This is a genomic window from Clostridium sp. ZS2-4, from assembly GCF_026719745.1.
GTDB lineage: Bacteria > Bacillota > Clostridia > Clostridiales > Clostridiaceae > Clostridium_H.
This window is the reverse complement of sequence record NZ_JAPPRQ010000134.1, coordinates 1-57,671: the sequence shown is the minus strand read 5'-3', so window position 1 is coordinate 57,671 and position 57,671 is coordinate 1. Positions and strand designations below refer to the sequence as shown.

The 57,671-nt window shown below is 28.8% G+C and carries 50 protein-coding genes (1 of these 50 running past the window's edge); 11 read left to right on the top strand and 39 right to left on the bottom strand.

Annotated features, from left to right (window positions below; translation table 11 throughout):
- From OIO11_RS16025 to OIO11_RS16015, 3 genes are all read left to right on the top strand, one after another.
- Nucleotides 1-453, top strand: partial view of a bifunctional 4-hydroxy-3-methylbut-2-enyl diphosphate reductase/30S ribosomal protein S1 gene (locus tag OIO11_RS16025; RefSeq protein WP_268072448.1) — the end only. The gene continues 1,452 nt to the left of window position 1, outside the view; 453 of the gene's 1,905 nt are visible here — the last part of the coding sequence; its start codon lies beyond the left edge, outside the window; it ends in the stop codon at nt 451-453.
- A 165-nt stretch (nt 454-618) separates the two neighbouring features.
- Nucleotides 619-1,683, top strand: a complete 1,065-nt coding sequence (locus OIO11_RS16020) for a CotS family spore coat protein (protein WP_268072447.1) — start codon at nt 619-621, stop codon at nt 1,681-1,683.
- A gap of 39 nt (nt 1,684-1,722) precedes the next feature.
- Nucleotides 1,723-2,598, top strand: coding sequence for a GNAT family N-acetyltransferase (locus tag OIO11_RS16015; protein WP_268072446.1), 876 nt, complete (start codon nt 1,723-1,725; stop codon nt 2,596-2,598).
- A 34-nt stretch (nt 2,599-2,632) separates the two neighbouring features.
- Here OIO11_RS16015 and OIO11_RS16010 read toward each other — a convergent pair whose 3' ends face one another.
- Nucleotides 2,633-2,779: a hypothetical protein gene (locus tag OIO11_RS16010; protein WP_268072445.1), complete on the bottom strand. Its 147-nt coding sequence runs from the start codon at nt 2,777-2,779 to the stop codon at nt 2,633-2,635.
- A 328-nt stretch (nt 2,780-3,107) separates the two neighbouring features.
- Here OIO11_RS16010 and miaB point away from each other — a divergent pair, with 328 nt between their 5' ends.
- The 6 genes from miaB (at nt 3,108) to OIO11_RS15980 (ending at nt 11,790) form a co-directional block, all read left to right on the top strand.
- Nucleotides 3,108-4,436, top strand: a complete 1,329-nt coding sequence (miaB, locus tag OIO11_RS16005) for a tRNA (N6-isopentenyl adenosine(37)-C2)-methylthiotransferase MiaB (protein WP_268072444.1) — start codon at nt 3,108-3,110, stop codon at nt 4,434-4,436.
- Nucleotides 4,437-4,494: 58 nt separating this feature from the next.
- A complete protein-coding gene (gene mutS / locus OIO11_RS16000; protein ID WP_268072443.1) occupies nt 4,495-7,197 on the top strand; it encodes a DNA mismatch repair protein MutS in 2,703 nt (900 codons plus the stop codon).
- 15 nt (nt 7,198-7,212) lie between these two features.
- Entirely contained in the window at nt 7,213-9,135 is a 1,923-nt protein-coding gene (gene mutL / locus OIO11_RS15995) for a DNA mismatch repair endonuclease MutL (RefSeq protein WP_268072442.1), read from the top strand.
- A 21-nt stretch (nt 9,136-9,156) separates the two neighbouring features.
- Complete coding sequence (gene miaA / locus OIO11_RS15990; protein ID WP_268072441.1) at nt 9,157-10,119, top strand: tRNA (adenosine(37)-N6)-dimethylallyltransferase MiaA; 963 nt, start codon at nt 9,157-9,159, stop codon at nt 10,117-10,119.
- A 62-nt stretch (nt 10,120-10,181) separates the two neighbouring features.
- The gene (hfq, locus tag OIO11_RS15985) at nt 10,182-10,424 is read left to right on the top strand and encodes an RNA chaperone Hfq (RefSeq protein WP_268072440.1); all 243 of its coding nucleotides are present in this window, start codon (nt 10,182-10,184) and stop codon (nt 10,422-10,424) included.
- Nucleotides 10,425-10,500: 76 nt separating this feature from the next.
- Complete coding sequence (locus OIO11_RS15980; RefSeq protein WP_268072439.1) at nt 10,501-11,790, top strand: methionine gamma-lyase family protein; 1,290 nt, start codon at nt 10,501-10,503, stop codon at nt 11,788-11,790.
- Between the two features lie 55 nt (nt 11,791-11,845).
- On the opposite strand, the gene lexA is transcribed toward OIO11_RS15980, so the two are convergent.
- Entirely contained in the window at nt 11,846-12,454 is a 609-nt protein-coding gene (gene lexA, locus OIO11_RS15975) for a transcriptional repressor LexA (RefSeq protein WP_268072438.1), read from the bottom strand.
- Nucleotides 12,455-12,593: 139 nt separating this feature from the next.
- Between lexA and OIO11_RS15970 the strand changes: the two genes are divergently transcribed.
- The gene (locus OIO11_RS15970; RefSeq protein ID WP_268072437.1) at nt 12,594-12,980 is read left to right on the top strand and encodes a hypothetical protein; all 387 of its coding nucleotides are present in this window, start codon (nt 12,594-12,596) and stop codon (nt 12,978-12,980) included.
- A gap of 18 nt (nt 12,981-12,998) precedes the next feature.
- Here OIO11_RS15970 and OIO11_RS15965 read toward each other — a convergent pair whose 3' ends face one another.
- The 35 genes from OIO11_RS15965 to codY all read right to left on the bottom strand — a co-directional run bounded on the left by OIO11_RS15965 (nt 12,999) and on the right by codY (nt 53,255).
- A complete protein-coding gene (locus tag OIO11_RS15965; RefSeq protein ID WP_268072436.1) occupies nt 12,999-13,985 on the bottom strand; it encodes a tyrosine recombinase XerC in 987 nt (328 codons plus the stop codon).
- A gap of 301 nt (nt 13,986-14,286) precedes the next feature.
- On the bottom strand, nt 14,287-15,720 hold the full coding sequence (gene purB, locus OIO11_RS15960; protein WP_268072435.1) for an adenylosuccinate lyase: 1,434 nt from the start codon (nt 15,718-15,720) through the stop codon (nt 14,287-14,289).
- Between the two features lie 268 nt (nt 15,721-15,988).
- The gene (locus OIO11_RS15955) at nt 15,989-16,249 is read right to left on the bottom strand and encodes an HPr family phosphocarrier protein (RefSeq protein WP_268072434.1); all 261 of its coding nucleotides are present in this window, start codon (nt 16,247-16,249) and stop codon (nt 15,989-15,991) included.
- Between the two features lie 100 nt (nt 16,250-16,349).
- Nucleotides 16,350-17,546, bottom strand: coding sequence for a pyridoxal phosphate-dependent aminotransferase (locus OIO11_RS15950; RefSeq protein WP_268072433.1), 1,197 nt, complete (start codon nt 17,544-17,546; stop codon nt 16,350-16,352).
- A gap of 231 nt (nt 17,547-17,777) precedes the next feature.
- Nucleotides 17,778-19,313: a ribonuclease Y gene (rny, locus tag OIO11_RS15945; protein ID WP_442781315.1), complete on the bottom strand. Its 1,536-nt coding sequence runs from the start codon at nt 19,311-19,313 to the stop codon at nt 17,778-17,780.
- Nucleotides 19,314-19,596: 283 nt separating this feature from the next.
- Entirely contained in the window at nt 19,597-20,646 is a 1,050-nt protein-coding gene (recA, locus tag OIO11_RS15940; protein WP_268072431.1) for a recombinase RecA, read from the bottom strand.
- A 163-nt stretch (nt 20,647-20,809) separates the two neighbouring features.
- Nucleotides 20,810-21,352 carry a CDP-diacylglycerol--glycerol-3-phosphate 3-phosphatidyltransferase gene (gene pgsA / locus OIO11_RS15935; RefSeq protein WP_268072430.1) on the bottom strand — a complete coding sequence of 181 codons (543 nt, stop codon included), beginning with the start codon at nt 21,350-21,352 and terminating at the stop codon, nt 20,810-20,812.
- Nucleotides 21,336-22,670: a 30S ribosomal protein S12 methylthiotransferase RimO gene (gene rimO / locus OIO11_RS15930; RefSeq protein WP_268072429.1), complete on the bottom strand. Its 1,335-nt coding sequence runs from the start codon at nt 22,668-22,670 to the stop codon at nt 21,336-21,338. Before rimO ends, pgsA begins: the two co-directional genes overlap by 17 nt.
- A gap of 93 nt (nt 22,671-22,763) precedes the next feature.
- Nucleotides 22,764-25,085, bottom strand: a complete 2,322-nt coding sequence (locus OIO11_RS15925; protein ID WP_268072428.1) for an FtsK/SpoIIIE family DNA translocase — start codon at nt 25,083-25,085, stop codon at nt 22,764-22,766.
- A gap of 94 nt (nt 25,086-25,179) precedes the next feature.
- A complete protein-coding gene (locus OIO11_RS15920; RefSeq protein ID WP_268072427.1) occupies nt 25,180-25,872 on the bottom strand; it encodes a ClpP family protease in 693 nt (230 codons plus the stop codon).
- A gap of 53 nt (nt 25,873-25,925) precedes the next feature.
- Nucleotides 25,926-27,131, bottom strand: coding sequence for an aspartate kinase (dapG, locus tag OIO11_RS15915; protein ID WP_268072426.1), 1,206 nt, complete (start codon nt 27,129-27,131; stop codon nt 25,926-25,928).
- Between the two features lie 19 nt (nt 27,132-27,150).
- A complete protein-coding gene (locus OIO11_RS15910; RefSeq protein ID WP_268072425.1) occupies nt 27,151-27,426 on the bottom strand; it encodes a YlmC/YmxH family sporulation protein in 276 nt (91 codons plus the stop codon).
- A gap of 58 nt (nt 27,427-27,484) precedes the next feature.
- The gene (locus OIO11_RS15905; RefSeq protein ID WP_268072424.1) at nt 27,485-28,783 is read right to left on the bottom strand and encodes an insulinase family protein; all 1,299 of its coding nucleotides are present in this window, start codon (nt 28,781-28,783) and stop codon (nt 27,485-27,487) included.
- Nucleotides 28,784-28,840: 57 nt separating this feature from the next.
- Entirely contained in the window at nt 28,841-31,024 is a 2,184-nt protein-coding gene (locus OIO11_RS15900; RefSeq protein ID WP_268072423.1) for a polyribonucleotide nucleotidyltransferase, read from the bottom strand.
- A gap of 111 nt (nt 31,025-31,135) precedes the next feature.
- The gene (gene rpsO, locus OIO11_RS15895) at nt 31,136-31,399 is read right to left on the bottom strand and encodes a 30S ribosomal protein S15 (RefSeq protein WP_268072422.1); all 264 of its coding nucleotides are present in this window, start codon (nt 31,397-31,399) and stop codon (nt 31,136-31,138) included.
- A gap of 102 nt (nt 31,400-31,501) precedes the next feature.
- A complete protein-coding gene (locus tag OIO11_RS15890) occupies nt 31,502-32,431 on the bottom strand; it encodes a bifunctional riboflavin kinase/FAD synthetase (protein WP_268072421.1) in 930 nt (309 codons plus the stop codon).
- An 11-nt stretch (nt 32,432-32,442) separates the two neighbouring features.
- Nucleotides 32,443-33,312 carry a tRNA pseudouridine(55) synthase TruB gene (gene truB / locus OIO11_RS15885; RefSeq protein ID WP_268072420.1) on the bottom strand — a complete coding sequence of 290 codons (870 nt, stop codon included), beginning with the start codon at nt 33,310-33,312 and terminating at the stop codon, nt 32,443-32,445.
- Nucleotides 33,312-34,274: a DHH family phosphoesterase gene (locus OIO11_RS15880; protein ID WP_268072419.1), complete on the bottom strand. Its 963-nt coding sequence runs from the start codon at nt 34,272-34,274 to the stop codon at nt 33,312-33,314. The genes truB and OIO11_RS15880 overlap by 1 nt, the downstream gene beginning before the upstream one ends.
- Nucleotides 34,258-34,623 carry a 30S ribosome-binding factor RbfA gene (gene rbfA / locus OIO11_RS15875; protein WP_268072418.1) on the bottom strand — a complete coding sequence of 122 codons (366 nt, stop codon included), beginning with the start codon at nt 34,621-34,623 and terminating at the stop codon, nt 34,258-34,260. The genes OIO11_RS15880 and rbfA overlap by 17 nt, the downstream gene beginning before the upstream one ends.
- An 18-nt stretch (nt 34,624-34,641) precedes the next feature.
- Nucleotides 34,642-36,714, bottom strand: coding sequence for a translation initiation factor IF-2 (gene infB / locus OIO11_RS15870; RefSeq protein WP_268072417.1), 2,073 nt, complete (start codon nt 36,712-36,714; stop codon nt 34,642-34,644).
- A gap of 96 nt (nt 36,715-36,810) precedes the next feature.
- Nucleotides 36,811-37,077: an RNase P modulator RnpM gene (gene rnpM, locus OIO11_RS15865; RefSeq protein WP_268072416.1), complete on the bottom strand. Its 267-nt coding sequence runs from the start codon at nt 37,075-37,077 to the stop codon at nt 36,811-36,813.
- A 25-nt stretch (nt 37,078-37,102) separates the two neighbouring features.
- Nucleotides 37,103-38,149, bottom strand: coding sequence for a transcription termination factor NusA (nusA, locus tag OIO11_RS15860; protein WP_268072415.1), 1,047 nt, complete (start codon nt 38,147-38,149; stop codon nt 37,103-37,105).
- A 14-nt stretch (nt 38,150-38,163) separates the two neighbouring features.
- The gene (gene rimP / locus OIO11_RS15855) at nt 38,164-38,625 is read right to left on the bottom strand and encodes a ribosome maturation factor RimP (RefSeq protein ID WP_268072414.1); all 462 of its coding nucleotides are present in this window, start codon (nt 38,623-38,625) and stop codon (nt 38,164-38,166) included.
- Nucleotides 38,626-38,854: 229 nt separating this feature from the next.
- Entirely contained in the window at nt 38,855-43,192 is a 4,338-nt protein-coding gene (locus tag OIO11_RS15850; protein ID WP_268072413.1) for a PolC-type DNA polymerase III, read from the bottom strand.
- A gap of 62 nt (nt 43,193-43,254) precedes the next feature.
- Nucleotides 43,255-44,304: a flavodoxin-dependent (E)-4-hydroxy-3-methylbut-2-enyl-diphosphate synthase gene (ispG, locus tag OIO11_RS15845; protein ID WP_268072412.1), complete on the bottom strand. Its 1,050-nt coding sequence runs from the start codon at nt 44,302-44,304 to the stop codon at nt 43,255-43,257.
- A 21-nt stretch (nt 44,305-44,325) separates the two neighbouring features.
- Complete coding sequence (rseP, locus tag OIO11_RS15840; RefSeq protein WP_268072472.1) at nt 44,326-45,330, bottom strand: RIP metalloprotease RseP; 1,005 nt, start codon at nt 45,328-45,330, stop codon at nt 44,326-44,328.
- A 32-nt stretch (nt 45,331-45,362) separates the two neighbouring features.
- Nucleotides 45,363-46,520 carry a 1-deoxy-D-xylulose-5-phosphate reductoisomerase gene (gene dxr / locus OIO11_RS15835; RefSeq protein WP_268072411.1) on the bottom strand — a complete coding sequence of 386 codons (1,158 nt, stop codon included), beginning with the start codon at nt 46,518-46,520 and terminating at the stop codon, nt 45,363-45,365.
- Nucleotides 46,521-46,550: 30 nt separating this feature from the next.
- Complete coding sequence (locus OIO11_RS15830) at nt 46,551-47,495, bottom strand: AI-2E family transporter (protein WP_268072471.1); 945 nt, start codon at nt 47,493-47,495, stop codon at nt 46,551-46,553.
- Between the two features lie 45 nt (nt 47,496-47,540).
- The gene (locus tag OIO11_RS15825; RefSeq protein WP_268072410.1) at nt 47,541-48,344 is read right to left on the bottom strand and encodes a phosphatidate cytidylyltransferase; all 804 of its coding nucleotides are present in this window, start codon (nt 48,342-48,344) and stop codon (nt 47,541-47,543) included.
- A 10-nt stretch (nt 48,345-48,354) separates the two neighbouring features.
- Nucleotides 48,355-49,122 (bottom strand): isoprenyl transferase, encoded by a 768-nt coding sequence (locus OIO11_RS15820; RefSeq protein WP_268072409.1) that lies wholly within the window; start codon nt 49,120-49,122, stop codon nt 48,355-48,357.
- 82 nt (nt 49,123-49,204) lie between these two features.
- Nucleotides 49,205-49,762, bottom strand: a complete 558-nt coding sequence (gene frr / locus OIO11_RS15815; RefSeq protein WP_268072408.1) for a ribosome recycling factor — start codon at nt 49,760-49,762, stop codon at nt 49,205-49,207.
- 17 nt (nt 49,763-49,779) lie between these two features.
- Nucleotides 49,780-50,490: a UMP kinase gene (pyrH, locus tag OIO11_RS15810; RefSeq protein ID WP_268072407.1), complete on the bottom strand. Its 711-nt coding sequence runs from the start codon at nt 50,488-50,490 to the stop codon at nt 49,780-49,782.
- A 111-nt stretch (nt 50,491-50,601) separates the two neighbouring features.
- Nucleotides 50,602-51,525, bottom strand: coding sequence for a translation elongation factor Ts (gene tsf / locus OIO11_RS15805; protein ID WP_268072406.1), 924 nt, complete (start codon nt 51,523-51,525; stop codon nt 50,602-50,604).
- Between the two features lie 31 nt (nt 51,526-51,556).
- Complete coding sequence (rpsB, locus tag OIO11_RS15800; RefSeq protein WP_268072405.1) at nt 51,557-52,258, bottom strand: 30S ribosomal protein S2; 702 nt, start codon at nt 52,256-52,258, stop codon at nt 51,557-51,559.
- Nucleotides 52,259-52,478: 220 nt separating this feature from the next.
- Complete coding sequence (codY, locus tag OIO11_RS15795; RefSeq protein WP_268072404.1) at nt 52,479-53,255, bottom strand: GTP-sensing pleiotropic transcriptional regulator CodY; 777 nt, start codon at nt 53,253-53,255, stop codon at nt 52,479-52,481.
- A 161-nt stretch (nt 53,256-53,416) separates the two neighbouring features.
- On the opposite strand from codY, the gene OIO11_RS15790 reads away from it, so the two are divergent.
- The gene (locus OIO11_RS15790; protein ID WP_268072403.1) at nt 53,417-53,572 is read left to right on the top strand and encodes a hypothetical protein; all 156 of its coding nucleotides are present in this window, start codon (nt 53,417-53,419) and stop codon (nt 53,570-53,572) included.
- Nucleotides 53,573-53,756: 184 nt separating this feature from the next.
- Here OIO11_RS15790 and topA read toward each other — a convergent pair whose 3' ends face one another.
- Together topA and dprA are read right to left on the bottom strand one after the other, a co-directional pair.
- The gene (gene topA, locus OIO11_RS15785; protein ID WP_268072402.1) at nt 53,757-55,832 is read right to left on the bottom strand and encodes a type I DNA topoisomerase; all 2,076 of its coding nucleotides are present in this window, start codon (nt 55,830-55,832) and stop codon (nt 53,757-53,759) included.
- A 559-nt stretch (nt 55,833-56,391) separates the two neighbouring features.
- Entirely contained in the window at nt 56,392-57,471 is a 1,080-nt protein-coding gene (gene dprA / locus OIO11_RS15780; RefSeq protein WP_268072401.1) for a DNA-processing protein DprA, read from the bottom strand.
- Between the last annotated feature and the right edge of the window lie 200 nt (nt 57,472-57,671).

Here is a 57,671-nt window from a genome sequence, read left to right as displayed (position 1 = left end):
AAACGATTAACAAATTTTGGAGCTTTTGTTGATATAAATGGAATTGACGGATTACTACATGTTTCTGAAATTTCATGGGGAAGAGTTAATAAGCCAGGAGATGTACTTAAAATAAGAAGTAAAGTTAAAGTTTATATATTAGATATAGATAAAGAGAATAAAAAACTATCTTTGAGTATAAAAAAATTAACATCAAATCCTTGGGATAATGTTGAAGAAAAATATCCAGTAGGCAGTATCGTACTTGGAAAGATAGTCCGTTTCGCAGAGTTTGGTACCTTCGTTGAATTAGAACCTGGAGTTGATGGATTAGTTCATATTTCAGAGATAAGTCATAAAAGAATAAACAAACCAAGTGACATTTTAACTATTGGTGATGAAGTTAAGGCTAAAATATTAAATGTCAGTCATAAAGATAAAAAAATTAGCTTAAGCATAAAAGAAGTAGAATAAAATATTACTTATTGTAATATGCCATAGGATAGGGATATAGCTTAGAATTAAGAATATATCCTTATCCTTTACTTTTTGTTACCTATTCACATCTATATTGTAATTTTGTAATATTATTTTACAATAAAATATATAATTTAATAGTAGTGATATAGGGGGAAGGTTATGGTTAAGGGAAGTAGAAAAGTTAAATTTTCTGAAAACATCTCAAAGAATGAAGACTCAATAATAAGAAAAGTATTAGATAGATATAATTTTGATGTTATTAGTTATATAAAGGCAAGAAGTGCGTTTAAAGTAAAAACTGTAGAGGGAAATATATGTTTGAAAAGATTTAAACACGGAAAAAACAAGGCCAAAAATAGAAGTATTTTAGTTGAAGAGCTATCAAAAAATAATTTTCACAATACTGCACAATTTATAAAAACAAAAAATGATAATTTATTTGTACGATATAAAAAGTTTTTTTTCTATGCAACTAAGTGGATTGATGGAGAAGAATGTGATTTATCTCAGATAACAGAAGCACAAAAATGTGCTGAACTACTTGCAAAATTTCACTTAGCTACATCTAAAATTAATAGTCAAAGTATAAAAATACAAAGCAATTTAAGAAATTGGCCTCAAATATATAAAAATAATTTGTATGATTTACCAAAGTATGAGAATATAATTATGAAAAAGAAAATTAAAAACAATTTTGATTTAACATATGTGAATAATATTGATAAATTTTATGAAAGAGGATTACTCACACTTAAAATACTAAATGATTCAGAATACTATAGCTTATCTAAAAAAGCTAAAATCGAGCATACAATTTGCCATGATAGTTTTTATTATCAAAATATAATAAAAAAAGACGATGAATACTATATAATCGATTTGGACAGTATTATCATTGATTTACAAATAAATGATTTAGGTAAATTTATTAGACGACTTATGAGTAAAAACAATTATAAGTGGGATTTTGAAAAAGCAAAAAAAATTATAGAAGGATATAATTCAGTTAATAGATTAACTAAAGGGGAACTTAAAGTAATGTTGGCACTTATAATTTTCCCCCATAAATTTTGGAAGTTAGGACATAAAAGGTATATTAAACATAAAAATTGGAATGAGGAAAAATATAATCATAAACTTAACAAAATACTTTATAATGATGAACTACAACAAAATTTTTTAGAAGCGTATATGAATTATTTAGAGAGTTATACTTATGAGTAATATTTTTAATTTGATCATTTACTAGAAGAAGGTAAAATTATGTATGAACTTGTTGAATTAAATAAAAATAACATAAATCAATTCAAAGGTCTTAATGCATTAAAAGATGAATTTAATAAATCAAATAAGGATTTTTTCGAGATTTATTATAAACAAAACTGTTTTCAGCAATTTTTACAAAAGAAAAAAGTTAGATTATTAAAGAAAAATTCAACATATATGGGGTATATTTGGTGTGAGAATTTCAGAAAATATATTTATAGAATACAGGCATTGAATATTATTGATAACAAACATTTGCTTGAAGGATACAAAACTTTAATCAAGTCTATAAATAACTATTCAAAAATATATTATGAGTGTGAAAAAAATAAATATAATTTTCAGCTCTTGGAAGAACTAGGCTTTTATAAAATAAACGGAATAATAGAGATGACACTTGTTTTGGATAAATGTATTGAATTTACGGTTGAGAAGGGTATCTCTTTTAAGCAGCTGATAAAAGGTATAGATGAACCCCTTCGGTGCACACTTCAAAACAGAATTTTTAAACATAAAGATAGAATTCCATTAGATATAGATGATATATATTATGATGAGATTCAAAGTTATTATTATGATGATGGTGCTATATTTATGAAAAAAGATAATGATTATATAGGATATGGACAAATAATCATAAAAGCTGGTGACCCATACATAGTTAATTTTGGACTTTTAAATAATTGGCGAAATAAAGGTTATGGGAAAATATTTATGTGTTATTTACTAAAAATCTTATATGATAAGGATTTTAAAATAGTTAAAATTAAAGTTGAACCTAATAATTTTAACGCAATTAAATTATATAAAGATTTTGGATTCACTGAAGAGCGGGAACTCTATACATGGGTTTTACAAAACAGCAAAAATTAAGGAGTATTTTAAAATACTCCTTAATTTTCTACACTTATTCTAAAACATTTTCTCTAGGGATATATCCAGATTTTAAGTTCATCATATTTTCACTTTGTACTTTGTAAAAATAACTTCTGTCAGTTATGCAATTTACTTTTATAACATCTTGTTCTTCTTCTCTCTCTTTTGCGTCATACATAAAATCCCTCCTTAATATTATTATGTGTAAAATCTAGTTTTTTAATTTATCTGATGACTACCATCCGTAATACTCCCACTTCTAACGTGGGAGATAACGGCTGCTACGTCCCTAGATAAAGATTTCTAAGCTTCAGTTAGAGAAAAAACTCCACCTGAAGCCAAGAAACCTCTTTATATATAATTCTTACTAAAGTACTCAAATTTTACTTAACTCCTTGATAAATCTGAAAAAGAATGTAAAAATGCTTTTAAAATTCAAATAAATTATATATAATAATTAATAGTTGCATAACTAATGTTAAATTTTATTAAAGGAGATTATATTGATGAATATTTTAAATCAAAAATATTATATAGATACTTGGGGTTGTCAAATGAATGAAGAAGATTCAGAAAAAATTTCTGGTCTACTAAAAGGCATCGGATATATAAGAACAGAAGTAAAAGAAGAAGCAGATATAATAATTTTTAATACTTGCTGTGTTAGAGAAAATGCAGAACAAAAGGTATATGGTCATCTTGGAGCATTAAAAGCATTAAAAAGACAAAATCCAAACTTACTTATAGTTGTTTGTGGCTGCATGATGCAGCAAAAGGATATGCCTGAAAAAGTAATTAAAAAATTCCCTCATGTAGATATAATTACTGGAAGCTTCAATTCATATAAATTACCTGAATATATTGAAAGAGTAAAGAAGGATGGAAATTCAATAATAGAAATATGGGATAAAGAAAAAGGCATAATCGAAGGAATGCCTGTTGATAGAAAGAGTGATATAAAAGCTTTTGTTACCATAATGTATGGCTGTAATAATTTTTGTTCCTACTGTATAGTACCATATGTGAGAGGAAGAGAAAGAAGTAGAAAGCCAGAAGATATAATAAATGAAATTAAAGATTTAGTATCAAAAGGATACAATGAAATCACGCTTCTTGGTCAGAATGTAAATTCCTACGGGAAGGGATTAGAACCTGAAATTACTTTTGCTGAACTATTGAGAAAAGTTAACACAATAGATGGATTAGAAAGAATTAGATTTATGACTTCTCATCCTAAAGATGTATCTGATGAATTAATTAAGGCTATGGCAGAATGTGAAAAAGTTTGTGAACAGGGACATTTTGCAATGCAATCAGGTTCTACTAGAATTTTAGAAAAAATGAATAGAAAATATTCCCGAGAAGATTATTTAACTTTAGCTAAAAGATTAAGAGAAGCTATGCCTGATATATCTATTAGTACAGATATTATTGTTGGTTTTCCAGGAGAAACAGAAGAAGATTTTGAAGATACATTAACAATAGTAAAAGAGGTAGAATTTGATTCAGCTTTTACCTTTATTTATTCAATAAGAGAAGGTACTCCTGCCGCAAAATTTGAAGAACAAGTTCCTGATGATATTAAACATGAAAGATTCAATAGATTAGTAGAAGTGGTAAATGAAATATCAGCTAAAAAGAACAAGGTATACGATGGAAAAGTTGTTGAAGTATTGGTAGAAGGAACTAGTAAAAATGATGAAACTAAGTTAATGGGAAGAACAAGAAATGGCAGACTAGTTAACTTTACAGGAGATAAAGATAGTATTGGAAAGTTAGTTAATGTAAAAATAACTAAAGCTCAATCATTTTCACTAACAGGTGAAATAATATAAAAAGCTCTATTATAGAGCTTTTTATATTATTTCTAAAAAAGGATGGAGAGGTGTTTTTATGGGTTTAACTCCAATGATGAGACAGTATTTAGAAATAAAAGAAAGAAATAAAGATTGCATAATATTTTTTAGATTAGGTGATTTTTATGAGATGTTTTTTGAAGATGCAGAAATTGCTGCGAGAGAATTAGAACTAGTCTTAACGGGCAGAGAGTGTGGACTTGAAAAAAGAGCACCTATGTGTGGAATACCATATCATGCTACAAGTTCATATATAAACAGACTAGTAAGCAAAGGCTTTAAAATTGGTATATGTGAACAATTAGAGGATCCTTCTCAAGCAAAGGGTATAGTAAAAAGAGATATTATTAAAATAATTACCCCAGGTACCTATTCTGATTCAAGCTTTTTAGAGGATACCAAAAATAATTATGTTATGAGTTTATACGTTGAAAATAATACTGTAGCCATGAGTTTTGCAGATATATCTACTGGAGAATTTCAATGTACTTATGCCAATTATGATATTTCAATAATTTTGGATGAAATATCAAAATATATTCCTAAAGAAATAATAATACAAGAAAATGTAGATAATAAACTGTTATTATCTATAAAAGAAAGATTTGAAGCTTCTTTTACTAAACGCTCAAATGAATATTACATTGATAATGGGGCGCAAAATCTAAAAAAACAGTTTGCAAATTTTGATGAAAATAACTTTAATCATGTTTTAACAAAAAGTGCTAATGGTTTATTAAACTACATAATGGAAACTCAGAAGAGAGTTCTTACACATATAGATACTATTGAATATTATGATATAATCGATTATTTAAGTATTGATATCAACTCACGAAAAAACTTGGAACTAACAGAAACTTTAAGAGAAAAGACAAAAAAAGGTTCTCTGCTTTGGGTTATAGATAAAACCAATACTGCCATGGGTGGAAGATTGCTTAGAAAATGGCTTGAGCAACCTCTAATACAGAAAAAACTTATTGACAATAGATTAAACTCAATTGAAGAAATAATAAATAATCAATATTTATATGAAGACTTAAAAGAACACTTAAGAGATATTTATGATATAGAGAGACTTGTAGGAAAAGTTTCTTCTAAAAGCGTTAATGCTAAAGAACTTATTTCTCTAAAAAATTCTATTGAAAAGCTTCCTAAAGTAAAAGAAATTTTAAAAAACTTTAATAGTGAACTCTTGATGGGAATACATAACAATCTCGATTGTCTTGAAGATATTTATGAATTGTTAAATAAGTCAATATTAGATAATCCTGCTTTATCTGTTAAAGAAGGTGGAATAATAAAAGATAGATACAATCAGGACATTGATGAATTGAGAGAAGCCAAAGCTCATGGCAAGGAATGGATAGCTAATCTTGAAAATAGAGAAAAAGCAGAAACTGAAATAAAATCATTAAAGATAAGATATAATAAAGTATTTGGATATTATATAGAAATAACCAAATCCAATTTAAATCTTGTACCAGAAGGCAGATATATCAGAAAGCAAACTCTTGCAAATTGTGAAAGATATATAACTCCAGAATTAAAAGAAGTTGAAGAAAAAATCTTAGGTGCGCAAGAGAAATTAATGACTTTAGAATATGATGTTTTTGTTAAAATTAGGGATATTATTGAAGAACATATAGATAGAATGAAAAATAGTGCAAAACTTATATCCGAAATAGACTGTCTATGTTCTCTTGCTATTGTTGCTCTTGAAAACAATTATTGTAAACCTGAAATAATGAACGCAGGAGAGCTTTATATTGAAGAAGGAAGACATCCAGTAGTTGAAAAAGTGATACCAAGAGATACTTTTGTAGCAAATGATACTATAATAAATGATAATGATAAACAGTTAATTTTAATTACTGGTCCAAATATGGCGGGAAAATCTACTTATATGAGGCAGATAGCATTAATAAATATTCTAGCTCAAATAGGAAGTTTTGTTCCAGCTAAAAAAGCTTCAGTAGCTATATGTGACAAAATATTTACAAGAATTGGTGCATCCGACGACTTGGCACGTGGAAAAAGTACTTTCATGGTAGAAATGTGGGAGGTATCAAATATACTGAATAATGCAACTAACAGAAGTCTTATTTTACTTGATGAGGTTGGTAGAGGAACGAGTACTTATGATGGCTTAAGTATTGCATGGGCAGTTATAGAATATATATGTAATAATAGCAACCTTAGATGTAAAACTTTATTTGCAACTCATTATCATGAATTGACTTCCCTTGAAGGAAAAATTAACGGTGTAAAAAATTATTCTATTGCCGTTAAGAAACTGGAAGATGATATAGTATTTTTACGTAAGATTGTAGAAGGTGGAGCAGATGAGTCTTATGGTATAGAAGTAGCAAAACTTGCTGGAATACCAAACAAAGTAATAGAAAGAGCAAGAGAGATATTAATAAAGCTTGAAAATGAAAATATGGATACCGATATCGAAATTAAAGATGTTCTTTACCAAAATAATCAAGAGAAAGTTGATTTCACAAATGAATCTAATCAAAAGTTAAAAGTAATAAATGAAGCAGCAGTATCTAATATTACAGAAAATATCAATACTAAAGACAATTCAAATATTGAAGTTAAACAAATAGGTTTTGGTGACTTTGAAAAAGATGCTTTAGTTAAGGAAATAGCTTCCATAGAAATTCTGAATATGACCCCAATGGAAGGATTTAATAAATTATATGATATAATTAATAAAGCTAAATCTTTATAATTAAAGGGTGATTATGTGAAAAGAATTAATTTACTAAATGAAGAAACTTCTAATAAAATTGCTGCAGGTGAGGTTGTTGAAAGACCTTCTTCTGTAGTTAAAGAATTAATTGAAAATAGTATAGATGCTGAATCTAAAAATATAACTGTTGAAATCCTCAATGGTGGCAAAGATAAAATAAAAATAATAGATGATGGATATGGAATTCATCCTAATGATATAGAAAAAGCTTTTTGGCCTCATGGAACTAGCAAAATTTCAAATATAGATGATATATATAAAATAAATACCTTTGGATTTAGAGGTGAAGCACTGCCAAGTATAGCAGCTGTTTCATCAGTGATACTAAAAAGTAGGAGTAAAGATAAAGAGTTTGGAAAAGAAATTTCTATTGATGGTGGAAAGATTAATTATATTAATGATACTGGATGTAATACAGGAACTTCCATAGAAGTAAATAATATTTTTTATAATGTTCCAGCTAGACAGAAGTTTTTAAAATCAACTCAAAGAGAAGCAGCTTTAATTTCAAATATAATAAGCAGGTTAGCACTGGCTAATTACCATGTATCTTTTAAATATTATAACAATGATAAAAAAGCTTTAATTACTTTTGCTTCTAATGATGTTAAAGATACTATAAGGTCTGTATATGGTAAACAGTTTTATGATAATATTATTGATTTTGAAAAACACTCTGATATAGCTTCAGTGCATGGATATATTGGGACTTCAGAAATTAGCAGAGGAAGTAGAAACAATCAAAGTATTTTTGTTAATAGACGGTTTATTAAAAGTGGACTTATTACAACAGCAGTAGAAAATGCTTTTAAATCTTTTCTAACTGTAAACAAATATCCATTTTTTGTTTTGTTTTTAGATATTTATCCAGAATTCATTGACGTAAATGTACATCCTACTAAGTCTGAAATAAAGTTTGAAGATGAAAGAAGTATTTATAAATTAGTTTTTAATACTGTACATGAAGCAATAGCGGAAAGTGTTAAAAAAACTTTTAACCTTCAAGAAAATCATTCAGACATACCAGAAAATGATATGGGATTTTCTGTGCAACAAGATGAGAAAATAACTCCAATTCAATTACCAATAGATCTTAAACAAAATACTGTTGAAGAAAGTTCGAAAATTGAAGATAAATTATTTAATTATGAAAAGCTAAATAACTTAAATTCAAAAACAAACACTAATAAAAAAGAAGCCTATATTCATGAGAATAAGTCTAAGAATAGTTATTTTTCTGAGCAAGAGGTAAGGTCTAATATTGAAAAACCTAATAAGAGTTTCAAAGAAGAAACTAATAACAAATATTCAAGTAACGAAGTAGAAAAACAAGCAAAATTCCCATCTTTAAAGATTATAGGACAATTCAATAACACCTATATTATAGGTGAAGAATTTGGTGAATTCTATATGATAGATCAACATGCTGCTCATGAGAAAATATTGTTTGAAAAATATAAAAAACAAATAGAAACCAATGAAGTTGTTTCTCAAATTCTTATTGTGCCAGTTATTTTGGAATTAAGTCATGAGGATTTTTCTCATTATGTTGAAAATAAACATCTTTTTAGTGAAACAGGATTTTCAATAGAATTATTTGGTGATAACACTTTAAGTATAAGAGAAGCTCCTTTGCTTTTAGGTAAAACAGATGTGAAAACATTCTTTCTTGAAATATTAGATAACATAAAAAACATGGGTTCAGGTAAGACATCTGAAGTTAAACATAAAACTATTGCTTCGCTGGCATGTAAAGCAGCAATAAAAGCAAATCATTCTTTGTCACAAGCAGAAATGATTACATTAATTGAAACCTTAAGATATATAGATGAGCCTTTTAATTGTCCTCACGGAAGGCCTACTATAATTAAAATGTCATTAAAGGATGTTGAAAAGAAATTCAAGAGAATTCAGTAGCTATACAGAAGGAGATTGTAAATGAAAAAAGATTTATTTATACTTGCAGGTCCTACAGCTGTTGGGAAAACAGCTATATCCATAAATTTAGCTAAAAATTTAAATGGTGAAATAATTTCAGCTGATTCAATGCAAATTTATAAATATATGGATATAGGTTCTGCTAAAATTAAGGAAGATGAAAGAGAAGGTATCCCGCACCATGTTATAGATTTTGTAGAACCTTCTCAGGAGTTCAGTGTAGTAGAGTTTAAGCATGAAGCTGCAAAAGATATCGAGGAAATAACCAGTAATAGCAAGCTACCTATGTTGGTTGGTGGAACTGGATTTTATATTGATTCACTGATATTTAATTATGATTTTGCAAATGCTTATAAAGATGAAATATATAGAGAACATCTAAAATCTTTGGCACTGGAGAAGGGGAATGAATACATTCATTCTCTTCTTAAAGATATTGATAACGAATCATATAATAAATTATATCCAAATGATTTAAAAAGAGTAATTAGAGCTCTTGAAGTATTTAAACTTACAGGTAAAACAATTAGTGAGTTTAATGCAGAGCAAGATATATATAATATACCTTATAATGTCTATTACTTTGTGCTTACTATGGATAGAGCAAAATTATATAATAGAATAAATCAACGTGTGGATATAATGATTGAAGAAGGTTTAATTGATGAGGTTGTAAAATTGAAAAATATGGGTTTAACTGCAGATATGCAGTCTATGAAAGGTATTGGCTATAAAGAAATACTTTATTATTTGGATGGTAAAATTACACTTGATGAAGCCATTGAGATGATTAAAAAAGGAAGTAGAAATTATGCTAAACGTCAGCTTACATGGTTCAGAAAAGATAAAAGGGTTATTTGGATAAATAAAGATACTTATAATGATGATTCTGAAGTAGCTGAAGCTATTATTAGTAAATTTAATGATTTGCGAAATAAATTTAAGTATAACAAAAATCTTTAAAAATAGAGGAATTTATTTCTTTTTATAGAATATAGATATATAAAAATTTGGAGGGAAATATTATGAACAAACTAAATAATAATTTGCAAGATTTATTTTTAAATAACGCTAGGAAAAATAGAATACCTGTTACAATATTTTTGACAAATGGATTTCAACTTAAAGGAAATGTTAAAGGATTTGATAATTTTACAGTAATTCTTGATAATGAAGGAAAGCAAATGATGATATATAAACATGCAGTATCAACTATCGTTCCAGCTAAACCAATTTTATTTGTACAAGACGATAATAATGAAAAATAGGCATTTATTTGCCTATTTTTTTCATGTATGATAATATAGTTAATGATTTAAATTCGGGTATTGGGAGGTTATACATATGATAGAACAAATGAAAGAACAATTGATTAAGAAATATAGCATAAGTAACAAGGCATTAGAACTTTACGAAAGAGCTATAAATGATGTTAAAGATAAATTTAAAGCTATAGATGAAATTAGGGAATACAATCAGCTGAAGGTTTTAAATGCCATGCAGGAAGAAAGAATAAGCGAAGCACATTTTACAAATACAACTGGGTATGGTTATGGAGATATAGGCAGAGATTCATTAGATAAGGTATATGCAAGAATTTTCAACTGTGAAAGTGCACTTGTAAGACCCCATTTTGTCAATGGTACTCATGCTTTAGGCGCTGCTTTATTCGGTAATTTAAGACCAAATGATACTATGATTTCAGTATGTGGCAAACCATATGATACTTTACACAGTGTAATTGGAATAGATAAGGATGAAAGGATAGGTTCTTTAAAAGAATATGGAGTTTCTTATAAGCAAATAGAACTTAAAGAAAACGGAAAACCTAATATAGAAGATATTGCAAAAGCTTTACAAGAAGATGGAACTATAAAGCTTGTACATATACAAAGATCTACAGGATATGGATGGAGAAATTCATTAAATATTTCAGATATAAAAAATATAGTAGAGTGTGTTAAATCTGTTAGAAAAAATATAATTTGTTTTGTAGATAACTGCTATGGTGAATTTATTGATATTTTAGAGCCAACAGATGTTGGAGCAGATTTAGTTGTTGGGTCTCTAATAAAAAATATAGGTGGAGGAATAGCACCTACTGGAGGATATATAGCAGGAACTAAAGAGTGTGTAGAACAGGCATCTTATAGATTAACAGTTCCAGGGATAGGTGCCGAATGTGGTTCAACATTCGGGGTAATGAGAGCTATGTATCAAGGATTATTTTTTGCTCCTCATGTGGCCATGGAAGCTTTAAAAGGAGCTATCTTCTGTGCTAGAATAATGGAACTTGCAGGATTTGAAGTACTTCCAACATATGACACAAATAGAAGTGATATAATTCAAGCCATAAAATTCAACGATAGAGAAAAATTGATTCAATTTTGTAAGGGGATACAGTTAGGTTCTCCTGTTGATTCTTTTGTGGTTTGTGAACCATGGGATATGCCTGGATATAATGATCAAGTTATAATGGCAGCTGGTGCTTTTATTCAAGGATCATCTATTGAATTATCTGCTGATGCACCTATAAGAGAACCATATATTGCATATCTTCAGGGAGGTCTTACCTTCGATCATGCAAAAATAGGCATTTTAATTGCTTTAAGTAAAATTATAAAAGATGCGTAAATAAGAAAACTAGTAGATAGGATTTTTTATGATTATCTACTAGTTTCTATATTTATTAATACTTTCTAAATAGTCCAATTAATTTACCTATAATAGTACAATTTTCTACTATAATTGGAGACATTGTTTTATTTTCAGGCTGTAATCTTATATAATCTTTTTCTTTAAAAAATCTTTTTATTGTAGCTTCATTATCTATTAAAGCAACAACTATATCTCCATTTGCCGCATAATTAGTTTTCTCAATTATAGCTAAATCTCCATTCATAATTCCCGCATCTATCATACTTTCTCCTGAAATCCTTAACATAAACAAATCTTTATTACTTGGTATAAAATTTAACGAGATAGGGAATGTATCCTCTACATTTTCAACAGCTAAAATCGGTTCTCCGGCAGTTACTTTTCCTATAATAGGAATACCAACCATTTCCTGTTTGATAGGGGGGTCTTTTAATATTTCTATAGTTCTAGGTTTTGTAGAATCACGTTTAATCATACCTTTTTTTTCAAGTCTGGCAAGATGACCATGAACAGTAGATGTAGAACTTAACCCTACACCTTTGCATATTTCTCTTACTGAAGGAGGATATCCTTTTTCTCTAATGTATATTTTTATAAATTCATATATTTCTGTTTGTTTATCCTTTTTATTTACATTCATTATATACACCCCTTATCCTTTATTCTGAATTATATCATAAATTTCCAAAAACATCAAACTAATGTTCTCACAAATTTGATTACCTCTAATTCTTTTGATATAATAATATTTTGATATATTATAAAAGGAGAGATAGATTATGTGCAAATTATGTATTTTAAACCCCAAAAAAGTGTGTGATAATTGTGATGAATGTAATAAATGTGATTTAAAACCATCTAAAATATGCAACAACTGCGGAAAATGTTTAGAATTAGAAGGGTATGATGCCAAAGCTATAGATATCGATGAAATAGTTGAAGATGTTCTTGAAATAAACGATAAGGAAGATGAGAACACATCAAAAAATCAAGTCATTGAAAAATTCGCTTCATATAACTCTGATTTAAAAGAAGATGATATAAGAGTAGAGTACATAGATGATATTGATGGTCTTACCGAGATATTAGAAGAAAATATGAATACCAAAAAAGTAATGGAAGAAGCATTTCCAGGTTTATTTGTTTTTGATAACAGAAAAGAATAAAAAGCAATTCATTGCTTTTTATTCTTCACTTAAAGGATTTAAGCTGACAGCTTGTCTCAAAGTTTCGTCATCTACATGAGTATATATCTGTGTAGTTGAAACATTCTCATGTCCAAGAATTTTCTGCAAACTTCGTATATCTACATTGCCATACTTGTACATCAACGTTGCAGCTGTATGCCTTAATTTATGAGGCGTATATTTCTGATTTGTAAGTCCGGATTTCTCTATGTGTTTCTTCACCAATAGTTCAACACTTCTTTTATTTATCCTTTTCAGCTTTTTACTAATAAACAAAGCATCTTTATGAGCTGGATCTATCTTATTGTGTTTTTGATTTCTTATAGCCATGTAATTTTCAATTGCTTTTAAACATGCGTTATTTAGGTACACAGTTCTTTCTTTATTTCCTTTACCTATGATGGTTAGAGTATCATCTTTTATCTTTGAAATATCAATACTGCACAATTCCGAAAGTCTCAGCCCACAGTTTAAAAATAACGTTATAATACAATAATCTCTTTCTTTATTTTCTCCATCAATAGAGGTTAAAAGATTTTTGCTTTCCTCCAAAGTTAAATACACAGGATTCCGTTTGTTGATTTTAGGTGATTCTAATTCAGCAGCAGGATTTTCATCTAATATTTTTGCTTTGCTGTGCAAATATTTAAAAAAGGATTTGAGAGAGGCTACTTTTCTAGCTCTGGCATAATTCCCGTTATTTCTATAATTTTCAGTAAAGGAGATATATGCGTATAAGTCGGAAAGTCTAATTTTTTTTATAAAGGTTTTATCAATATCATCAATAGCTATATCTTCAAACTCAATATTATTTTTTACATGTCCTTTGTATAGTTTTAAAAATCTAAAAAACATAGTTAAATCCCATTTATATCCCTTGATAGTATTTTCGGATTTTCCTTTGATTGTTCCCAGATAGTTCAAAAATTCATTCACGTATTCAGGTAAAGTAGGATCATAGATATTTATTAAAGTATAATTCATAATGCCCCCCCTATTTCGCGTATCTAACTTCGCTAAATTTACATTTAGCGAAGTTAGATGTTGTTTTTGATATATATTTTATTTATATTCAATGATTCTAGTGCTTATATTTAAAACTAACACTTTTATATCATTATTATAATGGAAATTTATTTTAAAAAGTATCATCAATTATAATAAAAAAAATATTTTTAAAATTTTTATATTTATACAAATGTACATTAATGTTTTTTTAAAAATAATTTTCAATACAAAAGCCGATATGTTTTTCATACCGGCTAATACATATTATATCATATATTTATACATTTATTTCTACTTCTATATTCAATTCATTTTTATAAGTATTCATAACAGGCATAACACAATTGTTTATAAAATCTTCTACCTGTCCTGGTGCTCTTCCGATAAACTTCTTAGAATCTATTATAGCAAAAATTTCTTCTGCACTCATTAAGAAAGAGTCATCTTTTACTATTCTTTGGATTAAATCATTATTAAGACCTTCTTCTTTAACTCTTTTAGCAGCTTCCATAGAAAGAGTTCTTATTTTTTCATGTAACTCCTGTCTGTCTCCTCCCCTTTTCACTGCTTCCATTAAAATATTTTCTGTAGCCATAAAAGGAAGTTCACTTTCTACATGAGAAGCTATTACTTTTTCATACACTACCATGTTACTTGTTACATTCATATATAAATTCAGCACACCATCTAAAGCTAAAAACGCCTCAGAAACCGATAATCTCTTATTTGCCGAATCATCTAAAGTTCTTTCAAACCATTGAGTTCCAGCAGTTATTGCCGGATTAAGAGAATTCACAATTACAAATCTACTTAATGCACTTATTCTTTCCGATCTCATCGGATTTCTTTTATATGCCATAGCTGAAGATCCAACTTGATTTTTTTCAAAAGGTTCTTCCATCTCTTTCATATTTTGAAGTATTCTTAAATCATTACTAAATTTATAAGCACTTTGAGCAATTTCCGAAAGGGTATTCAATACTATCGAATCAACTTTTCTTGAGTATGTTTGACCAGTTACAGCATACGTACTTTCAAACCCAACCTTCTTCGCAACTAGCTCATCAAGTTTTTTTACTGCTTCTTCATCATTGTCAAATAATTTCATGAAACTAGCTTGAGTTCCAGTAGTCCCTTTTACCCCTCTTAATTTCAAAGTCTCTATTGTAAAACTTATATTTTCCAAATCTAAAAGCAAATCTTGCATCCACAATGTAGCCCTTTTACCAACTGTAGTTAATTGAGCTGGTTGTAAATGAGTAAACCCAAGAGTAGGTAAATCTTTATATTTCAGAGCAAATTTTGATAGATTGTTTATCACATTCACTAATTTATTTCTCACTATCAAAAGAGCCTCTTTCATTACTATTAAATCAGTATTATCTCCAACAAAACAACTTGTAGCACCTAAGTGAATAATCCCTTTGGCATTAGGACATTGAAGTCCATATGCATATACATGACTCATAACATCATGTCTTATTTCTTTTTCTTTTTCTACAGCTACTTCATAATTTATATTTTCAATATTGCTTTTTAACTCATTTATTTGTTCTTGAGAAATATTTAACCCCAACTCTTTCTCACTTTCAGCTAAAGCTACCCAAAGCTTACGCCAAGTTTTAAATTTCATTTCATCAGAAAATAAGTATGACATTTCACTAGAAGCATATCTGCTAGTTAAAGGTGTGTTATAAACATTTCTTACCATATCAAAGCCTCCGAACACATATATTTTTATTTTTTATCAAACTATTATTCATATTATATCATATATTATCATTAAATGTAATACTTTTTGTTCGCAAATATCTTTATTTTAAACTTAGTCTATTTTAAAAACCATATACTCTATCAAGAAATATTTTGAGTCAGTTTAGGGGTAAATATGTATAAGAATTTTTTTGAATCCTATTTTATTTATCTAAAAGTAAATCTTTCAAGTAAAATAAATAAAAGGCTATTATAGCCTTTTATTTTTATTCTGCAATTGATTCAATTAATTTTGCAATTTCTTCAGCAGCTAATGTTTCATCATCACCTGAAGCTATAATTGTAACAGCTGCATCTTTAGTAACTCCTAAAGAAAGTACTCCGATTAAACTTTTAATGTTCGCTTTTTTATCTTTATATTCAAGATATATATCAGATTTAAAAGAAGACGCTTTTTTCACTAATAAAGTAGCAGGTCTTGCATGTAATCCAGTAGCACTTTTTACCATTGCTTCTTTTTTTATCATTTTATGTCACCCCTTACATTTATTTTTTTTTACGTACATTTCTATTATATCAGTTTTTTTATATTTCTCAACTTCTAAAAAAAAATTTCTACATTTTTTTTTAATTTAGTTTCATTAAAAACTCCTCAATCCTATCTAATCCTTTTTTTATAGTATCCATTGATGTTGCATATGATAATCTCACATAGTCATCTAATCCAAAAGCAATTCCTGGGATAACAGCTACATTTTGTTCTTGTAAAAGCATTTCCGAAAATTCGAAAGAAGTATTAATTATCGTTTGATTTAATCTCTTTCCATAATAGTTTGAAATATTTAACATAACATAAAAAGCACCATCAGCTTTTAAACATGATAGATTTTTCATTTCATCAATTCTTGATACCATATAATCTCTTCTCTCTCCAAATTCTTTTACCATAGATTTCAAAGACGATTGGTCACCTGTTAATGCTTCTAACGCTGCATATTGTGCAATAGAATTAGGGTTTGAAGTAGTATGACTTTGAATACTAGACATTAGTTTTATAATTTCCTTATTCCCCGCTGCAGCATAACCAATTCTCCACCCAGTCATAGCATAGGATTTAGAAACCCCATTTATTACTATAGTTCTTTCATATGCATCTTGTGATAAACTGGCAATACTGATATGTCCTTCATTTCCATATATTAATTTTTCATATATTTCATCAGATATAATTATCAAGTTATGTTTCTTTGCAAAATCAACAATCATCTCTAAATCGTGTTTTGAGTATATTGTTCCCGTAGGATTATTAGGACTATTTACAATAATAGCTTTTGTTTTTGATGTAACAGCTTCCTCTAAAACATCTATTGAGAAATTAAAGTTATTCTCTTGTTTGTTTTTAACAAACACAGGTATTCCATCTGCAAGTTTTATAAGTTCTGGATAACTTACCCAATACGGTGTAGGAATTAAAACTTCATCTTCGCTGTTTAATATAGCTTGGAAAGCATTTGCTAAGCACTGTTTTGCACCTGTTGAAATAATAACTTGATCATTTGTATAGATTAAATTATTATCCATTTTGAATTTGTTTATGATAGCTTCTTTTAATTCGTTTATCCCTGAAGCAGCAGTATACCTAGTTAATCCATTTTCTATTGCATTTATAGCTGCCTTTTGTATATTAACAGGTGTATCGAAGTCGGGTTCTCCAGCCCCAAAACTAATGACATCAATACCTTGTTTAGCCATTTCTTTTGCTTTTGCTGTTATAGCCAGCGTTAAGGATGGTGAAATTTGTTTTGCCCTATCTGATAATATCATATAATACTCCTCCATTTTATTAATTATTGTATTTTTATATTAAAAATATATCACTTTACATTTATTATGTAAATAAATTATTTATATGCATAAATTCATAGTTAGTTCCTTGGTGCAAATACATAATACTTTATTTGGAAATATAATTACAACATAAACTATAAAACAAACTCCCTATTCAGACTAATAAAATCATATCAATCTAATAGGGAGTTTTAGTTATATCTAAATCTATTTAGCGTATTCGATTATCCTAGTTTCTCTAATAATATTTACTTTGATTTGACCAGGATATTCTAATTCTTTTTCAACAGTTTTAACTATATTTCTTGCCATTTCGATGCACTCAGCATCATTAACTTCTTCTGGTTTAACCATAATTCTAACTTCTCTTCCAGCTTGTATAGCATATGATTTATCTACGCCTTCATAGGAATTTGCTATTTCTTCAAGTTTTTCTAATCTCTTAATATATGCTTCCAAAGTTTCTCTTCTCGCTCCAGGACGTGCCGCAGATATTGCATCAGCAGCTTGAACTAATATTGCTTCAATAGAATCATACTCTACATCACCATGATGAGCAGCAATAGCGTTTACTATTATTGGTGATTCATGATGTTTTTTAGCAATCTCAGCGCCAATAACAGCATGTGGACCCTCAACCTCATGATCTACCGCTTTACCAATGTCATGTAGCAACCCTGCTCTTTTAGCTAATGTTGGATCTATTCCTAATTCAGAAGCCATAAGACCTGCCAAGTAAGCAACTTCGATAGAATGCTTTAAAACGTTTTGACCATAACTAGTACGGTATTTTAGTCTTCCTAAAAGTCTTATTAATTCTTGATGAAGACCATGTACACCTGTTTCAAAAGTTGCTTGCTCCCCTTCTTCTTTTATATCATTTTCAACTTCTTTCTTAGCCTTTTCCACCATTTCTTCAATTCTTGCAGGATGAATTCTACCATCAATAATCAATTTTTCAAGAGCTATTCTAGCAACCTGTCTTCTTATTGGATCAAATCCTGATAAAATTACGGCTTCTGGAGTATCATCAATAATCAAATCTACTCCAGTTAAAGTTTCTAAGGTTCTTATATTTCTTCCTTCTCTACCAATAATTCTACCTTTCATTTCATCATTTGGAAGTTCAACCACATGCACAGTACTTTCAGCTACATGATCAGCAGCACATCTTTGGATAGCACATGAAATTATCTCTCTACCCTTTTTATCTGCTTCTTCTTTTGCTTTGTTTTCCATATCTTTAATCATCATAGCTGTTTCATGCTTAATTTCTTTTCGAGTTTCTTCCAATAATATTTCACGAGCTTCTTGTGTTGTCAAACCCGACAATCTTTCAAGCTCTTGACGTTGCTTTTCATAAAGCTCTTCTATGCTGGATTCTTTTTCTTTCATTTCTTGCATTTTTTTATTAAGAGATTCATCTTTCTTTTCTATAGCATCACTTTTTTTGTCTAATAACTCTTCACGTTGAATATTTCTTCTTTCTAATCTTTGAAGTTCATTACGTCTTTCTCTCAATTCTTTTTCAAAATCATTTCTAAGTTTATGAACTTCCTCTTTAGCCTCTAAAATAGCTTCCTTTTTTATTGCTTCAGCATTTTTTTCAGCCTCATCTAGTATACTTTTAGCTTTAATTTCTGCTTCTGAAATTTTTGCTTGTGATATATTTTTTCTAACATATATTATTACAAAAACCGCTAAAATTAAAATTATAACAGCTAAAAGCGCTAAATATATAATAAAGTTATTATTCAAAACAACACCTCCTTGCTATCTATTTTGATTATGCAAAAGTAAGCGTTAGCGAAGTTTAGAAAGGTGTTATATTTGTTTATATATGAATATTTTACACATGTTAAACCAGTATTTGTATTCATTTTATATTATTTTTAAATTTATGTCAAGTTTATGAAAATGTTGCTAAAAATTTTTATATAAATTATATTTTTAGAATAACCAATTAGCCAATCTTATACTTGATATATAAATAAATCAATAGAATATAGTGTCTAGTGATTTTTATCTATTTTTCTTTTTCCTGTATCTTCTTTTCTTTATTTATAGAACCTTCTGCCATGTTTTTTTGAGGTAAATCATATTTTAATCTTATTTGTTTTTCTATGTCATATAGTACATCTTGGGTTTCTCTTAAAAATTGCTTTGCATTTTCTCTACCTTGTCCTAAGCGAATATCATTATATGAGAACCACGAACCACTCTTTTGAATTATTTCTTCCTCAACTCCAACATCTAGTACATTTCCCTCAAAAGAAATACCCGTCCCATACATTATATCGAATTCAGCTTTTTTAAATGGAGAAGCTACTTTATTTTTTACAACTTTAACTCTAGTCCTATTGCCCAAAAAATCTTCACCTTGTTTAATAGTATCAATTCTTCTAACATCTAACCTAACAGAAGAATAGAATTTAAGTGCTCTCCCTCCTGGAGTTGTTTCAGGATTTCCAAACATAATTCCAACTTTTTCTCTTAATTGATTTATAAATATTACTGAACATCTAGACTTATTAATAGCACCTGTAAGTTTTCTAAGAGCTTGAGACATTAACCTTGCTTGAAGTCCTACATGTGAGTCTCCCATTTCTCCTTCTATTTCTGCTTTTGGAACCAATGCTGCAACCGAATCCACTATTACAATATCTACAGCTCCTGATCTAACTAACGCTTCACAGATTTCAAGTGCCTGTTCTCCAGTATCAGGTTGTGAAACTATTAAGTTATCGATATCTACACCTAACGCTTTTGCATAAACAGGATCTAAAGCATGCTCTGCATCTATAAATGCAGCAGTTCCTCCAGATTTTTGTGCCTCTGCAATAACATGAAGAGCAACTGTTGTTTTACCAGAAGATTCAGGACCAAATATTTCAATAATTCTACCTCTTGGTATTCCTCCTATGCCTAATGCAATATCTAAAGATAAACTTCCAGTAGAAATAGCCTCTACATTAAGTATATTTTGTTCTCCAAGTTTCATTACTGAACCTTTTCCGAATTGTTTTTCAATTTGACTCATAGCAACCTGTAAAGCTTTTAATTTTTCATTGTCCATATGTATCCCCTAAGGGTTCACCATCCTTTCGAATTCGAACATCTGTTCTGATTAAATTATATAATATTTTGTTTACAAGGTCAATAGTATAGTATAAAAGTTCCTATTATTTTCATATATAGGAACTTTTTTCTTAAATTATACCCTACTTTATTATTATTAATCAGTTTTCAGTATTAAGTGCGTTTTTATTTTTAATAAAATAATCAACTCCTGATATAATAGTTATAATTACAGCAGCAGTTAAAACTATATAAGTCAAATATGTTACATATACTGAACTATATATCAATTTAATCAAAGCAAAAATAATTGCTACCATTTGGGTTGCAGTTTTTAATTTTCCCCACCAACTTGCTGCAATTATGATACCTTCAGAAGCTGCTACGGCTCTAAGACCTGTGACAGCAAATTCCCTAGCTATAATTATCATAGCCATCCAAGTTGGAACAATTCCATGTTCTACTAAAGATACTAAAGCAGAAGTAACAAGCAACTTATCTGCTAAAGGATCCATGAATTTTCCAAATTTTGTTATCTGATTTCTACTCCTTGCAATATGTCCATCTAACTTATCGGTTAATGATGCTAATATAAAGACTATTATAGACATAGCTATGCATACTGGTGTTTTTAATGCCATAAAAATTAAAAAAACTGGTACAAGAAAAATCCTTAATAATGTAAGTTTATTTGCAAGATTCATCGCACACAACTCCTATTAAATCATATTCTAAGGCGTCTGTTATAACCACCTCAACAAAGCCTCCTATACTTAATATTTTATCACATTTAAAGAAAATTGCACCATCTATTTCAGGAGACATTTCATAAGTTCTACCAATCCAATATTCATTTTTACGCCCTTCAACAAGTACTTTATATTTTTTACCTATCTTTTTATTATTATTTTCTTTAGAAGTACGTTGTTGCATAAACATTAATTCTTCTTCTCTATGTTGCTTAAGTTCTTCATTAACTTGATCACTCATTTTTGCAGCAGGAGTTCCTTCTTCCTGAGAATACTTAAAAACTCCAAGCTTATCAAATTTTATTAATGAAATAAACTCTTTCAATTCTTCAAAATCTTTATCAGTTTCACCTGGAAATCCAACAATTATAGACGTACGTAAAATTAAATTTTTAATTTTACTTCTCATTTTTAATATGTTTGTAGTTATTATTTCTTTAGTGCTTTTCCTGTTCATTCTTTTAAGTACAGAATTACTTATATGTTGAATAGGTATATCCAAATATTTACACACCTTTTCATTGTTTTCTATTTCATCTATTAAATCTTCAGTAATCTCTTCTGGATAGCAATACAATATTCTAATCCACTCTATACTATTTATTTCAGAAATTTTTCTTATTAGCTCAGGAAGTTTCTTTTCATCATATAAATCTATACCATATTTTGTAGTGTCTTGAGCTACTAATATTATTTCTTTAACACCTTGTTCTGCTAAATGATTTGCTTCCTGTATAATGTTTTCCATACTTCTACTTCTATATTTACCTCTAATTTTAGGTATTATACAATATGTGCATAAATTACTGCACCCTTCAGCTATTCTTAAATAAGCAGAATATTTTGGAGTAGTAAGTATTCTTTTTCCTTCATTTATTGTAGAGTCACTATAATTACAAGTACAAATTTTATTATTATGATGAAAAAAGTCATTAATGTACGTATTTAATTTGTCATAATCATTTACTCCTAGCATAATATCAATTTCTGGTATTATATTATGAAGTTCCTCAGAATACCTTTGAGTTAGGCATCCTGTTGCTATTAAAAGTTTACAGTTATCTTTTTTAAAATCTGCCATTTCCAATATGGTATCGATAGATTCCTGTTTTGAACTTTCAATAAATCCACAAGTGTTTACAATAATAACATCTGCTTCTCTTGGATTATTTACAATTTGATTTTCAGCAGTTAGGCTGCCTAAAATTAATTCAGAATCAATCCTATTTTTATCACACCCTAAACTTACTAAGCCAATTTTATATTTAGTCACTAGTTTTCCTCCTTAAGTTATATACTAATCATTATCATAAAAATTATTGTAATTCTTATATGAAATTTTAACAAGTAATTTTCAAAAATTTTTTTAATTATTTTCATCTAAAGATTTTTTATTTATGAGAACTTGTCTAGGTTTACTTCCATTCCTACCCGAAATAATACCTTTTTCTTCTAATTCATCTATTATTCTGGCAGCTCTATTATATCCAATTCTAAGTTTTCTTTGCAGAAGAGATGTAGATGCTTGTCCAATTTCTACTACTATGTTTATAGCTTCATCCAGTAATTCATCATAACTCGAGTTCTTTTTCTCAATATTGGTATTTATTTCCTCAATGATTTTTTCTTCATATTTTACGTCATTTTTATGAGTTTTTATAAAATTAACTACCTTTTCAACCTCTTCTTCTGCAATAAAAGCACCTTGTATTCTAATAGGTTTAGATTCACCTACAGGGTAAAACAACATATCTCCTCTTCCAAGCAATTTTTCTGCACCAGCAGAATCCAATATGGTTCTTGAATCTATTTGACTGGAAACAGCAAAAGATATTCTTGATGGTATATTAGCTTTTATTACTCCTGTTATTACATTAACTGATGGTCTTTGTGTAGCTATAACCAAGTGCATACCTGCTGCTCTTGCCATCTGTGCAAGTCTACATATATACTCTTCTACTTCTCCTGGACAAACCATCATAAGGTCCGCAAGTTCGTCTATAACAATTACTATCCAAGGAAGCTTCTCTTCAATTTTGCCTTTATTACATAACTCATTATATCCTTCAATATTTCTTACATTGTTATTTGCAAACAATGTATACCGTCTAGTCATCTCATTTACAGCCCAATTCAAAGCTCCAGCAGCTTTCTTTGGGTTAGTAACTACTGGTATTAATAGATGTGGTATATCATTGTATATACTCAATTCTACTACTTTGGGATCTACGAGAAGCAATTTTACATCATCCGGAGAATATTTATAGAGCAAACTGATGATTAGAGTATTTATACAAACACTTTTTCCTGAACCTGTAGCACCTGCTATAAGTAAATGAGGCATTTTAGATAAATCAGCAACTATGCAATTCCCTCCTATATCTTTTCCCAGAGCAAAAGCTATATTTTTATTGAAAGTCTTAAATTCAGAATCCTCTAAAACTTCTCTTAAGTATACAGGTGACACTGATTTATTTGGTACTTCTATTCCCACAGCACTTTTACCAGGAATAGGAGCTTCTATTCTTATAGAAGACGCTGCTAAGCTTAAAGCAATATCATCAGCTAAATGAGTAATCTTACTTACTTTCACTCCAGCATTAGGTTGTAATTCAAATCTAGTTACGGAAGGTCCCTTTGTAACTTGAATAACCTTAGCTTCAACTCCAAAGCTACTTAAAGTTTCTTCTAATCTTGAAGCAATACTTATTAGTTCTTTTTTATTATTTTTATGATTGCCTTCAACCGAATTTAAATTCAACAAATCAAGTGTAGGATATGTATATTCCATCTTTTCTTTTTCGTTATTTTCTATTAGTTTACTATTTAGTTCATCATTTATTTTTTCGGCTGAGATTTCTTCTAATATATCTGATTTCCTTGGTTTATTTTCAATATAATGTAAAGAAGACACATTATCAATAATTTTAGGTTCTTGTATCTCTTGTCTTTCTTCTGGATATTCAGTAGATTTCATAAAATCTATTACTTTAAGTTTATCATTTAAGTTTTTTATAAAAGATTGTTGATTGGTGTTATTTTCTTCAATCATTATGTCATTTAAATTTTCTTTTGAATCTTCTGTTTTAGTTATTTTTTTATCATTACTTATTTTAAAGTTATTTATTTTAAAGTTATTTATTAAATCCATTAAAGATATTTGTGATATTAAAATAAAAGCTATAATATAAACAGCAGTAAAAATAATATATGCTCCTATATTTCCAAATAATTTATAAATTGGAATATCAATTAAATAACTTGTTATACCACCATGCATTATTTTATCTTCTGAATATATTTTTTTAATACCATATAGTATAGTTTCATTCTTATAGTATTCATCCATATATATCATCTGAATAAAAAGAAGAGAATTTATAACAAACAAAAAAATCCCATAAAATCTTTTATTAAAATTTATTTTTCCATTTTTCATAATAAAACTTATTCCTAAAAAGATTAATATTACTGGGAAAAAATATGCCCCTATTCCCATCAATGAAATAAGAATTCGTTTTGCAGTTTGTCCTGCTATACCCGAAGCATTTGTCACAAAGATACTTAAAATCATCAATATTCCTATAGTAATAAAAATTATTCCTTTTATATCATTATTGAATTTAAAATAGTTTCCCTTAGATTGTTTTCTTGAACTATTATTTTTCCGACTCGTTTTTTTTGTCATTTGCATCACCTCTATTTCTTAATTTTATATTTCATTATAATAACAATCCTTTTATTATTATAATGAAAACTAGCCAAAGAGTAAAATCTTTTGGCTAGTTTTCATTTCTTTTATTATCAATCATTTCATCCAGCTTTTTCATTGCATTACTAATTCCTCCAACTTCATCAATTAACCCATATTCTACAGCTTGATTTCCTATCAATATAGTTCCCATATCATTTAATAATTCATCAGTTTGAGCCATTAATTTTCTCAGAGTATCTTTACTCATTTTTGAAGTTCTTGAAATAAACTCAATTATACGTTCTTGCATTTTATTAAAATATTCAAAAGTCTGAGGAACACCAAGCACTAATCCATTCATTCTTATTGGATGAATGATCATAGTAGCTGTAGGTGAAATAAAAGAATAATCTGCACAAGTAGCAAGGGGTACACCAATTGAATGACCACCACCTATAACCAAAGATACAGTTGGTTTACTTAAACTTCTAATCATTTCTGCTATAGCTAAACCAGCTTCTACATCCCCACCTACAGTATTAAGAATAATAAGCACTCCTTCCACTGATTTATTTGTTTCAATTGCAACTAATTGTGGAATTACATGCTCGTACTTAGTAGCTTTTGACTGAGGTGGTAAAACAGAATGTCCTTCAACTTGCCCTATAATAGGCAGTATCTGAAATCTTTGTGAGTTTTCTGGAATATTTGAAACTCCCATTTCTTTTATTGAAGCAACTTTGTTATCCTCATTTTCTTTAATAAAATTTTTATCACTCATAAACATTCCTCCCATTAAGCATAGTTTTTGCTTAATAGGTAACAAGTATTCATTTAATTATTATTTAAATTAAATTCTTTGTGAAGAGAATTTATTGCAGTTTGAGTATACTGTGATTCTACTAAACACCATATAGTAGAATGTGAATCTGCTGTTTGTAATACTTCTATATTTTCCTTTGCTAGAGGTTTCAATACTTTAGCCATAACTCCCGGAATTCCACGAATTCTAGATCCAATAATAGCAATTTTACTACAATTGTCTATATATGAATATTCTAATTTTAATTGCTTCATTATATTGTTTAATTTACACAAATCTATATTATCTACTGTAAATATTTTTTGATTTGGAAAAACATTTATAAGATCTATGCTTATTAAATTTTCAGCTAATACAGGTAAAATATCATGATAATTCTCATTATTAATGTTTTTAGCTAATTCAACTTTAATCTGTACTCTATTGTCCATATGAGTAATACCAGTTATTAAATTCTTATTATTAGCATCCCCAATATTATCAATAAGAGTACCTATACATTCACTCATTGTATTTTTAATAACTAAAGGTATGTTTCCTTTCATAGCTATTTCAACTGCTCTTGGATGTATGACTTTTGCTCCCTGATCTGCAAATTGGAACACTTCATTATAACTCAATTCTTTTATTAAAGAAGCATTTTTCACTATTCTTGGATCTGCTGTCATTATGCCATCTACATCAGTATATATATCAATTTCTTCAGCTTTTAAAGCAACCCCTAAAAGAGATGCAGTTACATCACTTCCACCTCTACCTAAAGTAGTTATAAACCCATTTTCATTGATTCCTTGGAATCCTGCTACAACAGGAATTTTATCTTCTTTTAATATTTTTAATAAGTTATCCGTTTTAACTTCCTTGACAGAGGCATTAGTAAATTGGTCATCAGTGATGATTCCAGCTTGACCACCCATCATCGGTACCGCTTGTATATTATGAGAATATAATTCATTACATAAAACTGCAGAACTTATTATCTCCCCACAGCTCATTAGAAGATCTACACCTAATTTATTATTATCTATATAATCTTTAGTCAAAAGTGAAAGCAATGAGTCTGTTGCATATGGTTGTCCTATTCTTCCCATTGCAGAGACTACTACCACAGGTGAAAAACCTTCCTTTTTAGCTTTAATTATTTTTTTTATTACAGATATTCTTCTTTCATGAGTTGAAACAGATGTTCCTCCAAATTTTTGTACTAAAATTTTCATGCTATTCCTCCAAGACAATCTACTTATTTGTTCTTTTGAGTTCAGATTCTTCTACATCGATAATTATAGTGCTTGTTCCTATTTTATTTATATATTCCCAAGGTATTTCTAAAAATTCGTTACCGCCAAAAAAATTAAAACGAGACTTGTTATTATCAATTATTAGAAGTTTAAATGATCCATTTTCACCAATTATTATATCATTATTTGAAAGATAATTATATTTTTCACCATTATTTATATTTATTATTTCATAATTTTCCATTTCACTATAAAATTTTATTTTATCATCCATAATTGTTTCCTCCTTTAATATATCATAATATTATATGATATATATTAAAGGATTATTACTATAACTTTATTTTTAGTGAATTCTTAAATGCTATTTTATCTCTTTCCAACACCCTGTCTATTAATTCTTCATCAAAGTTTTCTCCCACAAAAGCAGCATTTTCTATTCCATGTGAAAATGTACTTTCCATTACTTCTACTAATTTATTTCTATTTATGGAATCTACTTTTACCATTATATCACTCGGACTTACAATCTTATTTAGAAATAATACCATTCTTCCATTTCTAAACATCCTACTACTAGTGCTTTCTAAGCCTAAAATAAAAGTCCCCTTTAGTTGTTCTTTAAGCTTTATTAATTTTTCATTGCTAATTTTTTCTCGTGAAAAGTTATATAGTTCTTTTTTTATATAATTTATTGCGTCTACAGCATAATCAGGATTTAGACTGGTATATATAGAAATCATGCCACAATTGATATAAGAAGATATATAAGAATATATCGAATAGCACATTCCTAATTCTTCTCTAAGCTTCTGAAAAAGTATGGATGATGCTCCACCACCAAAAATCGTATTAAGAAGCATTAATGAATAAATATTATCATTTCCTACTTCTATACCACGTATACCTAAGCTCATATAAAGCTGTTCAATTTGCTTATTTTGAAATAAGTTATCATTTGTTATTACTGGTGAAGAATAATTTGTTATTTTTTTGTTAGTGCTATTCCATTTACCAAAAAATTTTTCAATAGTTTTTTCAATAGTTTTTACATCAAATTTACCACATATTGAAATAACAGAATTCTCCGGTATGTAGTAAGAATTAACATATCCAATAAGCATCTCTCTAGTAAACGATTGAACAGTATCTACATATCCAAGTATAGGAAGAGCAATTGAATCTTCTCCAAATGCTGCTATTGAATGTAAATCCATAAGCATATCTTCAGGACTATCATTACTCATTTTTATTTCTTCAATTACTACCTTTTTTTCTTTTTCAATATCTTCCTCAGCAAATTTACTATTAAATAACATATCAGATAATAAGTCTAAAGATAATTCCAAATGTGCATCTAAAGTCTTCACATAAAAGCAGGTTGATTCCTTTCCTGTAAAAGCATTTATTTGCCCCCCTACATTTTCTATGGTTTCTACTATCTCTCTTGCACTTCTGTTTTCAGTCCCTTTGAAAAACATATGTTCTATAAAATGGGATATACCATTATTTATAGAGTTTTCATTTCTTGAACCATTTTCAACCCAAAGTCCAACGGTAACTGAATTAACATAATCTATATTCTCTATGATAACTCTTAATCCATTATTTAGTTTAAATAAATTATACATATGTCCTCCTATTGAAATTACTAAAATTTAATAAAATAAAAAGGCATTACTGCCCTTCTACTTTTCTTCCTTATTATCTTTTGAATTATCTTCTTTTGAATTATCTTCTTTTGAATTATCTTCTTTTGAATTATCTTCTTTTGAATTATCTTCTTCTGAATCCTTAATAGCATCTTTTCTTGAAAGATTAATTCTTCCCATTGAATCTATGTCTGTTACCTTAACTAAAATTTCATCTCCAACAGATACAATATCTTCAACTTTGTTTACACGTTTAACATCTAGTTTTGATATATGAACTAATCCTTCTTTACCAGGTAATATTTGAACAAAAGCACCGAAGTTTGAAATTTTTGTAACTTTTCCTAAATATATTTCTCCTTCAAGAACTTCTCTTGAATAACTGTCTATTAATTCTAATGCTCTTTTACCTGATGTATAATCTTCAGCTGTAACAAATACTGCTCCATCATCTTTTATATCAATTTTTACCCCTGTTTCATCAATAATCTTATTAATAGTCTTACCACCTGCACCAATTACATCTTTGATTTTGTCAGGATTAATCTTCACTGTAAATACCTTAGGTGCATAAACTGATACTTCTTTTCTTGGTTCAACAATGCATTCTTGCATTACCTTTAATATTCCTAATCTAGCTTCTTTAGCGTCAATAATCGCTTTTTTTATACAATTATTTGATAATCCAGATATTTTTGTATCAACTTGTATAGCAGTGATACCCTTTTCTGTTCCAGCAACTTTGAAGTCCATATCACCGAAGAAGTCTTCAAGACCTTGAATATCTGTTAATATCTCTTCTTTTTGCAAATCATCACTTGTAACTAACCCCATAGCTATTCCAGCTGCTGGTCTTATAAGCGGAACACCAGCATCCAATAAAGCAAGAGTACTACCACAAACACTAGCTTGAGAAGTCGAACCATTTGAACTTAAGACTTCTGAAACTACTCTTATAGCATAAGGAAATTTATCTTGACTTGGAATTAGTGGTTCCAAAGCTTTTTCCGCCAATGCTCCATGTCCAATTTCTCTTCTATTTGGTCCTCTTAATGGTCTAACTTCTCCAACACTATATGATGGGAAATTATAGTGATGCATATATCTCTTAGATGTTTCTTCTTCAATGCCGTCTAATATTTGAACTTCACTTATGGATCCTAATGTAGCTACACTCATAACTTGAGTTAATCCTCTTGTAAAAACTCCACTTCCATGAGTTCTTGGTAATATTGCAACTTCAGAAGATAAAGCTCTTACTTGATCAAATCCTCTACCATCCGGTCTTCTCTTTTCATTTAAAATCATATTTCTTACTATTGACTTTTGAAGTTTATATACAATCTCGTTTATATCAGCAGTATTATCTGGATACTTTTCACCAAATTCTTCTTGAACTTTTTCTTTAACCTTATCCATAGCTACATTTCTAGCATCCTTATCTGTTATATACATAGCATCCTTTACCACATCAAATGCAAACTCTTTAACTTCGTTTTCAATAGTTTCATCTATTTTGTACAATGTAACTTCTGACTTAGGTTTACCATATTTATGCATAACTTCTTCTTGGAATAGTGCTATTTTTTTGCATTCATCAAATCCAAACATTATAGCATCGTACATAATATTTTCTGGTATTTCTTGACCACCAGCTTCTATCATCATAACTCTCTCTTTAGTAGCACATACAGTTAAATCTAAAGAACTTTCTTCTCTTTGCTTTGATGTAGGATTTATAATAAATTGCCCATCAATCAATCCAACAGATACAGTTCCAACAGGAGTTGTAAAAGGTATACTAGATAGACATAATGCTAAAGATGCACCATTCATTGCTAATATATTTGGTAAATTATCCTGCTCAACTGATTGAACTGTACATACTATTTGAACGTCATTTCTATAGCCTTTTGGAAATAATGGTCTAAGAGGTCTATCAATAGCTCTGGCATTAAGAATAGCTTTATCTGATGGTCTACCTTCTCTTTTTATGAAACCTCCTGGTATTTTTCCTACCGCATATAGTCTTTCCTGGTATTCTATGCTTAAAGGGAAGAAATCAATTCCTTCTCTTGGACTCTCTGAAGCATTAGCATTAACAAGTATTACAGTATCACCATAACTTATTTTTAAAGCACAATCTGAAAGCATTCCCAATTTTCCAAATTCACCCTTAAATTTTCTTCCAGCAATAGTTGTTTCAAATACTTGATTCATTTTTATAACCTCCTTTCAATATATCTCTACAATTATATTATTGCCAATAAAACCTAATTTAATAATTTAGTGTTTTTCTAAAACAATAGAGCGGTACTAGCCCGCTCTAAATTATTTTCTTAATCCTAATTTTTTAATTAATTCACGATATCTTTCAATCTCTTGATCTTTTAAGTAATTTAAAAGACCTCTTCTCTTACCAACCATCATTAGAAGACCTCTTCTTGAGTGGTGATCTTTTTTGTGTTCTTTTAAATGCTCATTTAAGTGATTAATTCTTTCTGTTAATAAAGCAACTTGAACTTCTGGAGAACCAGTATCTCCTTCACCTGTTGCATATTGCGCGATTATTTCTTGCTTTCTAGCCTTATCCATGCTTAAGCACCTCCATTAATTTTATCCCCTTTATTCCATGAGTACCGCCGGCCAGTCAGCAATCATAGCATAAGGTTCGCAACACCAATTATAACAAATAAATTACAAAATGTAAATTATTTTTTGTTCTTTTGCATAATATTTATCTTTTGCTATTTGAGTTGAAAGCTCTCCAAGTGAATTGAATTTTTTTTCATCTCTTATTCTTTTCAAAAAATATAACTTGATATTTTCACCATATATGTCTTTATCAAAGTCAAGTACATGAGTCTCTATACTTAATTTCTTATCTTTTACAGTTGGATTATACCCTATATTAGTTATTCCTCTATATCTTACACCATTGTATTCAACAATAGTATAGTATACTCCCCCTCTTGGTAATATATATTTTTTATCATAGTCCAAATTAACTGTTGGGAAATGTATCTTTCTACCAAGTTGTTTCCCTTTTATGACTTTTCCTTCTAACATAAAAGGTCTAGTTAAAAAATCATTTGATTTTTCAATATCCCCTTCTGACAACAAATGTCTTATTTTTGAACTACTTACTATTTCTCCATTTAATTTTATTGGCTCAACAATATGTACTTCAAACCCTAATTCATAGCTTAATCGTTGAAGGAGTTCAATATCTCCTAAATTCTTATATCCAAATCTATAATTAAATCCTACAATAATGCCTTTAACATTATAGCAATCAATCATTTTTAAAATAAAATCCTCAGGAGATATCTTCATAAACTCTTCATCAAAATTCACATAATTTACATAATCAATCCCTGAAGCTTGTAAAAGTTTTGATTTAATATCATTATTAATAATCAATTTAGGTGCCATTTCCTCATTGATTATGCTAAGAGGATGATTTTTAAATGTAAACACCATGCTTTTACAATTATTATCCTTCGCCAGTTCAATGGTTTTATTTATAAGATTCATATGTCCTAAATGGAGTCCATCAAAACTTCCTAAGGCAATATATGTTTTTTCTGTGAATTTAGTATTAAAATTATCTTCATATATAACCATAATCTTAACCTCTAATTAAGTAGTTTTTCCATTTTTAGCCCTTCATTAGTTCTTATTCCTAGTCCTATAAATTTCTCATCTTCAGTATATATGCGATACAATATATTTTTCTGTATACCTTGCAGCAAAGATCTATCTTTTATTTTAACCCCATTAATCAGTAAATTTTTCATTTTATCATTTATACTTATTTTTTCATAGTTTTTTAGAACTTCTTCCAATGGCATTAAATACTTCTCAATATTTTCTTCTTTTAAGTCTCTCAACACTATTGAAAAATCTTTCTTGAAATTTCCACTAGCAACTCTTTCTAAATCCCACATAGTACCACCACAATCAAGTTTTCTTCCTATATCATAGCACAAACTTCTTATATATGTTCCTTTGGAACATTTAACTTCAAATACGATATCTGGTAATTGAAGTTTTATAATATCTATACTATATATTATAATATCTCTAGCTTGTCTTTCTATTTCTATACCTTTTCTTGCTAGTTCATATAATTTTTTACCTTTAATTTTAATGGCTGAATACATAGGAGGTATTTGAGCTATTTCCCCAATAAAAGAATTAATAACATTAACTACTGTATCTTCAGAAACAGTCACTTCTTTGTTTTGTAATATTTTTCCTTCTTTATCGTAAGTATCAGTTGTAATTCCAAGTTTCAGATGAGCTTTATAAATCTTATAATCATTCATAATATAATCAACAATTTTAGTTGCTTTACCAATACATATCGGAAGTACACCACAAGCTAAAGGATCTAAAGTACCAGTATGACCTACTTTTTTAGTTTTAGATAATTTTCTAATTTCCCTTACAACATCAAAAGAAGTTATTCCTATTGGTTTATAAACATTTATTACGCCATCCATTATATCAACTCTTTTTCTATTTCTTTAATTATAATTTTGTTAATTTCTTTTAGTGATTTCTTACTTGCAAATCCTGACGCTCTTACATGTCCGCCACCGTCAAATTTTTCCGCAATTTTTCTAACATCAACTATAGTTTTAGACCTTAAACTAACTTTTACACCTTCTTCAGTTTCTTTCAATAAAACAGCAACTTCAACTGTATCTATTTTAGTTCCTAAAGATATAATATCAGAAGAGTCTCCATTGTTTATATCAAACTCATCAAGCATTTCCTGTGTAAGTTTCATTATACAGATTTTCCCATCATGTGTTAGATACATATTTTCAATTACTCTACCTTGCAACTTTATTCTTGAATATTTTACATTTTCAAAAATATTTCTATGAATTTGTGAAAAATCTATTCCTACATTTATTAAATGTCCTGCAATTTTATGTGTCAAATCAGTTGTATTAGAGTGTTTAAAAGAACCTGTATCAGTAACTAAAGAAGTATACAAGCACGTAGCTATATCTGTATCTATTTCTATATTCATCATATTAAATATTTCATAGATGATTTCTGATACTGCTGCTGCATCAGTATTAACATAGTTTATGTCACCATATAAATCATTTGAAAGATGATGATCTATATTTATCAATGTATAATTTCTATTAGGCATTGATAGATTAGAGTTAATTCTACCAACATTTCCACAATCTAATACTATGACCGTATCTGTATTTTCAAGAATACAATCAATATTTTTATTAACTTCATCACAAAATGGTAAATACCCAAAAGTTTCCGGCAAAGATTCCTTAGACATAATGTAAGCTTCTTTATTCAATTTAAGAAGCCCTTGCATTAGCGCAAGAGAACTTCCTAAAGCATCACCATCAGGAGACACATGACAAGTGATGCCAATTTTTTTGCTTCTATTAATAGCTTCAATTACACTATTTATTTGTCTCATAATTCTTCCCCTTTAAATTTGTAAGAAGATTATTTATGTGCATACCACGTTCTATACTTTCATCTAATTCTAGAACTAATTCTGGAGTATATCTTAATTTAACTCTATGGCCAATTTCACGCCTCATGAATCCAGCAGATTTATTTAAAGCTTCTAAACTTTGTTTTTTAGAATCTTCGTTTCCAAATAAACTAATAAATACTTTGGCATACCTTAAATCGTTGGTAACTTCTACTTTAGTTACACTAACCATAGCTGTTAATCTTGGATCATTTATATCATCACGAATAATGTTACTAAGTTCTTTTTTTATTTCTTCATTGATTCTACCCAGCCTATATTTGGTCATATAACTCTCTCCTTTATATTATATATGTTTAGGCTTTATTTCTTCCATAGTGTAAGCTTCAATTAAGTCGCCTTCCTTAATATCATTGAATTTTTCAATTGTTATTCCACATTCATATCCTGATGCTACTTCCTTTACATCATCTTTAAATCTTTTTAATGATGACAGTTCAGATTCAAATATTACTATACCATCTCTAATTATTCTAACTCCACTGTTTCGTACGATTTTCCCATTCAACACATAACACCCTGCTACAGTTCCTATGTTTGATATTTTATATGTTAATCGTACTTCAGCAGTACCTAAAATTACTTCTTTATATACTGGTTCTAGCATACCAACCATAGCAGATTTTATATCATCTAGAGCATCATAAATTATTCTATATGTTCTTATGTTTACTCCTTCTTTTTCAGCTAGAACAGAAGCATTATTTGAAGGTCTTACATTAAAACCTATAATTAAGGCATTTGATGCTGCTGCTAGTGTAACATCTGTTTCACTAATAGCTCCTACTGCTCCATGTATTACTCTAACTTTAACTTCATCAGTAGATAACTTTTCTAAAGATTGTTTAACTGCTTCAACTGAACCTTGAACATCTGCTCTAACTATAACACCTAGTTCTTTCACTTTTCCTTCCTGAATTTGACTGTATAAGTCTTCAAGTGATACTCTATTTGTAGACTGCATTCGTTGTTCTCTTAATTTTTGTTTTCTGTTTTCTGCCATATTTCTAGCAGTTTTTTCGTCTTTTACTACATTAAATCTATCTCCTGCATCAGGCACTTCAGATAATCCTAATATTTCTACTGGTATTGATGGTCCAGCTGAATTAATTTTCTTTCCTTTATCATCAAACATAGCCCTTATTCTACCATAAGTAGATCCAACTATGATTGAGTCACCTGATTTTAGAGTACCATTCTGTACTAAAAGAGTAGCCACTGGACCTCTTCCTTTATCTAGTTTAGCTTCAATTACAGTTCCTTTAGCTCTTCTACTTGGGTCTGCCTTTAATTCTTCCATTTCAGCAGTTAAGATAACCATTTCTAATAATGAATCTAATCCTTCTTTTGTATGAGCTGATACTGGAACACAAACTATATCTCCACCCCAATCTTCTGGAATAAGGTTATACTCTGTTAATTCTTGTTTTACTTTGTCAATGTTGGCTCCTACTTTATCAATCTTATTTATAGCTACAATTATTGGAACGTTAGCCGCCTTACAGTGATTAATTGCTTCGGCAGTTTGAGGCATTATTCCATCATCAGCAGCAACAACTAATATAACAATATCTGTTATTTGAGCACCTCTGGCCCTCATAGTTGTAAATGCTTCATGACCAGGAGTATCTAAAAATGATATTTTTTCTCCATTAACTTCAACAGTATAAGCACCAATATGTTGAGTTATTCCTCCTGCTTCTGTAGCTGTAACCTTTGATTTTTTTATGGCATCTAAAATTGATGTTTTACCATGGTCAACATGACCCATAACAGTAACAACTGGTGGTCTTTTTTCATTTCCGTAATCATCATCTTCATCATCTTCTTTAACTACAGCAGAATTTTCTTCTTTTTTTGATATTATTGCATCAAATTTTCCAGCTAATTTTTCAGCTGTATTAAAATCTAACTCTTGGTTGATAGCAGCCATTACTCCCATAAACATTAACTGTTTTATTACATCAGTTATTGGTTTATGAAGCTTTTCGGCAAGTTCTTTTACAGTAATAGTATCTTCCATTTCAATTACTATTTCTTCTTCTGTTTCTTCATTTTTTACTGCAACCGAAGTGTCTACTGAATTTTTATTATTTCTAATCTGCTTTTTCTGCTTTTGGTTATTAACAGATTCATCAATTTCTTCTTCATATTCATCGATAATGCTTTTTTTTGAAAATTTCCCAGGATTTTCTTCACCTTCATCGAATAGTTCTTTTATAAGTTCCGCATCTTCTTCATCCAACACACTCATATGGTTTTTAACCTTAATACTAAATTCACTTAATAGTATATCTATCAATTCTCTACTTGTTATGTCTAATTCTTTTGCTAATTCATAAACTCTAGTTTTAGCCAAACCATTCACCCCCAATTAGTATTAAAATTTTGCAAAATCTTTTACAAAATTTATTCTATATGTATCTATGCATATAGAAAAGCTTTATACTTGATGTTACTCACTTAGTATTTCAGATTTTAACCTATCATAAATTTCATCACTTATTTTAGTGCCAAGATTTTTTTCAAGTCTTTTTGATTTAACTGCAACCTTAAAACATTCTACATCTTTACATATATAAGCGCCTCTTCCTGGCTTTTTACCTGTTAAATCAACCGTTATCTCATTTTCTTTATTCTTAACAATTCTCAATAATTCTTTTTTAGGTTTCATTTCTGAACATCCAGTGCACATTCTCTTGGGTATTTTTTTCACTTTCATAAACAAACTACCACCTTTCACAGAATTATTCAGAAGACTGAGACTCACTTTTTATGTCAATTTTCCAGCCTGTTAGCTTAGCTGCAAGCCTAACATTTTGTCCTTCTTTACCTATAGCTAGTGATAATTGATTGTCTTCAACTACTATTTTTGCTGATTTGTTTTCTTCATCTATAACAACATCTAAAACTTTAGCCGGACTTAGTGCATTAGCTATATATTTTTCAGGTAATTTATCCCATTTAATAATGTCAATCTTTTCATTTTTCAATTCATTAACTATGTTTTGTACTCTCATTCCCTTAGGACCCACACACGCACCAGTAGCATCCACATTTTCATCATGAGAATAAACCGCTATTTTAGTTCTTGATCCTGCTTCTCTGGCAATACTTTTAATTTCAACTACTCCACTATAAATTTCCGGAACTTCTAATTCAAAAAGTCTTTTTACTAATCCTGGATGAGTTCTTGAAACCACAATTTGTGGACCTTTTGTAGTATTTTTAACTTCTACGATATATAGCTTTAGCTTAGAATTAAAATTATATTCTTCTTCTGGCATTTGCTCACTTGGTCCAAGAACAGCTTCAATTTTTCCTAAATCAATAAATACATTTCCTTTATCTTTTCTTATGACTATTCCAGTAATTATGTCATACTCTTTTGCTACAAACTCATTGTATATAACTTTTCTTTCTGCTTCTTTTATTCTTTGAATAACAACTTGTTTAGCTGTCTGAGCAGCAATTCTACCAAATTTTTTAGGTGTAACTTCAATATCTATTACATCCCCAACTTCATATAATGGATCAATTCTTTTAGCCTCTTCTAAAGAAATTTCATTTATATTTTCTGGTTCTTCTTCAACTTTTAGTGGTGTGTAAACATGAATTTCACCATTTTCTCTGTCAATAGTAACCTTAACATTCTGTAAATTGCCACCTGTTTTAGCATAATTCTTTTTATACGCTGACACTAGTGCATCTTCAACAGTATCAAATAATAAATCTTCACAAATTCCTTTTTCTTTAACAATTTCTTTTAAGGCTTCAATAAATTCCGCATTCATCTTTTAAAACCTCCTCAAAACTCCCCTTTTAAAATAATTCTTTTAATTTTATCTTTTGGAATAGAAATAGAATTATCTTCATTTTCTATTTCTATAATTTCATTACTGAAATTTAATAGTTTACCTTCATATTTTCTATTTCCTTCAAATAATCTTGAAAGTTTAATAGCTACCATATGATTTAAGTATTTCTGCAGATGTTTATCATTATACAATATTCTCTCTATACCTGGAGAAGATACTTCTAGATAGTAACTATCTGATATGGGGTCTTCTTCATCAAGCATATCACTTAATTTTCTGCTTACTTTTTCACAATCCTCTAAAGATATACCCTCAGCTTTATCTATGTACACTCTCAGATAATTTTCATTTTGCTCTCTTATATATTCTACATGATATAATTCGTAATTTAATTGTACTACTACAGGTTCTATAAATTGTGAAAGTTTATCTACTAAAATATCATTTTTCATATCTAGACCTCCTTAATCTTAGTTTTTACAATTTATTTTTAAATAAACAAATATTAAGGAAAAACGCAACAAATAGTTGCGTTTTTACAAATATAAAGAGTGGGCTTTTTCATCCCACTCTTATGCTAAACTTTATCTGCAAAATAATTCTATTTCATTTTAACATACTAATAAAGCTATTTCAAGTAATATACCAAACATTTTATTTACAAGCAATATTGCTCAAAACCTAAAATAGTGATAATTGATTTGTTTCAGGTAATCCCTTAAGACAACCATGTTCATTTAAAGCTTCAATTACTGTTTTTGAAACCTTTGTTCTAACTCTTAAGTCTTCTTTAGAAATAAATTCTCCTTCATTTCTAACTAAAGCAATACTTTTTGCAGCATTTGCACCTACTCCAGCTAGAGCACTAAGAGGAGGTCTAATATTGTTATCCTCAATTATAAATTTTGTTGCATGAGATTTGTATATATCTACTTTTAAAAATTTAATTTCTCTTTTGTACATTTCATAAGAAAGTTCTAAAATAGTCAATAATCCTTTATCTTTTGGAGATACATTATTACCTAAACTGTTAATTTCATCAATTTTTCTTTTTATAACTGATTCACCTTGAACAATTAATTGTGCATCGAAATCATCTATTCCTCTAACAGTAAAATAGGCTACATAATATGCTTGAGGATAATAAACTTTATAATAAGCTATTCTAACCGCCATCATTACGTATGCAACAGCATGCCCCTTAGGAAACATATATTTTATTCTTTTACATGATTCTATATACCAATCGGGAACTTTATGTTCTTTCATTAATTGTTCATGTTCTTCACTAAGCCCTTTCCCTTTTCTTACTTTTTCCATTATAGTAAATGCATCTTTTGGTACTAATCCTTTATATATTAAATAAACCATAATGTCATCTCTTGTAGATATACAGTCTTTAAGTGTAGTATATCCTTCACCAATAAAATATTGAGCATTATTCAACCATACATCAGTTCCATGAGATAATCCGGATATTCTAACAAGATCTGAAAATGTTTTTGGTTGAGTATCTACTAGCATTTGTCTAACAAACTTAGTACCAAATTCCGGTAGACCGTAACTTCCTACCGTACATCCCAGTTCTTCTTCTGTAAGCCCTAACGCTTCAGGTGAAGTAAATAAACTTAGTACTTTCTCGTCTCCAATTGGTATAGTTTGAGGATCCAATCCTGTAATATCTTTAAGCATTCTTAAAACAGTAGGATCATCATGACCAAGTATATCCAACTTTAGCAGTCTTCCACTTATAGAGTGATAATCAAAATGTGTGGTAATAATATCTGAATTAGTGTCATCAGCAGGATGTTGTATGGGACAAAAATTAAATATTTCATTGTCACTAGGTACAACCATAATTCCTCCTGGATGTTGGCCAGAAGTTCTTTTAACCCCTGTGCATCCTTGAGTTAATCTCTCAATTTCAGCTTGAGGAACCACCTTTTTCTTTTCATCTAAATATTTTTTTACAAAACCATACGCAGTTTTATCTGCTATAGTGCCAATTGTTCCAGCTTTAAAAGTATGTCCTTTACCAAAAAGAACTTCAGTGTATTTATGAATATCAGCTTGATTATCACCTGAGAAGTTTAAATCTATATCTGGTTCTTTATCTCCGTTGAAACCCAAGAAGGTTTCAAACGGAATATCATGACCATCTCTAATATATTCTGAACCACATTCTGGGCAATTTTTTGTTGGTAAATCTGCACCAGAAGCCACAGAACCATCTGTAAAAAATTCACTGTGCTTGCATCTAGGACATACATAGTGTGGAGGTAACCCATTAACTTCTGTTATATTACACATTGTTGCAACCAAAGAAGATCCAACGGAACCTCTAGATCCAACTAAGTAACCATCGTCTATTGATTTTGCCACTAATTTATGTGCTATTAAATAAAGAACTGCATATCCATTATTTATTATAGAATTTAATTCTTTTTCAAGTCTTTTTCGTACAATATCTGGTAGTGGATTCCCATATATTGAATATGCCTTATTCATAGTCATATTTCTAATGTCGTCATCCGCTCCCTCAATTTTAGGTGGAAAAGTCTCATCTGGTATTGGTTTAATGTGTTCAATTTCATCTGCAATTTTTCTAGGATTGTATATGACAACTTCTTTTGCTTTATCATTCCCTAAATATTCAAATTCCTTTAACATTTCATTTGTTGTTCTGTAATATAGTGGTGGCTGATTCTCAGCATCTGAATACCCTTGCCCCTTCATTAATATTTCTCTAAAAGTTGCATCTTCCGGATCTAAAAAGTGCACATCACAAGTTGCAACTACAGGTAAATTATGCTTTTCTCCTAACTCACATATTTTTCTATTGATTTCTTTAAGCTGTTCTCTGTCTTTAACTTTTCCTTTTCTTATCATAAATTCATTATTATCTACTGGTTGTATTTCTAGATAATCATAAAATTTAATTACATCATTCAGATCTTCTTCACTTTTTCCTTCGAAAACCGCTTTATAAATTTCACCAGCTTCACAAGCTGACCCAACTATTAATCCTTCTCTATACTCTTGAATTAGGCTTTTAGGCATTCTTGGTTTCCTAAAAAAATAATCTAAATTAGAGAAAGAAATAAGTTTATATAAATTCTTTAATCCAATTTGGTTTTTGGCCAATATTATCAAGTGATGTGTAGGCAATTTTTTTATATCTTGATTTCCTAAAAATTCTTTATTTAACTCTTCTAAACTAATCATATTTTTCTCTTTTAATAACTTAAAACAAATTAATAATATATCAGCTGTAGCTTTTGCATCATCAACAGCTCTATGATGATTTTCTAATGAAATTCCTAGATGCTTAGCTATAACATTTAATTTATATTTATTCAATTGAGGAAATAAGTATTTTGCCAAAAGCACTGTATCCATAATTCCATATTTAAATTCTAAGTTGAAATCATTACAATTTTTTCTTATAAAAGAAGTATCGAAATTTGCATTGTGAGCTACAAGTACTGAGTCTTTTGCAAAATTCATAAATTGGGGTAGAATTTTCTCTATCGTTTCAGCATCTTTAACCATATCATCCGTTATTCCAGTAAGTTCAGTAATTTTATAAGGTATTTTAACCTCCGGATTGATAAATGAACTAAAGCTATCTACTATAGTCCCATTTTTTATTTTAACAGCACCAATTTCAATGATTTTATCATAAATACTTGAAAAACCAGTTGTTTCTATATCAAAAACAACAAAAGTATCATTTATTGTTTCATCTTTAATATTTACAGATATAGGAACTCCATCATTTACCAAATATGCTTCTACACCATATAAAATTTTAATATTATGTTTTTTACCCATATCCATTGCTTCTGGAAAAGCTTGAACTACACCATGATCTGTTATAGCGATAGCAGGATGTCCCCACTTAGCTGCTCTCTTAATCAATGCAGAAGTGGAAGACATTCCATCCATGGAACTCATTTGGGTATGTAGATGGAGCTCTACTCTTTTTTCATCATAAGTATCCATCTTTTCAATTTTTGTTGTTTTTACTATATCTCTTGCCATGACAACAACTTCTCTGGCAAAAGAATCATGTACCGCTTCACCTCTAACCTTACAGTAAAGTCCAACTTTCAATTCTTCAATTAATTTCTCGGTTTCATTTGGTTTAGGAAAACATTTTACAGTTATAGAACTTGTATAATCAGTAATATAGAAAGTAACTATTTTTCTTCCTGATTTAGTTTCAACTATATTAACCTTAAACACATCTCCACATATAGTGATTCTTCCAGAAGTTTCATTAATTGAATCTATATTAGTAATTTCACCAATTGCATCCCTTCCTAAAATAGCATTAGGATTCTTAGTAACTCTTTTTTGAGTAAAATCTTTATTATTGCTACGTTCAGTGGTATTAGAATTTTTCGAAACAACTTTACCTTCTGATACTGATACCTTAGAAGAAATAGCCTTTTGATTTAAAATAGACTGTATTAATGATTTTTCTTCTATTTCTTTACTTGCAAAATAATTTTTTTCTTCTAACTCTAAATTAAAATTCAAACTCACTCTACACTTAATTCCAAATATATCATAAAATGAATTTTGTATAAACTGTTCAACATTTTTAGATTTCAACAACTTACACATAAATTCATCACCTATTTCAATCGATATATAATTATCATTAACCTTTCTAACTGCATTAGTTAAAAATTGCTTACAAATAGGAACTTTTACAGCAACATTATTTATAATATCTATCCAGTATTCCTTTATAACTTCTTCTAGTGTTAAATTTGATATATTCTTATAACAAATTAAATCTATGTTATTAAAACAATATAATTTTTTTATTATTAGTTTTTTTATTAGATTTTTTGTAACCTCATTTATTTCATTAATAGATCTCAATACAACCTTTAATCTATCACTTTTGGTAAAATATTGAACTCTTAATATTTGTATATCTTTTTCTAGAATAGTTTCATTAGTATCTATTTCATTTTTTAATAGTTGAACTAAACTATTATTCATTAAGCTACCCCCTAATGCAATGGCTAAATTTGTAAATAATATAGGCTATGAAAAATCATAGCCTACATTTTATTGATTTCGTTTATTAGCTCATCAATTAGTTTATCTTCTTTTACTTTTTTTATAATTTTACCTTTTTTAAAGAGTAATCCTTCTCCGATTCCACCAGCAATTCCTATATCAGCTTCTCTTGCTTCACCTGGTCCATTAACCACACATCCCATTATGGCTACTTTTAAATTTTTATTACATTCTGCTAATCTCTTTTCTGCTTCATTAGCTAATTGTATAAGATTAATGTTAGTTCTTCCACATGTAGGGCAAGAAATAATCTCCATTCCTTCTTTTATATACCCTAAAGATTTTAAAATCTCTCTACCAACTTTAATTTCTTCAACAGGATTTCCTGTTAGAGATACTCTTATAGTATCTCCAATTCCTTCTGAAAGAAGAGTACCAATTCCTACACTTGACTTAATGGTACCTCTCCACAGTGTGCCTGCTTCAGTGACTCCAACATGAAGGGGATAATCAACTTTAGATGATATAATTCTATAACTTTCAATCATATGCATTACATTTGATGACTTTATAGAAATAACTATATCTTCAAAATTTAAATTTTCCAAAATGTGTACATGATTTAATGCACTTTCTACTAGCGCTTCTGGACAAACTTTACCATATTTCTTTAATAATTCTTTTTCTAAAGAACCAGAATTAACGCCTATTCTAATTGGTATTTTTCTCTCTTTTGCAGCATTAGCTACTATTTTTACTCTTTCAATCCTTCCTATATTTCCTGGATTTATTCTTAATGCTGCAACTCCACTTTCTATAGACTCTAATGCTAATCTATAGTCAAAATGAATGTCAGCAACAACTGGAATATTGACTGAACTTACTATTTCTTTCAATGCTCTTGCAGCTTCCATATCAGGTACCGCACACCTTGTAATGTCACATCCAGCTTTTTCCAATTCTTTAATTTGTTTTACTGTAGCTTCAACATCTCTTGTATCGGTGTTATTCATAGATTGAACACTAATCTTTGAATCTCCACCTATATAGATTTTTCCTATTTTAATTTTTTTTGTTTTTCTTCGCTCCATAAAATTATCACCTAAAATCAACTAAAGTTTTAAAGGATATAATACATCCTTTATAGTTATTACTATCATAAGAAGAAGTAGTAGCGCAAATCCAATTGTATTAATCATACCAATCTTATCTTTATCTACATCTTTTCTTGTTATTATCTGATATAATGAAACAAAAATCCAGAATCCATCTAATGCAGGAAATGGTAATAAGTTAAAAATCCCTAACTGTACGCTAATAAATGCTGAAAAAGCAACTAAATTTATTAATCCTGCCTTTGATACAGCCCAAGTAATTCTCAAGATTGTAACTGGCCCACCTATATCATCTTTAGATGCTTTACCTTTGAAAATCATTCCAAAAGATAAAATCGTCTGCTTAATTGTAGAACCTGTTTTCTGAATTCCATATTGAATTGATTGGACAATACTTGGCTTTTCTACAACAGTAGAAGCCACTCCAACCATGTAAGTATTAGTTTCTTTGTTTTTTACTGGGGTTAAAGCAACAAATTTCTTCTCTTCATTTCTTTGTATTGTTATCTTGAGGGGTGCTCCCTTTGTCATAGCCACCTGGGCTATAAAATCATCCCAAGTAGAAATTTTCGAATCATTAACTTCTAATATCTTATCTCCTGGTTGTATTCCTGCTTGCATAGCTGGACTTTGTGGCACAACTTCACTTACAACTGGTATTAAATATCCACTTAGAAAACTTACAGCTGCAAATAGCAGTATTGCTAAAATGAAGTTCATTATAGGACCAGCAGCTACAATACTTAATCTCTGAATAGGTGATTTATTTGAAAAAGATCTTTCATCTGAAGATACATCCTCTTCCCCTAACATTTTTACATATCCACCTATTGGTACTGCTCTAAAAGAATATAAAGTTTCCTTACCATTGATTCCAAAAAGTTTTGGACCCATGCCTATTGCAAATTCTTCCACTTTAACGCCATTAAGCTTCGCCAAGGTAAAATGTCCCAGCTCATGAATTATAACTAAAATACTAAAAGCTATAGCAACTATAAATATATTCCATATTATATGCAATAATTTCCCCTCCTTTAAAACTTATATTTATTTTGAATGAATCGTCTAATTTTATTCTCAGTATTTAATATTACTTCCAAATCTATATTCTTTTCATTTTGAAATTTATTCATACATTCTTCTATAATATCAATTATCATCAGATATCCTATTTTCTTTTGTAAAAACAGTTCTACAGCTTCTTCATTTGCAGCATTAAAGACAGTAGGCATAATACCACCTTCACTTCCTGCATCATAAGCTAATTTTAGCCCTTTAAAATTTACCATATCAGGTTTTTCAAATGTTAATTTTCCAATTTTATAAAAGTCAAGTTTATCAATTAAACTTTCTTTACGGTTAGGATAATTAAGCGCATATTGTATTGGTAAAATCATATTGGGGCTGGAAAGCTGAGCTATTATACTAGAATCTTTATATTCTACCATTGAATGGATTATACTTTCTGGATGTATTACAACATCAATATCTTTATATGATAAATCAAATAACCAATGTGCTTCTATAACTTCAAGGCCCTTATTTACAAGGGTTGACGAATCTATAGATATTTTTTTACCCATACTCCAATTAGGATGTTTTACAGCTTTTTTTGGTGTAATATCTACTAATTCACATCTTTTTTTACCTCTAAAAGGTCCACCAGACGCAGTCAGAATAATTTTATTAACTGTTTGTATTTTATTTCCTTGGAGACACTGAAAAATAGCACTATGCTCTGAATCAACTGGTATAATATTAACTTTATATTTTTTAGCTTCTTTCATTACTATTTCCCCACCAGTAACTAGAGTTTCTTTATTAGCTAAAGCAATGTCCTTACCCGCTCTTATGGCATTCAATGTTGGTACTAATCCAACCATTCCAACTACTGAGGTTACTACAATTTCTACTTCTGGTAAAACAGCTATTGCAGATAATCCTTCAATTCCTTCAAAGATATCAATCTTTATATTTTGATTTTTACAATATTCTCTAACTTTTTCACAAGTTAATTTGTCAACAATGCAAGCACATTTAGGATTGAAATTTTTTATTATATTTATAATTTTCTCATAGCTCTTATTTGCTGAAAAAGCAAAAAGCTTAAATCTCTCACTTTCATTTTTTATGACTTCCAGGGTCTGAGTTCCAATAGAACCAGTAGCACCTAAAATACTTATGTTTTTCACTTAAGTCACTCCTATCTTAACCACCTTTGCTTATGCTGAAAATATTATTTTTTTTGTTGTAATAATATAAAGTGGTGCCATAAACAATCCAATAATTCCAAAAATTTTAATTCCAATATATATTGATAAAATCAGAATCAGAGGATGAATTTCAAATTTTTTACTTACAAATTTTGCTTCTGAAACTTGCCTTATTACTTGAAGAAAAATATATAAAATTATCAATCCAATAGCAATTATATTATTTTTAAGGATAAAATTATATATTATTAAAGGAATAAAGACTAGTATTGTGCCAATATAAGGTATTATATCCAAAACACCACAGAGTATTGATAAAAATAGTGCATTATTAACCTTTAATATAATAAATCCAATCAAAGTTTCCAAAGTTGTTAATAGTATTAAAATCAACTCAATTTTAAATATATTATTTATTTCATTAAATTTTACTTTAAGTATGCAAACATCACCTTTTGGAAAAAGTTTTTCAATCGTATTAACTATAACATATTTATCTACTAAAATAAAGTAAACAGCAATATTGCTTATAAAATACGCAAATATACCATTTGTAGTATATACTGCTCCTTTTTTCAGGTAACCATTTCTTGCAATATTAGAGTAAATATTTTTAATATTCTCATCTAATTTTAATAAATCAAATTGAAAGAAATCATTTAAATTTGAACTAATATTATCAAGTTGATTGATGATATTAGAATAATTATTTAATGCTATTGCATAAAGTTTATCAAAAAGTATTTTACCAGTATAATATGCTGTGAAAAATAAAATTAGGTTAACAAAAAGTATACTCAATACTGCATTTACATTTTCATTGAAAATTCTATATTTACACAGCAAATCATAAATTGGTTTACATATGAAAGTTATAAAAATTATAATAAAAAAAGGTTTGAAATAATTTTTTATTATATACGTTGAACTAATAAAAATTAATAATATTACCATGCAGCAAATTAATTTATAATATATTTTTTGATTGTTCTCCACCCATTACATCCCCATAAAGATTGTTATGTAATAATATACTACAGCAGATGCAAAAAGTATGCTATCAAATCTATCTAAAATACCTCCATGTCCTGGAATAAGGTTACTAAAATCTTTAACTCCTACATGTCTTTTTATTGAAGATGCCACTAAATCTCCAAATTGACAAAACACACCACAAAAAATACCTATTAAAAAAAAGTTATATAATGGTATACTGTATCTTGCTTTTAAAGCTAATAGTCCATATATTCCACATGCAACAGTACTTCCTAGCAATCCACCTATTGAACCTTCAATAGTCTTCTTTGGACTTACCTTTGGACATAATTTATTTTTACCAAAATATTTTCCAACATAATATGCAGTTGTATCACACATCCATGCGGAAATGAATATCAACCAAATTAAATATTGTCCATACTGTTTTTGACTAACTAACACTATAAAACTAAAAAACACTGAAACATAAAAGAAACCAAATATAGTGATAGATACATCTATAAAATTATACTTTTCATTAAATATTGGTATACAAAGCATTATTAGAATTATACTTACTACTGTTAAAAATAAAGCTTTATAATCCATTGAATGTTTTCCTATAATTAAAATGTAATATACAATACATAATATGTAGGCACATATGCTTAAGGGCTTAATACTTTTATTTTTTATAATACTAAAAAACTCATACATTCCTAATAGTGAAAGAGTCATAGCAATATATTTTAGATATATTCCACCAACAAACAATACTACCACTAGTGGAGACAAAAGCAGTGCTCCTAAATACCTTTTATCCATAAATTCACCTCTATTTTATTCCTCCGTAACGTCTATCTCTATTTTGATAGTCATAAATAGCTTTTTGTAAATCTTCTCTTTTGAAATCAGGCCATTTTATATCTGTATACCAAAATTCAGAATATGCACACTGCCATAACATGAAATTACTCAACCTTTGCTCGCCAGCTGTTCTGATAATTATATCCGGGTCTGGCATATTAGTTGTATACAAATGCTTAGCTATGACTTTTTCATTAATTTCCTTATAAGTTACTTTATTTTCTTTTAGTTCATCTATAATTTTTTTCACAGCATACAATATCTCATCTCTTCCACCATAATTTATAGCTAAATTTAAAATCAAACCAGTATTGTTTTTAGTTATTTCATAAGCGTTGTTTAATTCATTTTGACATATTTGTGGAAGTTTTGATATATCACCAATATTATTAACTACTACTCCTTGTGAGTTTAATTCTGCTAATTCTTTTTTTAAATATTCAACTAAAAGTTTCATTAATGTATTAACTTCTTCAGCAGGTCTTTTCCAATTTTCTGTTGAAAAAGCATACAAAGTTAGATAATGTATCCCTAATCTACTGCATTCCTTAACCACTTCTCTTATAGTTTCTACCCCTGCTTTATGCCCAAAACTCCTTGGAAGTTTTTTTTCTTTAGCCCATCTGCCATTTCCATCCATTATAATTGCAATGTGTTTTGGTATGTTGTTCATATCTAGATTTATTTTTTTGTCTTTTTTATATACATTTTTTTTAAAACCAAAAAAATTCATCATTAGCTTGCTCCATTTCAAATTTATTTGTTAAAGTATTTAAAATACCTGCGATTCAGCAGGTATTTTAAATTTAAATATAAAATTATACAGCCATAACTTCCTTTTCTTTATTATTAACAATTTCATCTATTATTTTAATATGTTTATCAGTTATTTTTTGAATATTCTCTTCTGTGCTTATAGCTTCATCCTCAGTAATATGGTTATCTTTCTTTAAGTTTTTCACTTTATCGTTACAATCTCTTCTTATAGATCTTATAGCTACTTTTGCATCTTCACCATTCTTTTTAACTTTTTTCACTATTTCTTTTCTTGTTTCTTCAGTTAATTCAGGAATTAATAACCTAATTACTGAACCATCATTAGATGGATTTAACCCTAAGTCTGATTGCAATATTGCTTTTTCAATATTCTTTAAAGAATTTTTATCCCATGGTTGAATTAATAATACTCTTGGCTCTGGAGATGAAACATTTGCTAATTGATTAATTGGAGTTTCAGTTCCATAATATTCTATAGATATTCTGTCAAGCATTGCTGGATTAGCTTTACCTGCTTTCATAGAAGCAAGATCTTTCTTCAAAACTAAAATTGTTTTATCCATTTTTTCTTCTGCTGTTTTTAAAATCTCTTTTACCATAATATAACGCCTCCATTCTATTTTGATACTATAGTACCAATTTTTTCACCCATGATTACTTTTTTAATGTTGCTAGGCTTATCAAGTCCAAAAACTATAATTGGGATATTATTATCCATACATAGTGATGTAGCTGTTGAATCCATAACTTGTAACCCTTTTTCTAATACTTCTATATATGTAAGTTTATCAAACTTTTTAGCATCAGCATATTTATAAGGATCTTTATCATATACACCATCTACTTTTTTTGCTAATAAAATTGCATCTGCTTCTATTTCAGCAGCTCTTAAAGCAGCTGTTGTATCCGTAGAAAAATATGGATTACCTGTACCTGCTGCAAAAATAACTACTCTTTTCTTTTCAAGATGTCTCATAGCCTTTCTTCTAATAAATGGTTCAGCAACTTCTCTCATTTCGATAGCTGTTTGTACTCTAGTATTAATACCTATACTTTCTAAAGAATCTTGAAGAGCTAATGCATTTATACATGTAGCAAGCATACCCATATAATCAGCAGTAGTTCTGTCCATATCATCGCCATTTCTTCCACGCCAGATATTTCCTCCACCTACTACTGCACCTACTTCAATTCCCATATCTACTAGTTCTTTTATTTCTTCTGCAATTCTTTTTGTAACATTAAAGTCGATACCAAAACCCTGTTCTCCATTAAGTGCTTCACCTGATAGTTTAAGCATTATTCTCTTATATTTTGATGAATTCATATTATTATTATACCTCCAAAATACCAAAAATTACACATTTTTTTGGTTATTTTATTTCTAGTGCTTTAAAAAAAGAGAACACTAGGTGTTCTCTTTATTTACTTTTATTCATTATTTTTTTTCCATTTGTTTTTTTACTTCTTCAGCAAAGTTTTCTTCTTTCTTTTCTATTCCTTCGCCTCTTTCAAATCTAACAAAGTTAACAAGTGTTATAGGAGCTCCTACTTCTTTAGATTTTTCAGCTAATAATTTACTTATTGTATAATCAGGATTTTTCACCCAAACTTGATCAATTAAGCAAACTTCTTTAAGGTATTTCTTAATTCTACCTTCAACCATTTTTTCAACTATATTTTCTGGTTTTCCCTCATTTAAAGCTTGAACTCTATATATTTCTCTTTCTTTGTCAAGCACTTCATGATCAACACTATTTTCATCTAGGAATAGTGGATTTGCTGCTGCAACTTGCATCGCAAGATCTTTAGCAAGTTGTGGTAAAACATCATTATTTTCTTTTTCACAAGCTAAAGCTACTAATACACCAATTTTTCCGCCAGCGTGTATATAACTATTTATAGCTCCGCTTTCAACTGAAAGTTTTTGAAATCTTCTTATGTTCATATTTTCACCAATTTTTGCAATTAGCTCAGTTAATGCATCTTTTATAGAAACATTTTCATTTCCTATGTATTTAGCTTCTAGTAATGCTTCAACGCTTTCTACTTCTGTAGTAGCTATTTGTTTTGCTACAGTGTTTGCGAACTCAATAAAACTTTCATTTACTGCAACGAAGTCTGTTTCACAGTTAACTTCTAATACAACAGCAGTTTTTCCATTTTCTGCTATATAAGTTGTAACTATTCCTTCAGCAGCAATTCTTCCAGCCTTTTTAGCAGCTGAAGCTAATCCTTTTTCTCTTAAAAATTCTACAGCTTTTTCTACATCTCCGTTAGTTTCAGTTAAAGCTTTTTTGCAGTCCATCATTCCTGCACCAGTTTTTTCTCTTAGCTCTTTAACCAACTTTGCACTTATCATGATTATTCCTCCTATCAAGTTGTTTTTATGATTATTCAGCTAGTTGCTCACCTTGATTTCCTTCTATAATAGCATCAGCTACTTTAGAAGTTAATAATCTTACCGCTCTAATAGCATCATCATTAGCAGGTATAACAAAATCTACTTCATCTGGATCACAGTTTGTATCAACTATTGCCACAACAGGTATTCCTAACACCTTAGCTTCTGCTATAGCATTCTTTTCTTTTCTTGGATCCACTACAAACATAGCTCCTATTTTATCAGATACCATATTTTTAATTCCACCAAGGTTTTTTTCTAACTTTTCTTTTTCATTTCTTAATTTTATAACTTCCTTTTTAGGAAGAACTTCAAATGTTCCATCTTGTTCCATAGTTTCAAGTTGTTCTAATCTCTTAATTCTAGTTTTTATAGTTTTGAAGTTTGTAAGCATTCCACCTAACCATCTATTGTTAACATAATGCATTCCTGATCTTATACTTTCTTCTTGAATAGCTTCTTGAGCTTGTTTTTTAGTACCTACAAATAGAACTTCTTTTCCATCTTCTACAACACTCTTAATGAAATCATAAGCTTCTTCTACTTTTTTTACAGTTTTTTGTAGGTCGATGATGTATATACCATTTCTTTCTGTAAATATGTATGGAGCCATTTTAGGATTCCATCTTCTTGTTTGATGTCCGAAATGAACACCTGCTTCTAATAATTGTTTCATTGAAATTACTGACATTAATATTCCCTCCTAATGGTTTTTACCTCCATTACTCTTATGTTATGAAAAACCTTTGTTTCAAAGGCACCAGCTCATAAATTAAGTAATGTGTGTTTTTCTTCCTTATGTAGTATATCATATCAATTGTAGCCATTCAATAAAAAAAACAAAAAACTTGTAATTAATTTTACATAAATAGCGAATAGGAAGTAATTCTCCTATTCGCTATTTATTATTCCTATTTTATTTTTTTTAATTCATCTAATAACTTTTCATTTAGAATCTTGATATGAGTACCCTTCATCCCCAAAGATCTTGATTCAATAACCCCAGCACTTTCAAATTTTCTTAAGGCATTAACAATTACAGATCTAGTAATTCCAACTTTATCTGCAATCTTTGAAGCAACTAATAATCCTTCATTACCATCTAATTCATTGAAAACATGTTCTACAGCTTCAAGTTCTGAATATGATAATGTACCAATAGCTAATTGAACAACAGCTTTCTTTCTTGCTTCTTCTTCTAATTCATCATTTTTTGATCTTAAAATTTCGAGTCCAACAATAGTTGCACTGTACTCTGCTAAAACTAAATCTTCATCTGTGAAATCTTCTTCAAATCTTGTAATCATAAGTGTACCTAATCTTTCTCTATTTCCAATTATAGGTACTATCGTTGAAAGTTTTCCTTCTATTTCTGCTGGTTTAGTTTCATCAAAAGAAGCTCCTTCACTAAGTATATTAGCGATAGTTTCATTAATGTTTAATAATTTAGTATTAAAATACTCTGGGAATTTCTTTTCGTTTAAAACTTTCTGTTTTATACTTTCGCATTCGAACCCATTATAGAATTTATATCCTAATATTTTTGCTTTTCTACTTATTATATAAACATTGCATTCTAACACTTCACTAAGTGAAGCACATATATCATCGAATACAACTGGTTCAGCCCCTGTTTTTTGTAGTATCTTATTTAACATTCGTATTTTACTTAATAATTCTGAAGACATTTGTTTCTCTCCTTCTTAATGCATTTTAATTAATCGCTTGAGGAATTTCACAAGCATTGTTTCACCTAACTTTTAATGCGTTAGATTTTTATATTTTCCTCCACTACGGCATAATATCATTACACACACATAACGTCAAACACCATAGGTAGGTTTTTAACATGCTTTATATTGAAAAAATAAAACAATTTAATATATTTCAGCAAGTATCTAAACTTAATATCATGATTACTAAACAACCTATAGATTTTATAAATATACTTGCTAATAATAATCTTCCAGATGCTATCAACATTTTTAATTCTGGAATTATTTAAGTAGTACAGTTATAACAATTTTGAATTTTTGTTTTTTTAAAAATATTTTGAATTATCCCGACCACTCTAATTATATTAACATAGTGTTTCCTACATTTCAACTGTGTTTTATTAAATTCGACAGTTATTTTAACATTTGATAATTATAAAAAAATATTAACTCATATTTTTTAGTTTAAGAATTCTATAATGTAATTTTATGCTTACATTCTTTATTAGAACATTCAATATAATCACCTTTTGATTTACTATACTTCTTAACCATAAAATTTCCACACTCTGGACACTTTGTTTCTACAGGCTCAAACCAGCTTACAAATGTACATTCTGGATAGTTACTGCACCCAAAAAATTTCCTACCTTTTTTACTTTTTCTTAGTAAGATTTTACCACTACATAACGGACAAGGAACATCTAATTCTTCAACTATTGGTTTTGTATTTTTACATTCTGGATATCCAGGGCATGCAAGGAAATCTCCGTATCTTCCATGCTTAATAACCATATTTCTACCACATTTATCACATTTTATATCTGTTTCTTTATCTTCTATAGTTATTTTTGCAATTTCCTTTTCTGCTATCCCTATAGCCTCTTCAAGAGGAGTAAAGAACTCTTTAACGGTATCTTTCCAATTTTCTTTTCCTTCTTCAATGCTATCTAATTTATTTTCCATTTCAGCAGTAAATTCTACATCAACAATTTGCTTAAAAAATTCGCTTACAATATTATTAACTATAAAACCTAGTTCTGTTGGAATTAGAGTTTTCTTTTCACGTTCTACATATTTCCGATCAAGTAAAGTTGAGACTATTGGTGCATAGGTACTAGGTCTTCCTATACCATTCTCTTCTAATGTTTTTACTAAAGAAGCTTCTGAAAATCTTGCTGGGGGTTGAGTAAAATGTTGAATTCCTTGTATTTTACTTTTTAATAATTCTTGTTTTTCAGCTAATTGCGGCAATTTAGCAGTAGTATTATCTTCTTCTGTTTCATATTTATATAGCTTCATAAATCCATCAAATGCTATACTAGAACCACTAGCTTTCAAATTATATATTCCATTTTTTATTGTAACGGATATAGTATCCATTATACATTCTGACATCTGACTTGCTACAAACCTCTTCCAAATCAAATCATATACTTTGTACTGATCAGGTTTCAAACTACCTCTTATTTTTTCAGGATCAAGTTCAACATCTGTGGGTCTGATAGCTTCATGAGCATCCTGTATATTTTTTTTACTTTTAAAATCTCTACTATTTTTTGGTATATATTCTTCTCCAAATTTGTTAGTAACATATCTTCTTGCATTTTCTTGTGCATCTTTAGATATCCTAACAGAATCTGTTCTCATATAGGTTATTAAACCTACAGTCCCAACATTTTTAATATCAATACCTTCATATAACTGTTGAGCGACAGACATAGATTTTTTTGTTGAATAATTTAGTTTTTTATATGAATCCTGTTGAAAAGTACTGGTTGTAAATGGTGGTAACGGTTTTCGGGTTTTTTTAGACTTTTTTATCTCTTTTACAATATATTTATTTTTATTTAATTCTTCAATAATTCTATTACTTTCCTCTTCATTATTAATCTCCACTTTTGTCTTATCTTTTGAAACTAACTTTACAGTAAAAGCTTTACTGTTTTTTTCTTTTTTTAAATCACATTCTATTGTCCAATATTCCTTCGGCTGAAAACTTTTAACTTCATCTTCTCTATTACATATCATCTTAAGAGCTACAGATTGCACTCTACCAGCACTTAATCCCCATTTTACCTTTCTCCAAAGTATTGGACTTATTTTGTATCCCACCAGTCTATCCAAAACTCTTCTTGCTTGTTGGGCATCAACTACATTTAATTTTAATTTTCTTGGTTCTTTAATTGCAGCTTTTATAGCATTTTTAGTTATTTCATTAAATTCTATCCTACATTTTTCATCTTTATCTAACTTTAATGTTTCTGCTAGATGCCAGGAAATTGCCTCTCCTTCTCTATCAGGGTCTGTTGCAAGAAATATTTTTTCACTTTTTTTAGCTTGTTTTCTTAAATCATTTAGCAACTCCCCTTTTCCTCTAATAGTTATGTATTTGGGAGTGAAATTATTTTCTATATCAACACCTAATTGACTTTTAGGCAAATCTCTAACATGCCCCATAGATGCTTTCACAACATAATTTTTTCCTAAATATTTTCCTATAGTCTTTGCTTTAGCTGGAGATTCAACTATAACTAGCTTCTGACCCATATTATCCCCTCCAATAATTCTAGTCTATTATAATTATGTAAAATTATATTTATATTATTATATTAACTTTAAAATTTTTTAATATTCCCAACATATTAGTTAAACTAAATACTAGTTTGCTTTTTAGCTACAATTCAAATAATACCTCACAAAATTGTTATATGTCAATCTTTGTTACTTTACTTTAGGAATTTCACATAAGAATTTCAATGAAAATTTCAATGAAAATTTCATTTTTACTGAAACCTTTTTTTTTATGATTATCAAAAGAACGCGTAGACTTATAAGCCTGCCGATAGACAAAATAGTTAAAAAAGTTATTTTAATTTCGCTAAAAAAATTCATATTTTACTATTTTAACTTTTTAAATAAATTCTTTAAAATCAACGAACTATGGCCATCCAAACTTTTTAAGTGCTAAAGTATTTACTTGACTTCTATTTTATTTTAAAATTATATCATTAGTATACTATATTTACAAAGACCTTATGGCCTTTCTTAATTTGGGGTAGTAAGAAATTTATACTTCAAAGATTGGTATTATCTATTATTTATTTAGTTAAATTTTTTTAATATTTCTCACATAATAATTGCCGCTTAAACACATTATTTCATCATTTAATTGAAGATTTAATAATATTTCATATACTTTTTTTATGTTAAGATTTGTTAATCTTAATATGTCATCAATATGTATTGGAGTAGCTGTTATCTGTTTATATACTACTTTTTCTACATTATTCATTATCAATTTCTTAATTTCAGTTTCCTTTATACTTTTTATATGGAGTAATTCATATATGTCCTTAATATTTGTTAATACATAAGCTCCATCCTTAATTAATTGATTAGCTCCTACACTTTCAGTAGAAAAAATATTTCCTGGTACAGCAATTACATCTTTACCTTGTTCCAATGCTGCTCCAGCAGTTATTAATGATCCACTTTTTTTACCAGCTTCTACTACAATAACTATATTACTTAGTCCACTTATTATTCTGTTTCTAATAGGGAAATTATATGAATAAGGCTTTGTGCCTGGAATAAATTGAGATAATATACATCCATCTTTTAAAATTTCATTATATAAGCTTGAATTTTCTTTTGGATAAATTATATCTAGCCCTGATCCCAAAACAGCACAAGTATAGCCTTTTTTCTCAATACACTTTGAATGTGCTATTGAATCTATTCCCCTAGCCATACCACTTATAATATTAACATTATTATAACATAGGCTTTCCGTTATCATATTACTTATATTTATGCCATAACTAGTACATTTTCTTGAACCAACTATTGCTACATTATATTTTTCATTTAATTTTTTAATGTTTCCTTTATAAAATAACATATAAGGTACGTCCTCGTAAACTTTTAAACTCTCAGGATATAATTCATCTGTAATTACTACTGTATTAATTTCATATTTTTCTAATTTTTCTTTCATTAAATTTATTTTTTCAATATCCCAGTTATCTTTTAAAACATTTAATATCTTTATATCTATTAAATTACTGTTTCTATTGCATATACTTTCATACCAGAGTGTTTCAACATTTTTAAAGTTTGCTAAAAGTTTTCTTTTTACAGAATACGATAAATTGCTCATAGCAAACCATAGTTCATAATCATTCATACTATCTTCTCCCTCTATAATCTTTAAATTTCTTTAATATATAGGTTTAAATAATTATTCTACACATTAGAACTTAACTCAACTTTCGCACTTGTATTTTAAGGCGTTAGCCTGTGTTTTCAGTATTTCTAGCATAAAAAATAGAAGAACATTCCTCCATTTGGTATAATTGAATCACGACAAACAACGACCAAGAAAGG

What these genes read in the sequence shown, in the direction of transcription:
- OIO11_RS16020 (WP_268072447.1), top strand. Translation starts at nt 619, where the DNA reads ATGGTTAAGGGAAGTAGAAAAGTTAAATTTTCTGAAAACATCTCAAAG.
- OIO11_RS16015 (WP_268072446.1), top strand. Translation starts at nt 1,723, where the DNA reads ATGTATGAACTTGTTGAATTAAATAAAAATAACATAAATCAATTCAAA.
- OIO11_RS16010 (WP_268072445.1), bottom strand. Translation starts at nt 2,779, where the DNA reads ATGTATGACGCAAAAGAGAGAGAAGAAGAACAAGATGTTATAAAAGTA.
- miaB (WP_268072444.1), top strand. Translation starts at nt 3,108, where the DNA reads ATGAATATTTTAAATCAAAAATATTATATAGATACTTGGGGTTGTCAA.
- mutS (WP_268072443.1), top strand. Translation starts at nt 4,495, where the DNA reads ATGGGTTTAACTCCAATGATGAGACAGTATTTAGAAATAAAAGAAAGA.
- miaA (WP_268072441.1), top strand. Translation starts at nt 9,157, where the DNA reads ATGAAAAAAGATTTATTTATACTTGCAGGTCCTACAGCTGTTGGGAAA.
- hfq (WP_268072440.1), top strand. Translation starts at nt 10,182, where the DNA reads ATGAACAAACTAAATAATAATTTGCAAGATTTATTTTTAAATAACGCT.
- OIO11_RS15980 (WP_268072439.1), top strand. Translation starts at nt 10,501, where the DNA reads ATGATAGAACAAATGAAAGAACAATTGATTAAGAAATATAGCATAAGT.
- lexA (WP_268072438.1), bottom strand. Translation starts at nt 12,454, where the DNA reads ATGAATGTAAATAAAAAGGATAAACAAACAGAAATATATGAATTTATA.
- OIO11_RS15970 (WP_268072437.1), top strand. Translation starts at nt 12,594, where the DNA reads ATGTGCAAATTATGTATTTTAAACCCCAAAAAAGTGTGTGATAATTGT.
- OIO11_RS15965 (WP_268072436.1), bottom strand. Translation starts at nt 13,985, where the DNA reads ATGAATTATACTTTAATAAATATCTATGATCCTACTTTACCTGAATAC.
- purB (WP_268072435.1), bottom strand. Translation starts at nt 15,720, where the DNA reads ATGGTAAGAAATGTTTATAACACACCTTTAACTAGCAGATATGCTTCT.
- OIO11_RS15955 (WP_268072434.1), bottom strand. Translation starts at nt 16,249, where the DNA reads ATGATAAAAAAAGAAGCAATGGTAAAAAGTGCTACTGGATTACATGCA.
- OIO11_RS15950 (WP_268072433.1), bottom strand. Translation starts at nt 17,546, where the DNA reads ATGATATTATCAGATAGGGCAAAACAAATTTCACCATCCTTAACGCTG.
- recA (WP_268072431.1), bottom strand. Translation starts at nt 20,646, where the DNA reads ATGGACAATGAAAAATTAAAAGCTTTACAGGTTGCTATGAGTCAAATT.
- pgsA (WP_268072430.1), bottom strand. Translation starts at nt 21,352, where the DNA reads ATGAATCTTGCAAATAAACTTACATTATTAAGGATTTTTCTTGTACCA.
- OIO11_RS15925 (WP_268072428.1), bottom strand. Translation starts at nt 25,085, where the DNA reads ATGACAAAAAAAACGAGTCGGAAAAATAATAGTTCAAGAAAACAATCT.
- OIO11_RS15920 (WP_268072427.1), bottom strand. Translation starts at nt 25,872, where the DNA reads ATGAGTGATAAAAATTTTATTAAAGAAAATGAGGATAACAAAGTTGCT.
- dapG (WP_268072426.1), bottom strand. Translation starts at nt 27,131, where the DNA reads ATGAAAATTTTAGTACAAAAATTTGGAGGAACATCTGTTTCAACTCAT.
- OIO11_RS15910 (WP_268072425.1), bottom strand. Translation starts at nt 27,426, where the DNA reads ATGGATGATAAAATAAAATTTTATAGTGAAATGGAAAATTATGAAATA.
- OIO11_RS15905 (WP_268072424.1), bottom strand. Translation starts at nt 28,783, where the DNA reads ATGTATAATTTATTTAAACTAAATAATGGATTAAGAGTTATCATAGAG.
- OIO11_RS15900 (WP_268072423.1), bottom strand. Translation starts at nt 31,024, where the DNA reads ATGAATCAAGTATTTGAAACAACTATTGCTGGAAGAAAATTTAAGGGT.
- rpsO (WP_268072422.1), bottom strand. Translation starts at nt 31,399, where the DNA reads ATGGATAAGGCTAGAAAGCAAGAAATAATCGCGCAATATGCAACAGGT.
- OIO11_RS15890 (WP_268072421.1), bottom strand. Translation starts at nt 32,431, where the DNA reads ATGGTTATATATGAAGATAATTTTAATACTAAATTCACAGAAAAAACA.
- truB (WP_268072420.1), bottom strand. Translation starts at nt 33,312, where the DNA reads ATGGATGGCGTAATAAATGTTTATAAACCAATAGGAATAACTTCTTTT.
- OIO11_RS15880 (WP_268072419.1), bottom strand. Translation starts at nt 34,274, where the DNA reads ATGAGACAAATAAATAGTGTAATTGAAGCTATTAATAGAAGCAAAAAA.
- rbfA (WP_268072418.1), bottom strand. Translation starts at nt 34,623, where the DNA reads ATGACCAAATATAGGCTGGGTAGAATCAATGAAGAAATAAAAAAAGAA.
- rnpM (WP_268072416.1), bottom strand. Translation starts at nt 37,077, where the DNA reads ATGAAAGTGAAAAAAATACCCAAGAGAATGTGCACTGGATGTTCAGAA.
- nusA (WP_268072415.1), bottom strand. Translation starts at nt 38,149, where the DNA reads ATGAATGCGGAATTTATTGAAGCCTTAAAAGAAATTGTTAAAGAAAAA.
- rimP (WP_268072414.1), bottom strand. Translation starts at nt 38,625, where the DNA reads ATGAAAAATGATATTTTAGTAGATAAACTTTCACAATTTATAGAACCT.
- OIO11_RS15850 (WP_268072413.1), bottom strand. Translation starts at nt 43,192, where the DNA reads ATGAATAATAGTTTAGTTCAACTATTAAAAAATGAAATAGATACTAAT.
- ispG (WP_268072412.1), bottom strand. Translation starts at nt 44,304, where the DNA reads ATGGAGCGAAGAAAAACAAAAAAAATTAAAATAGGAAAAATCTATATA.
- OIO11_RS15830 (WP_268072471.1), bottom strand. Translation starts at nt 47,495, where the DNA reads ATGGTAATATTATTAATTTTTATTAGTTCAACGTATATAATAAAAAAT.
- OIO11_RS15825 (WP_268072410.1), bottom strand. Translation starts at nt 48,344, where the DNA reads ATGGATAAAAGGTATTTAGGAGCACTGCTTTTGTCTCCACTAGTGGTA.
- OIO11_RS15820 (WP_268072409.1), bottom strand. Translation starts at nt 49,122, where the DNA reads ATGATGAATTTTTTTGGTTTTAAAAAAAATGTATATAAAAAAGACAAA.
- frr (WP_268072408.1), bottom strand. Translation starts at nt 49,762, where the DNA reads ATGGTAAAAGAGATTTTAAAAACAGCAGAAGAAAAAATGGATAAAACA.
- pyrH (WP_268072407.1), bottom strand. Translation starts at nt 50,490, where the DNA reads ATGAATTCATCAAAATATAAGAGAATAATGCTTAAACTATCAGGTGAA.
- tsf (WP_268072406.1), bottom strand. Translation starts at nt 51,525, where the DNA reads ATGATAAGTGCAAAGTTGGTTAAAGAGCTAAGAGAAAAAACTGGTGCA.
- rpsB (WP_268072405.1), bottom strand. Translation starts at nt 52,258, where the DNA reads ATGTCAGTAATTTCAATGAAACAATTATTAGAAGCAGGTGTTCATTTC.
- codY (WP_268072404.1), bottom strand. Translation starts at nt 53,255, where the DNA reads ATGTCTTCAGAATTATTAAGTAAAATACGAATGTTAAATAAGATACTA.
- OIO11_RS15790 (WP_268072403.1), top strand. Translation starts at nt 53,417, where the DNA reads ATGCTTTATATTGAAAAAATAAAACAATTTAATATATTTCAGCAAGTA.
- topA (WP_268072402.1), bottom strand. Translation starts at nt 55,832, where the DNA reads ATGGGTCAGAAGCTAGTTATAGTTGAATCTCCAGCTAAAGCAAAGACT.
- dprA (WP_268072401.1), bottom strand. Translation starts at nt 57,471, where the DNA reads ATGAATGATTATGAACTATGGTTTGCTATGAGCAATTTATCGTATTCT.